Source organism: Euryarchaeota archaeon (assembly GCA_016207515.1).
Lineage (GTDB): Archaea > Thermoplasmatota > SW-10-69-26 > JACQPN01 > JACQPN01 > JACQPN01.
This window is the reverse complement of sequence record JACQPN010000023.1, coordinates 57,672-115,342: the sequence shown is the minus strand read 5'-3', so window position 1 is coordinate 115,342 and position 57,671 is coordinate 57,672. Positions and strand designations below refer to the sequence as shown.

39 protein-coding genes (2 of these 39 cut by a window edge) are annotated in these 57,671 nt (G+C 61.2%); 27 read left to right on the top strand and 12 right to left on the bottom strand.

Translation table 11 applies throughout. The features are described 5' to 3' along the window. The 9 genes from HY556_10700 to HY556_10660 all read left to right on the top strand — a co-directional run. A protein-coding gene (locus tag HY556_10700; protein ID MBI4394242.1) for a hypothetical protein crosses the window boundary here: on the top strand, positions 1 to 3,594 show its 3' portion. It extends 5,244 nt beyond the left edge of the window; 3,594 of the gene's 8,838 nt are visible here — the last part of the coding sequence; the start codon falls outside the window, past its left edge; its stop codon occupies positions 3,592 to 3,594. A 152-nt stretch (positions 3,595 to 3,746) separates the two neighbouring features. Further along, positions 3,747 to 4,175, top strand: coding sequence for an Lrp/AsnC family transcriptional regulator (locus tag HY556_10695; protein ID MBI4394241.1), 429 nt, complete (start codon positions 3,747 to 3,749; stop codon positions 4,173 to 4,175). Position 4,176: 1 nt separating this feature from the next. Continuing rightward, positions 4,177 to 4,338 (top strand): lysine biosynthesis protein LysW, encoded by a 162-nt coding sequence (gene lysW, locus HY556_10690; protein MBI4394240.1) that lies wholly within the window; start codon positions 4,177 to 4,179, stop codon positions 4,336 to 4,338. 6 nt (positions 4,339 to 4,344) lie between these two features. Next, on the top strand, positions 4,345 to 5,469 hold the full coding sequence (gene lysS / locus HY556_10685) for a homocitrate synthase (protein ID MBI4394239.1): 1,125 nt from the start codon (positions 4,345 to 4,347) through the stop codon (positions 5,467 to 5,469). Then, complete coding sequence (lysX, locus tag HY556_10680) at positions 5,466 to 6,362, top strand: lysine biosynthesis protein LysX (GenBank protein ID MBI4394238.1); 897 nt, start codon at positions 5,466 to 5,468, stop codon at positions 6,360 to 6,362. The genes lysS and lysX overlap by 4 nt, the downstream gene beginning before the upstream one ends. Before the next feature lie 31 nt (positions 6,363 to 6,393). Further along, positions 6,394 to 7,443, top strand: coding sequence for an N-acetyl-gamma-glutamyl-phosphate reductase (locus HY556_10675; GenBank protein MBI4394237.1), 1,050 nt, complete (start codon positions 6,394 to 6,396; stop codon positions 7,441 to 7,443). An 8-nt stretch (positions 7,444 to 7,451) separates the two neighbouring features. Continuing rightward, positions 7,452 to 8,243: a [LysW]-aminoadipate kinase gene (locus HY556_10670; protein ID MBI4394236.1), complete on the top strand. Its 792-nt coding sequence runs from the start codon at positions 7,452 to 7,454 to the stop codon at positions 8,241 to 8,243. Further along, on the top strand, positions 8,240 to 9,412 hold the full coding sequence (locus HY556_10665; protein ID MBI4394235.1) for an aspartate aminotransferase family protein: 1,173 nt from the start codon (positions 8,240 to 8,242) through the stop codon (positions 9,410 to 9,412). Before HY556_10670 ends, HY556_10665 begins: the two co-directional genes overlap by 4 nt. A gap of 6 nt (positions 9,413 to 9,418) precedes the next feature. After that, positions 9,419 to 10,504, top strand: coding sequence for a [LysW]-lysine hydrolase (locus HY556_10660; GenBank protein MBI4394234.1), 1,086 nt, complete (start codon positions 9,419 to 9,421; stop codon positions 10,502 to 10,504). A 133-nt stretch (positions 10,505 to 10,637) separates the two neighbouring features. Here HY556_10660 and HY556_10655 read toward each other — a convergent pair whose 3' ends face one another. From HY556_10655 to HY556_10645, 3 genes are all read right to left on the bottom strand, one after another. Then, entirely contained in the window at positions 10,638 to 11,483 is an 846-nt protein-coding gene (locus tag HY556_10655) for a TrmB family transcriptional regulator (protein MBI4394233.1), read from the bottom strand. Between the two features lie 279 nt (positions 11,484 to 11,762). After that, on the bottom strand, positions 11,763 to 12,218 hold the full coding sequence (locus HY556_10650; protein MBI4394232.1) for a biotin/lipoyl-binding protein: 456 nt from the start codon (positions 12,216 to 12,218) through the stop codon (positions 11,763 to 11,765). Further along, a complete protein-coding gene (locus tag HY556_10645) occupies positions 12,215 to 13,744 on the bottom strand; it encodes an ATP-grasp domain-containing protein (GenBank protein ID MBI4394231.1) in 1,530 nt (509 codons plus the stop codon). Before HY556_10645 ends, HY556_10650 begins: the two co-directional genes overlap by 4 nt. 206 nt (positions 13,745 to 13,950) lie before the next feature. Here HY556_10645 and HY556_10640 point away from each other — a divergent pair, with 206 nt between their 5' ends. Both HY556_10640 and HY556_10635 read left to right on the top strand, forming a co-directional pair. Beyond that, positions 13,951 to 14,724 (top strand): enoyl-CoA hydratase/isomerase family protein, encoded by a 774-nt coding sequence (locus tag HY556_10640; GenBank protein ID MBI4394230.1) that lies wholly within the window; start codon positions 13,951 to 13,953, stop codon positions 14,722 to 14,724. Beyond that, a complete protein-coding gene (locus HY556_10635; protein MBI4394229.1) occupies positions 14,725 to 15,867 on the top strand; it encodes an acyl-CoA dehydrogenase family protein in 1,143 nt (380 codons plus the stop codon). A 35-nt stretch (positions 15,868 to 15,902) separates the two neighbouring features. Here HY556_10635 and HY556_10630 read toward each other — a convergent pair whose 3' ends face one another. After that, the gene (locus HY556_10630) at positions 15,903 to 18,044 is read right to left on the bottom strand and encodes a PKD domain-containing protein (protein ID MBI4394228.1); all 2,142 of its coding nucleotides are present in this window, start codon (positions 18,042 to 18,044) and stop codon (positions 15,903 to 15,905) included. A gap of 230 nt (positions 18,045 to 18,274) precedes the next feature. On the opposite strand from HY556_10630, the gene HY556_10625 reads away from it, so the two are divergent. Next, positions 18,275 to 18,469 (top strand): hypothetical protein, encoded by a 195-nt coding sequence (locus tag HY556_10625; GenBank protein MBI4394227.1) that lies wholly within the window; start codon positions 18,275 to 18,277, stop codon positions 18,467 to 18,469. Positions 18,470 to 18,841: 372 nt separating this feature from the next. Further along, complete coding sequence (locus tag HY556_10620; GenBank protein ID MBI4394226.1) at positions 18,842 to 19,927, top strand: winged helix-turn-helix transcriptional regulator; 1,086 nt, start codon at positions 18,842 to 18,844, stop codon at positions 19,925 to 19,927. On the opposite strand, the gene HY556_10615 is transcribed toward HY556_10620, so the two are convergent. The 6 genes from HY556_10615 to HY556_10590 all read right to left on the bottom strand — a co-directional run bounded on the left by HY556_10615 (position 19,921) and on the right by HY556_10590 (position 25,322). After that, a complete protein-coding gene (locus HY556_10615; protein MBI4394225.1) occupies positions 19,921 to 20,934 on the bottom strand; it encodes a PKD domain-containing protein in 1,014 nt (337 codons plus the stop codon). The two genes, HY556_10620 and HY556_10615, sit on opposite strands and share 7 nt — an antisense overlap. A gap of 179 nt (positions 20,935 to 21,113) precedes the next feature. Beyond that, a complete protein-coding gene (locus HY556_10610) occupies positions 21,114 to 21,953 on the bottom strand; it encodes a PH domain-containing protein (protein ID MBI4394224.1) in 840 nt (279 codons plus the stop codon). 51 nt (positions 21,954 to 22,004) lie between these two features. After that, positions 22,005 to 22,481 carry a Mov34/MPN/PAD-1 family protein gene (locus HY556_10605; GenBank protein MBI4394223.1) on the bottom strand — a complete coding sequence of 159 codons (477 nt, stop codon included), beginning with the start codon at positions 22,479 to 22,481 and terminating at the stop codon, positions 22,005 to 22,007. Between the two features lie 30 nt (positions 22,482 to 22,511). Next, positions 22,512 to 23,315, bottom strand: coding sequence for an NAD(+)/NADH kinase (locus tag HY556_10600; GenBank protein ID MBI4394222.1), 804 nt, complete (start codon positions 23,313 to 23,315; stop codon positions 22,512 to 22,514). Continuing rightward, positions 23,312 to 24,145, bottom strand: coding sequence for a D-fructose 1,6-bisphosphatase (locus HY556_10595; protein MBI4394221.1), 834 nt, complete (start codon positions 24,143 to 24,145; stop codon positions 23,312 to 23,314). Before HY556_10595 ends, HY556_10600 begins: the two co-directional genes overlap by 4 nt. A 166-nt stretch (positions 24,146 to 24,311) precedes the next feature. Next, on the bottom strand, positions 24,312 to 25,322 hold the full coding sequence (locus HY556_10590) for a hypothetical protein (protein MBI4394220.1): 1,011 nt from the start codon (positions 25,320 to 25,322) through the stop codon (positions 24,312 to 24,314). A gap of 814 nt (positions 25,323 to 26,136) precedes the next feature. Here HY556_10590 and HY556_10585 point away from each other — a divergent pair. Further along, complete coding sequence (locus HY556_10585) at positions 26,137 to 26,403, top strand: hypothetical protein (GenBank protein ID MBI4394219.1); 267 nt, start codon at positions 26,137 to 26,139, stop codon at positions 26,401 to 26,403. 1,127 nt (positions 26,404 to 27,530) lie between these two features. Here the strand turns inward: HY556_10585 and HY556_10580 are convergent. Then, complete coding sequence (locus HY556_10580; protein ID MBI4394218.1) at positions 27,531 to 28,088, bottom strand: hypothetical protein; 558 nt, start codon at positions 28,086 to 28,088, stop codon at positions 27,531 to 27,533. 569 nt (positions 28,089 to 28,657) lie between these two features. On the opposite strand from HY556_10580, the gene HY556_10575 reads away from it, so the two are divergent. The 10 genes from HY556_10575 to HY556_10530 all read left to right on the top strand — a co-directional run bounded on the left by HY556_10575 (position 28,658) and on the right by HY556_10530 (position 52,209). Then, on the top strand, positions 28,658 to 28,975 hold the full coding sequence (locus HY556_10575; protein MBI4394217.1) for a response regulator: 318 nt from the start codon (positions 28,658 to 28,660) through the stop codon (positions 28,973 to 28,975). Beyond that, positions 28,975 to 30,228, top strand: coding sequence for a hypothetical protein (locus tag HY556_10570; protein MBI4394216.1), 1,254 nt, complete (start codon positions 28,975 to 28,977; stop codon positions 30,226 to 30,228). The genes HY556_10575 and HY556_10570 overlap by 1 nt, the downstream gene beginning before the upstream one ends. A gap of 1,744 nt (positions 30,229 to 31,972) precedes the next feature. Beyond that, the gene (locus HY556_10565; GenBank protein ID MBI4394215.1) at positions 31,973 to 32,998 is read left to right on the top strand and encodes a PKD domain-containing protein; all 1,026 of its coding nucleotides are present in this window, start codon (positions 31,973 to 31,975) and stop codon (positions 32,996 to 32,998) included. After that, positions 32,995 to 34,824, top strand: coding sequence for a sensor histidine kinase (locus HY556_10560; protein ID MBI4394214.1), 1,830 nt, complete (start codon positions 32,995 to 32,997; stop codon positions 34,822 to 34,824). The genes HY556_10565 and HY556_10560 overlap by 4 nt, the downstream gene beginning before the upstream one ends. Further along, the gene (locus HY556_10555) at positions 34,821 to 35,255 is read left to right on the top strand and encodes a response regulator (GenBank protein ID MBI4394213.1); all 435 of its coding nucleotides are present in this window, start codon (positions 34,821 to 34,823) and stop codon (positions 35,253 to 35,255) included. The genes HY556_10560 and HY556_10555 overlap by 4 nt, the downstream gene beginning before the upstream one ends. A gap of 1,778 nt (positions 35,256 to 37,033) precedes the next feature. Continuing rightward, complete coding sequence (locus HY556_10550) at positions 37,034 to 45,712, top strand: hypothetical protein (protein ID MBI4394212.1); 8,679 nt, start codon at positions 37,034 to 37,036, stop codon at positions 45,710 to 45,712. Between the two features lie 176 nt (positions 45,713 to 45,888). Next, positions 45,889 to 49,611, top strand: a complete 3,723-nt coding sequence (locus tag HY556_10545) for a hypothetical protein (GenBank protein ID MBI4394211.1) — start codon at positions 45,889 to 45,891, stop codon at positions 49,609 to 49,611. Between the two features lie 176 nt (positions 49,612 to 49,787). Continuing rightward, positions 49,788 to 50,429 (top strand): hypothetical protein, encoded by a 642-nt coding sequence (locus HY556_10540; GenBank protein MBI4394210.1) that lies wholly within the window; start codon positions 49,788 to 49,790, stop codon positions 50,427 to 50,429. 648 nt (positions 50,430 to 51,077) lie between these two features. Further along, positions 51,078 to 51,722, top strand: coding sequence for a hypothetical protein (locus tag HY556_10535; GenBank protein ID MBI4394209.1), 645 nt, complete (start codon positions 51,078 to 51,080; stop codon positions 51,720 to 51,722). 163 nt (positions 51,723 to 51,885) lie between these two features. Next, positions 51,886 to 52,209, top strand: coding sequence for a transposase (locus HY556_10530; protein ID MBI4394208.1), 324 nt, complete (start codon positions 51,886 to 51,888; stop codon positions 52,207 to 52,209). An 854-nt stretch (positions 52,210 to 53,063) separates the two neighbouring features. Here the strand turns inward: HY556_10530 and HY556_10525 are convergent. Beyond that, positions 53,064 to 54,605 carry a hypothetical protein gene (locus HY556_10525; GenBank protein ID MBI4394207.1) on the bottom strand — a complete coding sequence of 514 codons (1,542 nt, stop codon included), beginning with the start codon at positions 54,603 to 54,605 and terminating at the stop codon, positions 53,064 to 53,066. Positions 54,606 to 55,001: 396 nt separating this feature from the next. Here HY556_10525 and HY556_10520 point away from each other — a divergent pair, with 396 nt between their 5' ends. The 3 genes from HY556_10520 to HY556_10510 all read left to right on the top strand — a co-directional run. Beyond that, on the top strand, positions 55,002 to 55,868 hold the full coding sequence (locus HY556_10520; protein ID MBI4394206.1) for a hypothetical protein: 867 nt from the start codon (positions 55,002 to 55,004) through the stop codon (positions 55,866 to 55,868). Positions 55,869 to 56,091: 223 nt separating this feature from the next. Then, positions 56,092 to 56,736 carry a hypothetical protein gene (locus HY556_10515; GenBank protein MBI4394205.1) on the top strand — a complete coding sequence of 215 codons (645 nt, stop codon included), beginning with the start codon at positions 56,092 to 56,094 and terminating at the stop codon, positions 56,734 to 56,736. Between the two features lie 729 nt (positions 56,737 to 57,465). Continuing rightward, positions 57,466 to 57,671: the 5' end (the start) of a carboxypeptidase regulatory-like domain-containing protein gene (locus tag HY556_10510; protein ID MBI4394204.1), read on the top strand. Its footprint extends 6,019 nt past the window's final position; the window shows 206 of its 6,225 coding nt (coding positions 1–206); the start codon lies at positions 57,466 to 57,468; its stop codon lies off the right edge, out of view.

Here is a 57,671-nt window from a genome sequence, read left to right as displayed (position 1 = left end):
GTGCCAGTGCACGTGACGAGCCTAAGGGCAAATGCGAGCACGAACACTACGGTCGCCGCGACCGTTTCGACGGGGAAGATCCAGGAAACCGTCGCCACCCAGTACGCAATAGGAATCGCCGCGGCCGAGACCGATGCGAACATCACGGTGACGACGATCAACGCCGCGACGGCGAAGGCCGCGCTCGACGAAACCACCATCAGATTCGGCGCCGCCGCGACGAACGTCGCATTGACCCTTGAGACTCGCGAAGGAAACCTTGCGACGCCACCGGTCGAAGTCGATGCCTCGAACCTGACAGATCTGCTCGCTGGGCTTCTATCGTCCGAAGAACCCGGCATGTTCTTCACCGTCCGCGCCACAATCGATGGGGAGGAAGCCGACACGGTGGCGCTCAACGCGCTGATCAAGGAGATGAACGCCGACCTCCGTGTGTCGGCGTCATACTTTGACGAGCGCCACCTCGACCCCGCCTCGGTACGACTCGCCGAATACTCGGATGGCGAACTTGTCCGCTCTGACATCCGTGCGACCCTTCTCGCGCCACTGCCTATCGACGGATACTACAGGTATTCCGTGACACTCCGACAATTCTCCTCGTTCGCCCTCTTCGGCCTTCAGCCGCCGCTTCGTAGCATCGCTGTCACAGGGCCGGCAAGCGTGGTGGCTGGCACCACTGAAGTGTATGAGCTTCGAGGCGCAAACGACATCGGCGATTGGGCGCCGCTTTCGAAATACACGACGGTGTTCCTCGCGCCAACGCAGGCGGGCGGCTACGATGTGTGCCACACGGAAGGCGTGGTCACCGGATGCAAGAGAGTCCAGGTGGTTTCCGATGTCTTGGCGAAGATCAAGATCACCGGACCTGAATTCCTCCCTACTGGCACCTCCGGCCGGTTCGACCTCTTCGGGTTCGACCAGTTCGGAAACAGCGTCTCGCTTCTAAGAAGCGACATCTATTTCGAGGCGCCGACGGACCCCGGCACCACCACGTTCACCTACTCGGAACTCGGGCTCACCGCGTCGATCCTGGTCGAGATCGTGGCCGGCCTCGACAGCATCAGCGTTACTCCCATCGGGGTCGCAGTTCCCGCCGGCGGCCAATTGGCCCTTCGAGCCAATGGTGCAGACGCGTTTGGTAACCGTGTGCCCGTGAGCCCCGGCTGGAAGTCCACCTGTGGCACGGTGTCGAGAGACGGCGTCTTCACGGCGCCGCTCGCGGTCGGGGAATGTGTTGTGAGCGCGTTTGCCGGCTTGACCGTCGGCGACGCCAGGATCCACGTTGTCTCCTCGGCCCTTCGCCGGATAGTGCTTTCACCAGAGAAGGCGGAAGTCGAAGTGGGGCGCGAGGTGTCGATCGTCGCGACCGGCCTCGACCTCTTCGACAATGAGGTGGGTCTGTCGGGCGCCTACGGCCTCCAATGGACAAGCGATTGCGGCGACATCGACGACTCTGGCCGGTTCAAAGCGCCTTCCATCGTGACCGTCTGCAACGTAGTGGTCAAGCAGGCCGGGATCGCCGCGTCTATTCCGATCAGGATCCTGGGGGCACCCTTGGCGCGTCTCACGCTCGACCCGGCGAAGGCAAGTATGCTTGCAGGTGATACCCTCGAGTTCCACGCTACCGCATTCGACGGTTTCGGCAACGTCCTCGAAGCGGAGACTTCCTTCTCGGCGATCCGAGGGACGCTCAACGGCGCGACGTACGTGGCACCCTTCATGCCCGGCGACGACATCGTGACCGTCTCTGTTGGAAACGCCAAGGCCAGTTCCAAGGTCCGAATCCTTCCCAACAGCCAGATTGCGACCCAATCCATCGACGCCACGCGGGGGACCTTCGGTTACTACAAGGAAGCATATGCGGCGAGACTCGCCCATCGCGAAGACTACCCATCCTCCTGGCAGAAAGCGGAACTCTCGGGCGAGGCGGGATCGGACTATCTTGAATCAAGCGATGGCCAAGCGTACCTCTACGGGGTCTTCAGGCCGAAACCGACGCCGGTCGAATTCGACGGGGCGGTCCTCACGTCGAGGAACGTGCTCGGCGCTCTCACGAGCGTAGCTGGCGGCGAGACCACGCATTCGATCGGGGGCCTTGCTCTGCGCTCCATCCCGCCATCTTCAGCCCACGTGGGACTTGAGGCCGTCGACGTCTCCGGTCTTCGAGGCACGGCGACGCGACGCGATGACTTCGCCGACGGCAGGCTCTACCTGGAGACCACGGCGTCGTCAGGCACGGCCACGGCGACGCGGACCTCCACGATCCTGGAGGGCACCATGCACGTCGACGTGAGGACCAGTCTTCGCTCTGGTGCGGGCGACCTGGTGACCATCGAAACCGTGGCCGAACTTCCGGCGACGCCGGGCTCATGGCTTGCGACGACCGACGCCGACGGCACGATCAAGGCCATCCCCATCGAAGAGACCGACCTTTTGACCTTCACCCTGGAGGGTAGGACCAACCGTTGGTTCGCGGTCTACGATCCGAATTCCACCGAGGTCGCGGGCCTTGTCCTTTCTGGAGACGTCTCCAAAGCGACGCTCCACCTGGAAGGCCGGGTCCTCATCCTAACCATCGACCACGCGGGCGTCTCAGAGGTCGTCGCCGCCGAATACCTCCTCGCCTACCGGGTGAAGAGTTCTGCCGCTACGCGCTACGCGGGAGTCATGGAGTTGGCACGCCAGGACGCCGAGGAGATCGGTGTCGTGTACCTTGCGAGCGACCGCATGGCCGCTGTGGGGTGGGCCGGGAGCAAGGCACAGATCGATGTGGCTTCCGAGACCGGCATCACCGATTGGTGGAGCGGGCTCAACGGCGTCGATGACACCTGGACGATCGGCGTCTACGCGGGAAGCGAACAAGCGAAGAAACCCGTGAGGCTCATCCTTCCCGCCGAGATCATGCGTAGCGGCGGTCTCGAACTGGCGCTCGACGGCCTACGCCTCGACTCGACCAGCGTCGGCGCGGCCGCAGACGACACCTCGCTCATCATCACACTCCCCATCCCGCACTTCAGCCTGCGCACCGTCCAGATCAAGACCATCGTCCCGGGCGTACCGCCCCTATTCATGTGGCTCACGTTGGGGCTCGGCGCAGTCGTCGGCGGGGAAAGCCTTGTCCTTGCCCGAATGGTGCTTCGCTCGCGCGCGGCACGACGCGGCGCGGGCGATGAAGACGATGCTTTCCCGTCACCGATAGGAGTCCCGCAGGTCGCGCTCGCCAAGAGCAACGCAGTGGCGCGGGCACTGGGATCCACGGCATCACCCGCACGGCCGGCCTCGACGTCTGTGGCGACGCCACTCGGTGCCGCCAACGCGCAAGCGACCCTGGCCGCTGCGAAGAGCAATGCGGTGATGAGGGCGCTTGCGGCAGGGCCCACGAAATCCCCGCCGCCGGAAGCGGCCAAAGGCGGGCTCGTGGCGCCGTCGTCACGCTCGTTCGATGTGCTTTCAAGGTCCGCGAAAACCGGCACCGAACCTGTCATGAAAAGCCAGGCCGCGCTACGCGGAATGAAGGACGCGGGGCCGCCGGCGACCATCGTTTCGAAGGCCGACGCTGAACGGGAGAAACGGGCCAAGGACCAGAAGGAATAGGCACGCGCTGTGGCCGCCCGGGTGCGTGCCACCATTTTCGTGGGCCGCCACAGGACAAGACTCTGTTTTCCACAAGAGTGGTGCGAATCCGGGAAAATATTTATGTAGTACACCGTGGTTCTCGCATCCCTCCTACGAAAAACGGTGGTTTCATGGATGCATTGGATGCGGAAATCATAGAGATGCTGCGGCGTAACGCCCGAGAACCCTACGTGGAGATCGCAACACGCCTCAAGACCAGCGAAGGCACCATCCGGGCCCGGGTGAAGAAGCTCGTGGCCGACGGGAGCATCCGCCAATTCACGCTTCGCACCGGCGGGTCCACGATCAAGGCACTCGTCGAGGTCAAAGTCAACGCCAACGTCCCCACGGACCACGTTTCGCGCCTCATCGCTTCCTGGCGCGGCGTCGAAAACGTCTGGGAAGTGGCTGGCGAGAACGACATCCTCGTCCTCATCGGTGTCCCGGCCACGGACTCGCTGAACGAGATCGTCGAGCGGGTGCGCCAGATGAAAGAGGTTTCCTCGACAAGGAGCCGACTGGTATTGAAGGAGATGACAAGCGTTGACGGAGGTGCCTAAGATGGCCGAATGCATAGAATGCGGGTACGAGATAGCGACGAAGGAACCGGTGGTGGGCGAGATCATAGGTTGCCCCGACTGCGGGGTGGAACTGGAGGTCGTGAACCTCACGCCCGTCGAATTCGAGCACGCGCCCGAAGAGAAGGAAGACTGGGGCGAATAGGCGAACATGGTGAAACTGCTCGACAGCACCTTGCGAGAGGGCGAACAGACGCCCGGCGTCTCCTTCAGCGTCGAGGAGAAACTGGAGATCGCAAGCCTCTTGGACGGGTTCGGCGTCGAATTCATCGAGGCGGGCCATCCGGCCGTCTCGAGCGAGATCTTCCGGGCTGTGAAGGAAGTCGCCGGAGCGGGGCTCGACGCGGAGATCGTCGCGCACTCGAGGGCGATGCGCGCCGACATCGACAAAGCGGTGGAGGCCGGCGCCGATTGGGTAGGCATCTTCTTCAGCGTCGCCGACCGCAGGCTCGAAAGTCAGTTCAGGAAGAACGTGGACCAGGCCGTGTCGCTCATCAGCGATTGCGTCGCCTACGCCAAGGAACGGGGCGTGAAGGTGCGCTACACGCCGGAAGACACCGTCCGAAGCGACTTCTCGAAAGTCGTACGCGTGGCCCGCGCCGCAAGGGAGGCTGGTGCGGACAGGATAGGCATCGCGGACACGACCGGGTTCATGACGCCCAGGCGCACCTATGATTTCGTCCAACGGTTGATCGACGAGGTGCACGCACCGGTGTCGATGCACTGCCACAACGACCTTGGCATGGCGGTCGCGAACAGCCTCGCCGCCGTCGAAGCGGGCGCCGTGGTCGTCGACGTCTCCGTGAACGGACTCGGCGAACGCACCGGGATCGCCCCCCTCGCGGAGACGGCCGCCGCACTGAAGCTTCGCCTCGGGGCCGACAACCCGTGGAAGCTGGAGCTCCTGCCGCGCCTCTCCGAAGTGGTCGAGGTCCACAGCCGCATACCTTTGAGCCCACAGGCCCCGATAGTGGGGCGCAACGCGTTCAGCCACAACGCGGGACTCCACGTCTCCGCCGTGCTCCAGGACCCGGCCCATTACGAATCCATCCCCGCCCACCTTGTAGGCAGGCGAAGACGCATGGTGGTGGACAAACTCTCTGGCCGCGACGCCGTCCGTCACCGATTGGAGGAGCTCGGGTTCAAGGTGAGCGATGGCGAGGTGGATAAGGTCCTCACGTTGGTGAAGCAACGAAGCCTCAACGACGTCGCGGACGCAGCGCTCACGCGTCTCCTTGACGAGGTCAACGCGGCCCCTATGGAGCGTTCGCCATGAAAGTCGGCATGCTCTACTCGCGCATCCGGCTCGACGAGAAGATGATCATCGACGCCGCCAAGAAGCGGGGGATAGACCTCGAACTCATAGACGATCGTGAACTCATCTTCGACGTCCACGACCCGCGCGTCTTTCCGGACGGAAGGGTGCAGCCGGGCGGTTCCCTTGCCGAAAACCGGCGATGGGACGATTACGACGTCGTCCTCGAACGTTGCATCAGCCATAGCCACGCCCTCTATGCGCTACGCTCGCTCGAACACCACGGAATCCCTACCGTGAACACGTACGACGTCGCCCGGGTCTGCGGCGACAAGTGGGAAACATCGCTACGGCTCGCGAAGGCCGGTGTCCCCACCCCGAAAACACGCGTCGCTTTCGATCCAGACACCGCCCTCAAGGCCATCGACGAGATGGGCTATCCGAGTGTCCTCAAACCGGTGGTCGGTTCGTGGGGACGGCTCATGGCGAAGATCGACAACCGCTACACGGCGGAGGCGATAGTGGAGCACAAGGCGACGCTGGGCTCCTATCTACACAGCATCTTCTACGTCCAGGAGTACGTGAACAAGCCCGGTCGCGACATCCGGGTCTTCGTCGTCGGGGACGAGGTGATCGCCGCCATCTACCGGCGTTCCGAGCATTGGATCACGAACACGGCCCGCGGTGGAAACGCCGAGAAGGCCCCCATCGACAAGGAACTACACGCGATGTCGCTCGCCGGCGCTCGCGCGGTCGGCGGCGGCGTACTGGCGCTCGACGTCATGGAGACGGGATCGGGCTACACCGTCCACGAGGTCAACTATACGATGGAGTTCAAGAACAGCGTGGCCCCGACGGGCGTCGATATCCCCGGAAAGATCATGGACCACGTCATCGAGGTGGGAAAGCGTTGAAGGCCGGTTGTCCTACCGCGGGGCGCGACCATTGACGGGCCGTTTCCGCGTCTCTGTCGTCGGCGCCTCCGGGTACACCGGCGGCGAACTCGTACGCCTGCTTCTACGTCACCCAAACGTTGAACTCGGCGAGTCGACGAGCGACAGGTTCGCGGGGAAAGCGGTCTCCTCGACGCACCCAAACCTACGGAAGGTCACCGATGCCAAATACGTCCGTCATTCGGAGGTCGGCGAATCCGACGTGATCGTGTCGTGCGCGCCCCACGGAAAGAGCGCACCGAACGCCCGGAAACTGATGGACAAATGCGACCGCTACTTCGACCTGTCTGCGGATTTTCGCCTGCGCGACGCGAAGACATACGAGCACCACTACGGGGAGCACTCGGACCCGGAACTCCTTTCGAGAAGCGTCTATGGGATCGCCGAGCTCCACCGTGCAGAAATCAAACCTGCCTTGATCGTGAGCGGCGCCGGATGCATCGCCACTTCCGCCATCATCCCCCTCTGGCCACTGTTCATGCGAGGTATCGCCGACCCGTCGCGCGTCATCATAGACAGCAAGGTCGGTTCGTCCGCGGGAGGCGCCGAATCGAACAGGGGCACACACCACGCGGAGCGTAGCGGCATCGTCCGGGCCTACGCCCCGACGGGACACCGGCACGCAGCGGAGGTCGTGCAGGAGTTGACGGTGGCCGGCGTGGCCCCGACGGTGCATTTCAGCGCCCACGCGGTGGAACTGGTCCGTGGGATCCTCACGACGAGCCACGTGTTCCTGAAAGAGGAGATCTCCGAGAAGGACATCTGGAAACTCTATCGCGAGGCGTATGGAAGCGAGCCGTTCGTGAGGATAGTCAAGGAGCGGGACGGCATCAACCGCCTCCCCGAGCCGAAGATGCTAGCGGGGACCAATCTCATAGACATCGGCTTCGAGCGCGAGGAAGGCACGGACCGCCTCGTCGTGATATCGGCGCTCGATAACCTCACAAAGGGCTCCGCCGGGGCAGCGGTACAGAACATGAACATCGCCTTGGGACTGCCAGAAAAGAGCGGCCTCGACTTCGTGGGGCTACACCCGGTGTGAAGATGGCGGTGATCGTCTTGAAGATCGGGGGCGCGGCGGGCGTCGCGACCGAAAAGATCGTCCAGGACCTGCGGGGCCGCCGTGACGTCGTCGTGGTCCATGGGGGTAGCGACGCGGCGAACGTCCTCTCGGAAAAGTTGGGCCACCCACCGCGCTTCATCACGTCCCCATCAGGCCACGTTTCTCGTTTCACGGACTCCGAGACGCTGGACATCTTCACGATGGCGCTTGCGGGAGTGAACGCAAGGCTCGTGGCAGGAATGAGGAAATCCGGCATCAACGCGGTCGGCCTCTCAGGGATCGACGGGGGGCTCCTCATGGCCCGCAGGAAGGACACCGTACGGTCCGTGGAGCACGGCAAGACGATGATACTTCGCGGTGACCACACCGGGACCATCGACGGCGTGAACACGGCGTTGTTGACGCTCCTCCTTTCGCATGGATACGTCCCTGTGATCGGGGTCCCCGTGCTGGGCCACGAGGGCGATGTCCTGAATGCCGATGCCGACAGGGCGGCGGCGCAGGTGGCGGGCGCCATGAAGGCCGAGGCGCTCGTTATCTTGACGAACGTGCCGGGGGTCTTACGCGACCCGAGCGACAGGTCGACCTTGATCGCGGCGATCGCCCGTTCGGCCATTGACGAGACCATCGAGAGGTTCGCCCAAGGCAGGATGAAAAAGAAACTCCTCGGCGCCAAGGAGGCCATCGAGGCAGGTGTACCTCGCGTCATACTCGCCCTGGCGAGCGTCGAGAAGCCCCTCACGCGGGCCATCGAAGGCGTGGGAACGGTGATCTCATGAATCTCGAGGAAATGAAGGCGATCGAGACGCGGCACGAATCCGGGGTGTTCCCGAAGCGGCATGTGGACATCGTCCGCGGCAAGGGGGTCAAGGTGTGGGACTCGAAAGGCCGCGAATACCTGGATTTCGGGGCGAATTACGGTGTCTTGAACGTCGGGCACAACAACGACGCCGTCGTCAAGGCGATCAAACGCCAGGCCGACAAGTTGATCTACGTCCCGCAGACCCATTTCACGGAGGAACGCGCGGGACTTCTCGACAGGCTCGCGAAGATCGCGCCCAATGGCCTTTCGAAGACCTTCCTCTCGAACTCGGGTGCCGAGGCCGTCGAGGCGGCCATAAAGTTCGCCCGCGCCGCGACAGGCAAGACCGGGATAGTCTCGACGAAATGGGCCTTCCATGGGCGCACTTTCGGGGCCCTCTCGGCCACCTACAAGCCCGAGTACCGTGAACCGTTCGGACCGCTTGTCCCGGGGTTCTCCTTCGTTACGCACGGAAGCAACGGCGAGCTGGAAAAAGCGGTCACGTCCGAGACGGCCGCCTTCATCATCGAAGTCGTCCAGGGGGAAGGCGGCGTTAGAATCGTCCCCCCCGATTACCTCCGCGCCGCCCGGCGGATAACGAGCGCCGTCGGCGCCCTCCTCATCATCGACGAGATCCAATCTGGCCTTGGCCGGACGGGGCGGATGTGGGCGCTCGACCACTTCGGGGGCGAACCCGACATCGTCTGCGTCGCGAAATCGATCGCTGGAGGGCTTCCAGCGGGCGCCACGTTGATGCGGCCCGAGGTCGCAACACTCCCCGTCGCGGCCCACGGGAACACGTTCGGCGGATCACCGCTCGTCTGCGCCGCCGCGAACGCAACGCTCGATTACATCGTGGAAAACGACCTGCCGGCAAGGGCCGCGAAGATGGGCGACGCGCTTCTCTCGGGGCTACGGTCCTTGAAAAGCCCGAAGATCCGGGAGACGCGGGGCCTCGGCCTCATGTGCGCGCTCGAACTAAGGGAAAGGGCCGGACCGGTGCTGACGGCGCTGATAGACGAGGGCGTCATCTGTCTTCCTGCTGGAGCGACCACGATCCGCCTGCTTCCTCCACTCGTTGTGGAACAAGACCAGATCGACTTCGCCCTGTCCCGCATCGACAGGGTCCTTTCCACCGGGAGTTGAAGGACAGTGAAGGAGGATGGCTCGACCGCGCAGGCGACTTCCTCGGGGCGCTCTTTGGCCCTTCTCAAGGGACTCGTGGACATCGAGAGTCCCGCGGGAGGCGAGAAGGAAGCTTGTGGTTTCCTAGAGGAACAGATGCTCGACCTCGGGCTTGATGCGAGTATCGACGGCATCGGCAACGTGGTTGGGACCGCCGGCACAGGCAAGACCACGCTGCTTCTTCTGGGTCACATCGATACCTACCCGGGTAGAATCCCCGTGAGGGTCGAAGGAAGGCATCTTTGGGGGCGTGGAAGCGTCGACGCCAAGGGCCCATTGGCCGCCTTCACGGTCGCGGCCTCCCGGTTCGTCGACGACGCCCGGCTCAAAGTGATAGTGATCGGCGCCGTCGGCGAGGAGGGCGACAGTCGGGGAGCGCATTTCGCCGCCCCGAGGTACGCGCCGACAGCGATCATCATCGGCGAGCCGTCCGGGGTCTCCGGCATCACCATCGGGTACAAGGGCTCAACGAAGATCCGCTACCGGTTGCGGCAAGCGGAGGCGCACACGGGACTTGGCGAGCGAAGCCCCGCGGAGCAGGCCGTGGCTTTCTGGGAGGCGATCCTGTCGAAGTACCCTAAGAACGGCGCGAGGGCCGGGTTCAACGACGTGACGCCGACGCTCAAAGAGTTTCGCACGGCAAGGGACGGGCTCGACGCAGGCGTCGAGATGTTGATCGACGTCCGGACACCACCAGGTTTTGACCGGGTCGCGTTCGAAAGCCACGTGTCCTCCTCGAGGGACGCCGCGACGATAGAGTACGCGGAAGCCGTGGACGCGGTCCTTTCCGGAAAGAGCAACCCACTCGTTTCGGCGATGATTTCATCGATGCGCGCCAACGGCATCGCTCCGACGTTTCTCAAGAAGACCGGCACCGCCGACATGAACATCCTTTCGAAGGCGCACCCGGGCGTGCCTATCATCGCGTATGGGCCGGGAGACTCTTCGCTCGACCATACGCCGCTCGAACGCCTCGACCTCGAAGAGTATCTCGCGGCGATCCGGGTGCTCTCGGGTGCCCTCGACGCGTTCGCGGACCGGGCTTCAAGATAACGGCATTTGGCCCATGAGTCTGCAGCCCGTTTCCCGCTCGTTCAGCTGAAGCAAGCCGAGGGGGAACGGTCCAAAGGTATGCGCGTCCATAGGGGCCACTTATGGACGCCTCGGTCTCACGGGCCGCACCGACCTAGCGGCCCATGTGGATTCCACGCGACGATTGGGCTCGCCCCGGTGCTTTGCGGACGAGATCCTCCGCCGCGCCGGCTTCCCAGGCCCGCTCAAGGGTCCGGGCCATGTCGGACACGAAACCCTCATCGTCGCTATAGATCGCCGCATCGTCGCCTTTCAGCATCTCGCCGTCGTCGGGCACAAAATGGGTGATGAGGATCTCCTTCGAATCGATGATGATGGTCTCCGACGCCGCACCTCCCAAGAGGTCGTTTCGAAGCATCGCGAACGTCCCAAAAAGACGTAGCTGCGCCGAATTCTCCGTGGTCACTGGCCCGAGGTATCGCACCCTTACGCCCCGTGCGGCCGCCTCCGAATACTGCTCGAGAAGGTTTGCAAGCCTGACGCCGGATCCTACCGTACCGCGCTCGAAGACGTCGGTCTCGCAGCGGTGGAGCATGTCAAGCTTCTTCTGGATGACGTTACGCCGCCCCTTGACCGTGTTGAAGTTGCTGCGGCGCCTCGCAAGCTCGGCGGGCCCTTGCTTCGATCCCGCCATGGTCTTCCTGTCCTCCTCGAGCTTCGCCAAGGCGACCCGCGTCCTGTCCTCGAAATTCTTGAGGTAAAGGTTTATCGGGACGCCCTCGTAGATGCGCGGTTTGTCAGAGATGGCGACGGCGAGTTGCTTACGCTCCAGTTCATCCAGCACCGAATAGATCTTGGTGCGCGGGATGCGAGTGAGGCTGCACACTTCCCTCGCCGTCGCCTTGCCCCCGATGTTGAGAAGCCCCAGGTACGCTCTTGCCTCGTACTGTGTGAGTCCGTACTTTACGAGCCTCTCGATGCCTTCCGCGCGATGATTCAACGTCGCCCCTCCTCTCCTTCTCCATAAAGGCATCGGCGGTCGCGCTTATCATCGATTCACTGTAACCTTCGATGGTGACAGAATCTGATCAGCTTCGAAGATTCGTATGGAAAAACGTCCGCTTTCCCGCGAGAGCACACGCTCTCACGAGGTTTCGCAGTCGGGCTTTGCGGACAAAACACACTATCACTAGCGCGCGGGGAGCGGACAGGAGTTCCGGTTCCGAGGTGCGGCGTCGCGGCGCCCCGCTTCGACCGATTGCGACCAAGACGATCCGCTTCAAGCGATGGTGACGAGCACCGTGGTGGGGTCCACCGTGTCGCCCACCTTTGCTCCGACGCTCACAACGCGGCCAGCGCGAGGCGAGGTGATCTCGTTTTGCATCTTCATCGCCTCGAGGACCACCAGGGTCTCTCCGACCTTGACCTCGTCACCCTCCGCGACACGTAACGCCACCACCTTTCCGGGCAACGGTGGACGCACCTCGCCCGAACCATGCACGTGCCTGCCTTCCCCTCGTCCCACGGCAAGCAGGCGTACATCGACGGCCGACCCGTCGCTCTCGAGCCGGTCGCCGATGACTGTAAGCGGTGTCGCAACGCCATCCACGTGCCAGACGCCGTCCTTGAGGACGACCTCGACCTCGGTGCCGTTCACCTCCACTTGGAACCCGGCGCCCAGGCGTCGGACGAACGCCGTGAACTCATGGCCATCGATGAGAATGGAGTACCTCACGCTCTCTTCCCCCCGCGCATTTGGCGCGCTCGCCCCGCGTTCGCCCACTTCGACCCCGGGGATCCCCGGTGCGGCCGGTCCATCAAGCGGATGGCGCCCGACGGGTTCGCGTGAATGTCGGCGGCCAACGCTGCGGCAAGCCGCGTCATCCTCGCGGCCCTCGCGTCGGCGTCGGCCTTGAGCCGAGCGGGGATGCCCGATTCATCGACAAAGCTTGTCGAGAGCCGTCCGGCCCGGAATCCTGGGTCCCCCATCGCGGCAAGATGGAAGGGGAGCGTCGTCGCGGGCCCTTCGATGCGGAAGTCTTCGAGAAGCGCCCTCATGCGGTCGATCGCCTCGTCCCGCGTCGGCGCCCACGCGATGGCCTTGGCGATCAACGAGTCGTAGTGCTCCACCACGTCGTCGCCCGCCGCCAGAAAACCGTCGACGCGGACGAAAGGACCAGAGGGCGCTTCGTAAACGCGCACGTGCCCCGGGGAAGGGGCGAAATCACGGCTGACGTCCTCCGCGTTGATCCGGCACTCTATTGCGTGGCCGCGCGCGGCGATCGCGTCTTGCCTGATGGGAAGCGCCTCTCCAGCCGCAACGCGCAGCTGCAGCTCCACGAGGTCGACGCCGCAGACGGCCTCCGTGACGGGGTGTTCGACCTGGAGCCGGGCATTCACCTCGTTGAAGTAGAACGAGCCGTCGGAGAGGAGGAATTCGGCAGTGCCCGCGTTCTCGTACCCCACGTCGAGGGCAAGCCGCGTCACTAGCGCACCTATTCGCCGTCGCTCCACGTCGGAAACACCCGGCGACGGGGACTCCTCGATGAGTTTCTGGTACCGTCGCTGGACACTACACTCACGCTCCGGGAAGTACACGCAATTCCCGTGGGAATCCGCGATGAACTGGAATTCGATGTGACGCGGGCGCTCTATGAACTTCTCGACGAAGACCGCGCTCCCCTTGAACGCAGAATCGGCCGTGGCCTTCGCCGCGGCGAATTCGCGAGCCATGTCCTGCGGCGTCCTGACTATGCGCATCCCTATCCCACCGCCGCCGCCCGAAGCCTTCAGTATCACCGGGAAACCGATCCGGCTCGCCTCCGTCGAGGCCTCTTCCGCGTCGGCAAGGCCGGCAAGGCTCCCCGGCGCCACGGGGAGACCCGCTTTCGAGGCGGCGGCCCTTCCCTTCACCTTGTCACCGAGTGCCATCATCGCCGACGGGGACGGACCGATAAAGCTCATCCCTGCCGCCTCCACGGCCGCCGCGAAGGACGGGTTCTCGGAGAGGAAGCCGTACCCCGGATGCACGGCATCGGCGCCTGTTGTCTTGGCGATCTCGAGGATCTTCTCTTGGTCAAGATACGTCTCGGCGGGCAACGTCCCTCGAAGGGGATGCGCCTCGGTGGCGGATCGCGTGTGCAACGTCCTCGCGTCCGCGTCGGAATACATGGCGACGCTTTGTATCCTAAGCCTTCGAAGCGTCCTCATCACGCGAACCGCGATCTCGCCCCGGTTCGCGACCAGTACTCTCTTGAACAAGGGGGTTACGGTCGGACGATTTTCATCCACGTACATAACGATGTCCGTCCGGAAGGGCGCTGTCCGACCCGCAAGATGCGCGCCGGGGCTGATGAGCAAGGCAACGGCCTTCCCGGTCTTCGCGCTGCTACGACCAAGGCCCGCGACCTCGCCTACCGTGACCCAGGAAAACCCTATAACGTGTCCGGTCATCGGGAGGCGATATCATGGCGGTCGAAGTCATGGAAATGGGTGCCGCTTCGGTGATCATGATCAACCGGCCGGAAGCCCTCAACGCACTCAACACGAAGACGATCGACGAGCTGACCCAAGCGTTTCGAGCGGCCGAGGGAAGAGCCGGGACGCGTGCGGTGATCTTCACGGGCGCCGGCACCAAATCGTTCGTGGCCGGGGGGGACATCGCGGAGATGAAGGCAATGACACCCATCGATGCGAGGGAGTACTCCAGCCGAGGGCAGGCATTGGTCGTGGCGATGCTTTCGAGCGCAAAGCCCACAATCGCGGCGATCAACGGCTACGCGCTCGGCGGAGGCCTCGAACTCGCGCTCGCGTGCGACATCCGCATCGCATCGTCGAACGCGGTGCTCGGACTTCCAGAGACCACCCTGGCGACGATCCCCGGCTTCGGCGGCACGCAACGATTGCCCCGGATCATTGGCGAGGCCAAGGCCAAGGAACTGATCTTCACGGGCGACCGGTTGAAAGCGACGGAGGCGCTCGGACACGGCCTTCTCAACGCCGTGGTCGAACCCGAGGAGCTCATCCCATCGTGTCTACGCTTGGTGGAGAAGATTGCCGCGACGGGGCCCGTGGCGGTGGCCTTCGCGAAGAAGGCGATCCAGACCGGCCAGTCGCTCGGGCTAGAAGCGGGGCTCGGCGTTGAACGCGAGCTTTTCGGCCTCACGTTCGCAACGGACGACCAGAAGGAAGGCATGGGGGCGTTCCTAGCGAAACGCAAGCCCGCGTATCGGGGTGGTTGACTGGACTTCGAGCTTTCGGCGGACCAATCCGCCGTCCTCAAGATGGTGCGGCAATTCGCGCTCGACCACGTTGCACCCCGCGCCAAACGCACGGACGAGGACGAGGCCTTTCCAAAGGAGACTCTCGCTGAGATGGCGAAACTGGGCCTTCTCGGGCCCCTCACGCCCCCCGAGTACGGCGGCGCAGGCCTCGACTACGTGACCTACTGCCACATCATGGAGGAGCTGGCGCGTCACTGCGCTGCGACGTCCGTGACCTACGGCGTCCACACGTCCATCGTTACCCACCCGATCATGGACGCTGGCAACAAGGAGCAGAAACGGAGGTTCCTCCCGCCTCTTGCAAGCGGCGAGAGGTTGGGCGCGTTCTGCCTTTCAGAGCCCGGTTCTGGTTCCGACGTCGGGTCCATGACCACGACGGCCGAAAGGCACGACGACGTCTACCGGATAAACGGGACCAAGGCGTGGATCACGAACGGGGCGCACGCGGGCCTCTACATAGTCATGGCGAAGACGTCCACCGATTCGGGGACCCGCGGGATCTCGGCCTTCGTCGTGGAAAGGGAGACGCCCGGTGTCATCGTGGGCGCTCACGTGGAGAAGATGGGGATCAGGGGCAGTAACACCGTGGAGATGCACTTCAACGACTGTGAAGTGCCGGCGGCCAACCGCCTTGGGGAGGAAAACGAGGGGTTCAAGATAGCGATGAGGGCACTCGACGCCTCCCGCCTGGGGATCGCGTCCCAGGCCGTGGGGATAGCAAGGGCCTGCCTCGAGGACTCCTTGGACTATGCGCGCCGCCGGGAACAGTTCGGCAAAGCGATCGGGGCCAACGAAGGGGTTGCCTTCCCGATAGCGGACATGGCGACCGAGATCGAGGCGTCCCGCCTGATGATACTACGCGCCGCCGACTTGAAGAACAAAGGCAGGCGGTTCACGAAGGAGGCGTCGATGGCGAAACTGCTTGCGACGGAAAGCGCGATGCGGATCGCCGTGAAAGCCGTCCAAGTCCATGGCGGGACAGGTTACACGACGGACGCCGTCGTCGAACGGTACTTCAGGGACGTGAAGGTGACGCAGATCTACGAAGGGACGAGCGAGGTCCAGCGCCTGGTCATCGCCCGCAACCTGCTCGGCATCTGAAAGGCAGCGGTGCCCCTGCGCGACGGCCCCCCTGATCACGCTAGCACGGAATAGACGACCTCTATCGTTATCGAGTACGGGTGCGGGTTGGCCCCGCCCTGGTTGCGCCGTATCTCCGCCGTCCATTGCCCGAGGACGAAGGCCTTCGGGTTGGCGACCGTTACTTCCTCGGGGCTTCCGTCGGTGGCGCTCGTCCCCACCACCGCGAGATCCCGATCGAGAAGTCGGAGGTCGAGGTTGTTCGGGTTCACTTGCCCCGGCGGCGTGATGACCGTGTTGTCCGTGGCCACGGCCGGGTTGAAGACGAGCGAGACCCGCACACTGACAGGCGTGAAACCCTGGGTCTTCGATTCAAGGACGCTGAAAGTCTCGTTCGAAAACGAAGGGGCCTGTTGGGAGGCAGGGACCTCGGAGGTCCTGGTGTCACGTAACGAGATGGGGATGCGTGTCTTCGAAACCGTCTGAAGGCCGGCGGCGTCGACCACCGTCAATTCGACCTCGCTTGCCCCGAACGTCGGAAACGTCCTGGTCACCTGTTTTCCGCTCGAGGTCGTCGAGTCCTGGAAGCGCCACACGTAGCTTGTGATCGCCCCGTTGGCGCTCGAACTTGCGGTTGCGTCCAGGGTGACCTGGGTGATCTTCTCGAATGCGGGGTTCGTCGGCGAGATGGCGGAATTGTTGGCTAGGACCACAAAGGACGCAACGGGCGCCGCCAGGACGGTCATGGGTTGCGTCGCAGTGGCGGTCGCACCTTTGCCGCTTTTCAGTGTGAGCTTGACGGTGAAGGCACCAGTCGCGGCGTACACGTGCGTCGCGATGCTTTCCGTCGCCATCGCCGAGCCATCGCCGAAATCCCAGGAATATTGGAGGCCCGAGTTCGCCGGGTCGAACGACCCGGCGCCGTCGAATTCGACTTCAGCGCCCGCTGCCACCGTCGGGGATTCGACGCGGATCTTCGCGACCGGGACCGCCGGCGCGAATGGGTTGAAGCCGCCGGCCCCGCCGCCCCCTCCACCACGCACTAGGCCAAGGCGCGAGCCCACGCCCGTGGGATCGAGCCCGAGCCCTGCTGGTAGGACGACGACGGCAAGAAGCAGAGCGACCACCACAATGACGACGATTATCCCCAGGCCGCGTCGCTTTTTCTTGCGTGGCGCCTTGCCGATGGCGGGGGGTCCGCCGGAGGGAGATGGAGGGCTTGACATGGGTGCCGGTGGAGCAGGGCTCTTCCTTTTTCCAAGGGCGGGCAGCTTGAACAGGATCTTAGGTTTTCCAGGGCTCTTCGCGGCTTCGTGTGCGGGTGGCGACTCTGCCGGAACGGTTTCTGACATGGCCGCCTCGCCGGTGCCTTTCCGTGCGAAGATAGGCGGCAACTTGGCACCGGAAAGGATCCCTTTCCCGGCGGGCGCGGGGGCACGCACGGCTTCGCGTTCGTCAGCGAAGCGGCTCAAGAACCCTGCCGGGCGTTGTGGCTCGAGGCCGAAGTCACGCCCGTCGGCGGGCCCCTCGTCGACGATATTCCCCTGTGCGTCAAGGCGGCGCCTCTCGAAGCGGGGCTCCGTGGCGTCGGGTTCCCGTCGCCACACGCGCCCGTCTCTCTTCCATTGGACGCTTGGGTCCGTGGCCGCGAGAGCGGCCTCCCTTTCCAGATGGGTTTCGGGGGCCGCGAGGTCCTTCGCGTCGCTCTCCTCTCGGACGAGTTCCAACTCCAATTGCTCGGGGGCGGCCGCCGGTTGGACCGGCTCGCTCGGAGTGACGGGTCCGGGTTTTCCCGGGCGGGCGGGCAACTTCAGTTTTCCAAGGCCACCAAGCCCGACCTTCGGCAATTTGGGAAGGTCCCTCTTGGGGCCCTCTTTGGGCAGCGTGGCCGTGGGAGGGCCTGCCTTGGCGGGTTTCGGGGGTTTTTCTTTTTTCGCCTTCTTGCCGCTCTCGGGCTTCGCGGGCGGGGGTTTTCCACTCTCCAGGTCCTTGAGCTCGGCCTCCAAGCGCGCGAGCTCCGCGTCGAGGTCCTCGAGGCTTTTGTCCTTTTTCGCCATCTTGCGGTTCTCGTTTCCTGACAACGGGACGCTTAAAAGGCTTTTTGGTTTCAAGGCCCCCGCCACTCCTTGGAACACGGTGGTCAGCGCCGCCTCCTCCCGGGCTGGAGCGCATCCCATGAGGATGTCTAGGGCGGCCATTCGCCTGTCGCCATGGGGCGAGCACGTGAGTCGGGGGTTGGCCGCATTCGCGGCCGTCGCCTTGCGGCCAATTACTTTCAAGGCGGTGCCCGAGGACGCATTTCGCCCTTTGTGCCGCAAGACCGACTGACCTTCCCTCTCTGCGGCCCTTTGCTCAGGGGCCCATGGATTACAAGACTTGTTCGAGACATGCCATAAAGCCCGGCGGCCAAGGATTCCCCGGTGACGGGATGAACAACAAGGTCCTGGAATTGGTCCGTTTGGTGGAATCGGGGTTCGAGATTCGCAAGATCCAAGACCAGACATGGAGCGGCGGATTAATCCTCACGTTGTCGGATGGAAAGGAACGGCGCCGGATGCAATTCGACGCCTACGAGATACCCGCGGTGCTCCAAGAGTGCACCGTCACTGGCAAGGCCGGTTGAGATTTGTTGCGTTTTTGGTGGGTGTGTTCCGGGCGGGTCGTGCCTGGCACGGCCCGCCGCCTTCTTCACCACAGAAGGTAACGGAAAAGCGCTTCCGTTTCGGCCTTTAGGCGTTTTGGGCAAGGGCGACATGGTTAGTAGGGAACCGACCATTGACCTGTTAGAGGGGAATCTTTGGGTGGTCGAAGGCATGGATCTCTCCGGTTCGCCGTTCTCGCTTCCCTTGTGCTCGCCGTGAGCGCCCTTTCTCCACTGGCCGAGGCCTCGAAAACCGGGAAAAACAGGAATGACGCCCTCGATGCCGGTCATGACTCCAACGATTGCAGCGAGACGAATGGGAGCTGTTCCCGATCCAATGAAGAGAAAACGCAGGTGGGGAAGCCGCGCCATGGCAATGGTGGGCGCGACGAGACCCATGGGGATCGCGAAAGGCCGAGCCGCACACCGGAAGACGCGGACCGTGGCGGGACCGGATGGCCACGCAAGGACCCGGAGCGTGGCGAAGACAAGAAACGCGACCTCGATGGAAGCGGCGCGTCGGACGATTCTCCGACCGGGAGAGCCGCGGCATCACACGTTCCGCTTCGAGTCGCTGACCACCATGTGGATCTGACGCCCGTTCTCGCCGGTCTCTTTGCATGGCCCCCATTGGAGGAAGTGCCAAATGGTGAGGGCTCGGACCTTGGTCGCGGCGAAGAGACCGTCCACGCCCTCCAAGACGCCCCACGCGTAACGCAGACGCCGTTTCAGGATGTTGTTTCCCTCATTCCGGTGGATCCGCGTGACCTTCCCATCGACCTCCACAAACTGGTGCCGACGAGAAGACCGTCCTCCGACGAGTTGCTGGAACGCTTCGGCGCGTCGCGAGACGGAGCCGACTCCTTCCTTGCGTCGACGGCTTCGCTTCTGCCATCGCCCGCCCACGCCGTTCTTGAGACGATCGTGTGCCTAGTGGCCGGGGCGGTCGCCTCGGTGGCCGCCTTCTACTTCGGCTTCCGCCACGTGACCGCAGGCAATGCCCTGTCACAAGGCGCACGAAGGAGGATCCTCAATGGCCTTCGGGAAAGCCCCGGGATCGGCCTGCGGGCGTTGGCCAATGAGGTCGCCTTGAGCCCCGCCACCGTCCACCACCACCTTCGTCAACTCGAACGCGTCGGCATGGTGAAAAAGACCCGTGTGGCAGGTAAGACGCTTTGCTACCCATGCGATGGCGCAGCGACGCGCCTTGACGCCGTGCGGTCCGCCTTCGAGCGGGATGCGATATCGAAAGCCATGCTTGCCTACCTCGAAGACGCGAGTCCCCGTTCCCAAACCGAGATCGCCCGGGCGCTCGAACTCGCCCACGGGTCCGTGCAGTGGCGCATATGGAAACTCGTGGAAGCGGGCCTCGTCGAGGAGGTGCACGGTCGTGCATTCCGTCTCAACCCTGCCGGCTCCCACGTGGCTAGGGTTCAGTAGCTCACGTAAATGGTCGCGTCGTATGCGACGACTAGCCCTGATTTGAGTTCCACCGCTAGTCGCCAGGTCCCTTCCGTGGTCGCCGCGAGCGCGGGGGTCGAGACCGACACCGACTCCTTGAGCGTCCCCGCGTCTGACGGTTGGGTCGCCGCCGTGGCGCTTCCGGTCTCGTTACCGGCCGCATCGTAAAGACGGATGTCGAGGTCGTTGAGGCCGGCTCCCGTTCCCGCGTCGAATTCCACCGACACAGTCACGTTTTGCGCCTTCCTCGAAACCGAGAAGTTGTGGTCGGCCGTCTTCCTCGTGGCCGACAACTCATCATGGAGGCGCTCGAAGAAATCTATCGCGATGAGGCGGCGTGAAGTGTCATTGAGGCCTCGGGAATCCACGACCCTTAGGCTCACCTCGTAGAGGCCCGCGGCGACGAAGGCTCTCGTGGGCCTGGGCGTCGACACGAGGGGGGTCGCGTCCCCGAAATCCCACTCGAAGCCTGTGGGCGCCCCGTCTTCCGGGTCGCTCGAAGCCGAAGGGTCGAATGTCAGGTTCTCGGAGACGTTCCCCGATGTGACCGGGGCTCCGGCGGCGTTCCTCACGGTGAAGCGGGACGTCGGCTGCGTGTTCCCGGGGACGTCGGTAACGACGACGGTCACGGAATCGGCCGCCGCGAGGCCGGCGCTGTTTTTCACCGTGAGCGTCACGACGAACGTCCCGGCCATCCCCCAGGAGACGTCCACGGTCTCCCCTGTGCGGTCACCAAAACCCTCGATCTCCCAGGTGAAGGCCAATTTCAGGTTCTGGGGATCCGAATAACCGGTGGCGAAAAGAGTGATCACCTCGCCCACCACGACGTCCAACGTTCCGAGCGCGACGGGCCTTGACGACCCGATGTGCCCCTCGGGAGGCAGGACTACAGGCGGCTTTTCCCCGTAACCGAGGCGATCCTTGAGGACGTCCATGTTGTCGACGCCGAGACAACCGCCGAGCGGCGAAACGACGAGGATAGCCATGGCCAAAGCGCCCGCACGACGACGGGCCGTTGACGTTCGTGCCAGACTCGGCGGAGGCCTTGCACGTAATGCGACATCGCATCCCATCGGCTTCGACGAGGCATAGGCGGGCAAAAAACTTCCGGTTTCAACGCCCTACCCGCCGTCCGCCTCCAAGCGACCAAGGCGCCGCAACGCCCTCATTCGTTTTGGCGCTTTGCGGGTTGGAGGAGTTCGTCGAGTCGCGAGAGCGTGTCGCCCTCCCGGTTCTTCCTTTCTTCCTTCGCCGTCCGGGTCGCCGATTCCTCCACGTAATCCTGGTGGACGCGGTCCGAGATCACGGCGAAGATCGCGTCCTTCGAAGGGATGAAAGGGTGCGCGCCCCGGATCCGCCACTGTGGAAGCTCCTCCTTCTTGCCCTTCACCTTCCTCGTGCGCGGTCGATCCGCGGGGTCATCCGGCCTCACCATGGGGACAATGTCCCCGAAATCGAAGAGACGCCCCAAGAGGGACTGCGCGCTTTCCAGTTCGCTCACGTTCTGAAGCCGCGTCATCCTCTCGCGAGTGACAAGGAGTCCCTGTCGGAGGACCATGCGCGACGACGTGACCACGTACACCGTGGACCGGCGGGACGCCTCGGCCGCTGCGACGCCCAGGAGGCCCGACGCGATGGTAGTCACTGCGATGGTCGAAGAGAAGGGAGGGTAGGCCGCCCCCGCGAATGTGGCGGCCGCCAGGGCCAAGACGCTTGCCACGGGAAGCACGCGGTCCTTCGTGGACTTCCAAAGGACGCCGGTGAGGACGATCATCGGTAGCGCGTAAAGGAGCCATTGCCCGACGAGACCCAGAGGCTCCGTGCTGGCGAAGAGGCCTTTGAGAGCGGTCGGCGCCGGCACTGGGCCGGAGCCAGACAACAGGAAGAAGAACGCTCCCCAGAACAGGAGCAACAGGGGGATCGCGTAAAGCGCCAACACGCTCAACGGGTGCGGGCTGAGGCGCAGTCGCACGGTCTCCCCGCGCTGCAGTTGGAAGCGGCCCATCGACGCCGCATGGATTCCTTGGAGTTAAAGGGTTCGCGTCGCGGCCCCGTCCTAGTCGACGACCGTCATGCCGACGCTCTCCCCGTTGTGGTCATAGGCGCGCCACGTGCCGGGCCCATATGGTTCGGCGCAGATGATGTGGATGTGCCCGAAGTTCTTGAAGAGGTTACGATCCGCGTCGCTAGGCCTTGGATTGCCGCCCGGGTGACTGTGGACGCTCCCCACGATCCGACGATCCACGGGCAGCATGTAGAGCTGCATTATGGCGTGGGCCTCGCCGTTGATCGTTCCGGGGATGAGGACGAGTTCGTCGATGGCCTTGGCCTCGCAACTCAACGCTGCCGCGAATTCATGCGGATGGGAGCTTTTCGACGAGGCGAAGATCAACTCCAGCGTCCGCCTCTCGATGGCCCGAACTTGCCCCCGCCCGGGAGGTGGGCCCTCCGGCGCGCGTTTCTTGCCAGCCGTGGGATCCGCGCTCTTTCCCCGCGGGCCGCCTTTGCGGGAAAGGAAATCAAAGGCACCCATCGCCTTTCACCCGCCCCGGCCTCGCCCTATTCAGAGCACCAACCTCTCTCGTAGCCGCCTGTAGAACCGGTTGGTGAAGCGCACGAACCGGGCCGGTTCCCGCGCCCCAGTGAAGACGAGGCGATCCGTGTGCTTGATCCGATACTCGACCTGGCCATCCAACACCATCAAGGCGTCCTTCTCGGCGGAGAGTATCCGTGTCTCAAGGCGGGCCCGTGCGGGGAAAACGTATGGGCGGGCGCTGAGCCGGAACGCTGCGAGAGGCGTCATGAGAACGGCCTCGACGGCCGGATCGACTATCGGCCCACCGGCGCTCATCGAGTATGAGGTGGACCCCGTGGGGGTCGCGAGGATCACGCCGTCGGCGCGGAACCGCTCGATCTCACGCCCGTTGACGCGGATGGAGATATGGAGGAGTTTCGAGGTCTGGGCAGTGCGGACCACCGCCTCGTTCACGGCGTAAGGGAGGCTTCGCCCGTTGAGTGATATCTTCAAGCGCAGGCGCTCCTCGATGTTGTAATCCCCTTTCAAGAGACGGTTCACGGCACGCGGCACATCCTTCGCTTCCACTTCGGTGAGGAAACCGATCTCCCCCATGTTCACACCAAGGACCGGTGCGTCGTTCTTGAGCATCGTCCAGAGGATGGTCCCGTCCCCGCCGACGGTGATGATCGCGTCCACTTCCATGCGCTCGACGGCCTTCGGGGCGAGGCCGATCGCCTTGGCGAGCTTCGGTTCGGCGACGATCGCGGCGCGTTTTTTGACGGCCGCAACGACGCGCTTTGCTACGGCGTACGATTCCTTCTTATGTTTTGCGACGAGGCCGATGTTCATGGCGTCACGCCCAGCTTCTTCTTGGCATCCTTGTCGCCGACGGCGAAGAGTGTCGTGCGCGGCTTCAGGGAAAGTTCCATCGCGAGGTGTGCACCCGTCCCGTCGTAGACCTCCCCACCCGCTTCCCGCAAGATCAGGACGCCGGCTGCAAGGTCGGTGACCCTCAAGCTGTTTCCCCCGTGGTAATAGGCATCAAGTCCTCCCGAGGCCACGACACAGAGTTCGAGTGCCGCCGCCCCAAGGGAGCGGACGTTGAACTTGCTGTGGGACAATACTTCGGCGTTCGGGTCATGACGCCTTCCCATGACCACCGAGACCGTGACATCGTCCTTCGGGTACTTGCGGGTCCGGATCCTGTGCCCGTTGAGGTTCGCCCCTTCACCCGCAATCGCCTCGAACGTGTCGCCGGTCGGGATGTTACGCACGAGGCCGTAAAACACGTCGTCCGTGGTCGACAATCCGGCCGCGAGCGAAACGCAGAAGAAAGGGATCCCGCGGAAAGCGTTCGTGGTCCCGTCTATCGGGTCGAGCACAAGGACCGCCTCGCTTGGCCCCGCGCGGCCCCCCGCCCCCTTGACCAAACCGACCTCCTCCGAAACGACGTCCACCGGAAGCCCCGAGTCCTTGACGACGCGGAGGATCTCGTCTTCCGCAAGTTTGTCGACGAACTTCGTCGGCGTGCCGTCGGCCCCCATGCCGAGGAGCTCCTCGAACCGGGACGAGGGCGTCTTCTTCACGATGCGCGACACCGCATCTGCGCTACGAACCATGACCTTGCGGAGTTCCGAAAGGTCGATGCCGGGTTCGGCCCTTTTCTTGCGTGTCGCCACGACGCGGGAAAGGTGGGCTCTGGATATGAGGGTTGGGAAGAGGGGATGGGGGGCGGGCGGCTGGTGGGCACCCCCTCGTTTCGGCAAATCTCGTCCTTGGTGTCTTAAGGGCTGCCGACGCTTCCTGGATCAGGCTTGGCGACCGTTATCGGATCCCTGCCAATAACTAGTGGTAGGCGAACGTGCTGCCATAGCTTATGGTGGTTCCCGCGAGGGACGCAGGCTGAGTGTGGCTGAACCACAAATCTACCTTGCCTTCACGGTGCGTGTGCGGGCAGCCGCCGACGTGGGCCCCCTGACTCGCGTGCGATGCGCCGTCATCTGAGGCCGTGGCCGTACAGGCCGTCACGCCCATGGCATTCATGCCGGACAGTTTGTTGACGGGCGGGCTTGTGGAGCCGGCCGTCGCACTCCCGATCATGTCGATAAGCAGCGCAAAGTTGTACTGCCGCGTGTTGCTGCCTTCTCCGGAAGGATTGTGGTCGAAGCCGCCGCTGTAGCATTCTGGAATGCTGGACGCATCGGCACCGGTGCAGCCGTTCACGTAGGTGTTGTTGCTGCCCGTGGGCGTGCCTTTCGCCGTGTTGAGTTGGGACGCGGACCCTGTCCCGCGATTCGTCGTGCCACCCGGCAGGTTGGCGGCACTGTCTGTAGTCAGCGACCCGATCGTCACGACCCAAAAGTACTGGCCTCCTCCGAAGTATTCGCGGGTCTCCCAAGGAACGCCGTTAGGGTCCGTGAACAGGTATACGAACCGCCGGACGGCCGACCCGAACGAACCGGCCGGATCCGCACCACCTTGCGTCACTGCGATCACATAACAGCCCGTGCTGCAGTCCTCCGTCTGTATGCATGGTCCGGGGTTCAGCTGGAAGGGTTCACTTCCCACGAAGAACTGGTCATTGAACCAAAGAACGCCGTTTTGGCCGGTCGTGAATGGTGGACAACTCCGCTCGATATGGCGGGCCACTCCGACCACGGCCGAGAAATTGTGGACGTTTCCAGAAGTAGTATTCGTCTCGCTTTCACGGACCACGACCCTATACGTCGTGTGGTTCTCGATCGCGTTGTGACCGCAGGTGTTCGGATCGAAAAGCAGCTGGCACTGAAGGTTCGTCAAGGTGGAGGTGCTTCTTTCCCCTGTCCTGAAGTCGCTGGCGGTGCCCAGTCCGGCCAAGACTACGACAACCGCCAAAGAGGCCGCAAACACCTTTGGGTTCGACGGAATCAATTACGCTTCCCCCTGGCACGAGGCTGGAGAATCCCAAGAGCGGCGGACCGGGGCGTAGAAACGAGCACCGTCACGAATCCATTTCCGGATTGCGCGAGGCGAACCGGGCGAAGCGCGTGAAAAGGCCCATGGCGTCTTTCGCCCCTTCCGCCCCCGTCCGGAACCGGGTCACCGGGTCTGTTGATTCCCGGCGCGTCGTGACTGGCGGTCAGCGCGTCGGTTTCCTGTCCATCCCCATTGCAGACTATGATACCGTGTCTCCTCGCCCCCGAAGCGTAGAGGCTCAGGCATAACGTGAAGAGTTCTGTGTAACTGCGGTGAGTGAAGCGAATCAATAGCCTCAACGGTAGGAGAAAAACGTGTGGGGTCCTTGGAACGAATGGATGAATGTTTTCCTCCAATGCCGGAGCCGCGCGCTAGACCGCTTCAGACCTGAAAATATGGATAAGGCTCGGCTATTACCACGTACAGAGGCGCTTCAATTCGGAGCTCCTTTCCCCGGAGAAAAGCCGCTGGACCATTGGATATTGGACGGCGGCTAGCCTCATGCCGATTCCCTGCCAAGGACGAAACGATGCGCCTGATGCCGGTAAGAGCGACGAACCCGCAGCTGCCGATCCGTCCCTTTGACGGTGCAGGCCGCAGCCCGACCCCATCGGTGTTCCATCCCGTGTTCGCGAGCTTTTGGAAGAAGCCTGGCGTGCCCGCAAACTTGAAGGGAGAGCACCTTGCTGCCTTGCTCCGCAGAGGGCGAGCTGCTATGGGTTCTACGAGGAAGTATCAACGAGCATTTGGCAGGTCGGCGCAGACGAAGATTCTCGATGCGGTGTGGAATCGGCGGGCCGCCGGAATCAACGTGAAGGAGATCAGCGCCATCATCGGCGTGAGCTACTATTACGCGGTCATCATGCTGCCACGGCTTGAGTCCCGGGGACTCATCGTGCGCGAAAGGCGAGGACGCGAGTCCATAATCAGACCGAATACGAAAAGCCCGATCGTGCGGGCCATCAGCCGTTGGAGACGTTAGTCGTCCGGATCCGCGGCTATAACCCTGGACGGGGTCGAAGGGAGCCTACCGCGCCGGATCACCGGCCCAAGTCCCTGGCATGCGCCGGCGTTCGTCTGCCGGCCCGATATGGGGGACCATGGGCCGTTTGGTGGCCGCTCCCGGCGAGCGGAGCAGGTACGCGCTGTCCAAGGAATCTATACCGTCCGTGGAAACTCCAGGCCTCGTACCAAAGAGCGGCTCATCGACCAAATGAATCGATGGATCCCGACAACGCGGTAGGCCAGTGGACCGGTGCGGCCCGCGGCGCCAACCCGCCACGTAAGTCGATTCGAGGGGCAGCGCGCCCAAAAAACTTAAGGAGGCTGAACGATGAAGGCACGCGCTGCACGCAGGTAGTGTCGTTCAAATGATATATGCTTTTTCCAACAGTCGTATCTGGATCATGGTTCACCTGCGGATGCCACCTCTTACAGGAAGGCAATGAGCGACACTTCTCTTTTTCAAGCATGTAGCAACAGTTTTCAAAAAGACTAGGCGATCGTCGTAGACTCATCGAGTGGTAGACAAGGTTGGCGGAACCGTGCCTCGTAATGCGCAAGACGCAGCCAATGCGGGTCGCCGCGGACGACGCTGACGCCGGCGCCGCATCGTCCGCACTCGCTCCACGGTTCGGCTTCTCCGCGCCACATGGACTCCCCGGGGCGCGTCGCTTTCGGCGGTTGACCGCGCTAGGCGTCAGCGCCTTATCCGCCGCAAAGACATGGGCGGAATGCGGTGGGGAAATCTGGGGGCGAGCCCGACTTCCCTTCGCCGCATTCCGACCCGATTATCGTCACCTCTATTGATACGCTCGCCAATCACGCCTCAGGACCTTTGCTTACCTACATTTGCAGCCCATGGTCATGCGCCACCGCCCCGGAAATCCGGACGCCGCGACGGAGGCTTTGGAGTATCGGCCCGGCGGAAACCCCTCGTGACGGATTCGCCCACGCGATGGATTCGAGAACAGTCGATACGACCCCGTAAACGTACACGCCGCGGGAGGTTCTGGCCGCGGTCCACCAATGGGGCGACCCCTACGTCAGTGAATGATTGCTTGTCAAGTCGCAACACACAGTACTGGGGCGCCCTTGCCGAGAAAATCATCACGGCTCCCCGACGGCGGCAGTCCGCTGTACACCGGCACTCGCTAGAGCCGAAGCGTCAAAGACTTCGTCACCGGCCTTCCCGGCATCCGCCGAGCGGGTCTTGTCGCCCGACGTCAAGGCGGCGAGGAGCACCGTAAGATCCGCGTCGGCACTTAGAGACCGGTATCCCCGGTCCCCCGCGCGGTGAACGAGGCCTGCCTGCAAGAGGCGACCCACGTGGTAGTACGCCACTTGCGGGCACACCCCCGTGGCTGCAATGACGTCTTGGATCGAATGTCCGGGGTTTCCCAAGATCGTCTCAGCGATGCGGCGGATCGTATCGCCCCGCAGGAGCGCAATGCGTCGCCCCTGGGCCGCGTGTGCGCCGGCTGCGTGTACCGCGTAGAAGAGCTTGCGCCTCCCAACGATCTCGCTTACGATCTTCCTCGACCGTTCAAGAGTGTGAAGGTGGTGGTACACGGTCCCTGACCCGAAACCGGTTTGACGGATGATCTCCCCTATTGGAATGCCGGGTTCCTTGCGGATGGCTTCCACGATGCGATCACGGCGCGACATTGGAACGTCCTTTAACTCGCGCGAAACGGATGAGCGCGAGCTGCCATCCGCGCCACGATGTCGCATTGATCTTCCGGCTACGCCGTCGCCGTCTCTAGTCAATACATCCTGCGCCAGTGAGAATGCTCGATGCACCGACGCAAGTTCCACGTCGCTGGAAATCGTAATGCTCCGACGGCTCGAAACGCCCTGAAGTAGACCCTCGTCCATCTTTGCGCCCCCTTCGGCTAGTGAGACCGTCTCCGGGAAAGTCATGCCTCGCTCGTAAGAGGGTAACAGACACAATTGTACAAACGCCGGAACCTCGCCGAGGCCGGCGGCCCACCGCCCCGCCTCGAACGGTAAAACGGTTCGCTTTGGACGTGTACGGTTCCCATGTCACTTGCGTGAAGCAAGACCGTCGGCCTGGATTGGGCAGATTTCATCACGTCGTTTGCGGTGCGTTGTTTTTATAGGACGATGCCCTATTCTGGACAGCGTCATCATACTGGGGGACGATGAACGCCATGAAACGAAATGGCATTCCAAACATTCTCGTCGTAGAGGATAATTCAGACCACGCCTTTCTCGTGGGAAAATCCCTGGCTGCGTTGGGAGTACATGTGGAGTTTGCGCGTCACGGGGCGGACGCCTTGGCCTTGGCTGCGAAGAACGACTTCGATGTGATCATCGTCGATTATCGCCTTCCCGATTGGGAGGGTACAAACCTTTGCCGCCAACTACGAAAGAACGGCGTGAAAGCGAAGCTGATCGTCGTTACGGCGATCTCATCGGAGTGGGTCGCGTCTCGCGCGTTCGAAGCCGACGCCGACGATTTCGTCGTCAAAGCCAGCGATTACCCTCAAAGGATTGCGGATGCCGTCGCCGCGATGATCGGGGAGACGTAATGATGGGATCAGGCCTCTCGACCACCTCTATCATCGCAAAGCTGGTCATGTTCGGCCTAGACCAGCGAGAGGCGAAGGCGTTCCACGAACTTTCTCGAATGGGGGTGTGCACAGGGTCCGAACTGGCGCGTGCGTCCGGCCTCAGCCGGACAGAAATCTACCCGGTTCTTGCGTCACTTGAGAACAGGGGTCTTGTGACCAGGACGTTGGAGCGACCGACCCGTTTCCAGCCGATCGCGATAGAGGCTGCGCTGGAAAGACTCGTGGATACGAAGAAGGCCGAATTCAAGGCCCTCGAGGCGGCCAGCGAGACCTTGCACCAACACTGGCCGCGACAGGCCACCTTGGCTGCGCCGACGAACGAGCGTTTCGCGGTTTTTCGAGGGCCGAAACAGATTCACGGCATCCTTGAGCGGATGCTCGACTCCGCTCGGGAAGAGATCCTTTTCGTGACGACCCGACGAGGCGTCTCCAGGTTCGAGGCCGCCGGCATCTGGGAGGGATTGGTCTCCAAGGCCCGGACCGGGATCGTGGTGAAGGGCCTCATGAACATCGAGAACGCCTCTCAAGCCCCGGAAAACCTTGAACTTGCTTCTCTCATGATTAGGCACTTGAATGTGGCCGGTCATCACCAGATGCTCATCGTCGACGGTCGGGAACTCGTGATGTTCATTTCCGCTCCGTCCCAGTTTTCCACGACATCCTCCGGGGAAGCCGTCTTGTGGCTCAATTCCATCGACTTCATCCTTGCCCAGAAAGTGCTTTTCGATGCCCACTGGGCGGTCTCCATGGAGGCGACGGCGAGGACGCGTGAACTGGAATCCGGCGAGGCGGCCGAGCAGGTCGGCGTCGTGCGGGGAAGATGGGCCCGGTACAACAAGATGAAGGAGATGGTCTACAGGGCGAAAAAGGAAGTGATCTTCGTCACTGATGGAGGGAACTGGGCTCGCGACGTGAAGGCGGGCATCGTCAAGCTTCTCTCGACGCGCGCCGGTGCCGGCGTTCGTACGCGCGTGCTTGCCACCCGGAAACCCGGATCACCCGGGGCAGGTCTCGAAGTGCGGAGTATTCCCCAGATCCTCCCGTTCAATGGAGTCGTCATCGATGCGACGGAAATGCTTGTGGTCTTGGGGGCTGACGAGGACCCGGACGCGATGGCTTCGGAGAACGAGTGGTCCGTTTTGGTGTCGAGGCGAAAAGACGTGACGCTGGCGTTGGCCCATTTGGAGACACTGTGGGCGATGGGAAAATGAAGACGCACGCCCGGCCTTTGGTGCTACGCAGTTGACAACATATGGTCATTCAATCGTCTTGGGCGGTTGGAAATTCTGCGTCTTGACGGAAGACCGCTACACCGGTCAACCGTCGCAGGCGGCTGCGGGCTCATCGAGTTGGAATGGCTCGCCCTACAACCGTCATTGAGACGGCCACAGGTGCGTCCCTTTTAAAGTCGGAGTGTGTGTAACGATTTGGACATGCTGTTGCTTATACGTGCACAGGAAAATCGAACTTGGGTATCGGGGGAGGTGAAAGCTTTCTCCTTTGGCGTAAGTGCATTGGGTACACAAGTGGGGCGAGAACCTTTTCGGCTAAAACGACCCCGTTCAGGGCTCGTTCCCCGGGTCCGTGCGTCTCCGAGAGGCGTCTTGGAGAAGAGTCGGGCCGCAACGGGTATAAGGAAACCCCGTCCCAATGACGACTGATCGGCGAATGGACACACCCCTCGATGCTGGAGAGCGAAGATCATGGGTGAGGTACAGAAGACGCGGATCAGGGCAGGACTGGTGATCGTTCTAGCATGCGTTGCTATTTTGGGTGTGGCGGGCACAGCGGCTGCGCACGACCATGGATGCGTGGTGGCTACTCATTGGCCCGTAATGATCCACAACAGTACACCCGTCTACGGCTCGACGTGCGTCGGCCCATGGATGAGTGAGGCGAATTGCACTCTGAGAGTGCTAGGGAACCCCATAATTTGCTGACGAGCCCTAGATGGCATAGTCTTATTTTGTGGGGTGAGCGAAGGTGAAAAGGACGATGTCGACGCACCGCTTCGCACTGTTTCTTCTGCTTCTTGGCCAGGGGACCCTGAATCTACTGGCCACGGCCTCGGCGGAAGACGTTCACGTTGGCACGGTGTTGATTGAAGGCGATACGTCGATTTGCCCCGTCGAAGGACGCACGACGCTTATCGCGAACTGTGGCTCTGCCGATGGCAGTGAAGCTCGACCATACCTTCTGCAGGACTTGGTCATGGAGGCGGGCAATACCCCAAATTGTGCGCCGCATGGTAATGCCATCGCCCAGACATGTACGGCTCCCGCGTACTGCGCCGGGAGTGAAGTCTCAGGCGCCTTGGCTATCTGCAACGTCACGAAACATCTGCTCGTGCGACAGGTGACCGTCCGCAATGGCGCCGCGGCCCTCCCAGGTGACACGCTTGCCTCACCGAGTCGCCCATCAGCCGGAGTTTTTCTTTCCAGCGCGCCTAATGTCTCGTTCGAGGACGTGACGGTGGAGGCAGCCGGGATCGGGCTTCATTTGGAAAAGGGCTCTATCTTGAAGACTACCGCGCAACCGGTGAACAAATTCAATGGTCTCCGCGTCACGAGCTTATGGGCGGGGAATTTGAAAACAACATCGGGCCCCCTTTCACTGGCGTCGGGCGACGAAACTGTCCAAGCTCCCCTCTTCGAGGCCATTGATACAAACGTCCTCATAGAAAACTCGACGTTCGATGGCGAACACCGGTCAGTCGCGCTCAGAGCGATCGGGATTACGGCTCAGGTCTACCCATTGTTTCAGATGTCGGGTTCAAGAGTCTCTAGCTCCTTTACTCGCGGCCTCGAACTGGTGGCCGTTGAGCCCCGCATAAGCGGCAACACCTTCGAACTGATTGGCATGCTCGGTGCGAGTCCATACGCGAACCTGGATGCGGTCAAGCCTCTCAGCTCGACTAGGACAAACATCTATCCAGAGGTTGTGGCAGCTATCTTTATGCACCAAGTTGGTCCTGCCTTCGAGATTGTTGGAAACACGTTCGAAACTCGCGGCACGTCCATACGTGTTACCGACAGCAACAACGGGACCGTAGAGTTCAACAGATTTTCGGGCCGGTCCACCATTGACATCGCATATTTCGAGCGAGATGCCTGCTCCAACACGCTTGCCTTCAACGACATCGAGAATCTGAGGGTCGTCAACGCCCCCGGCGACTGCCCCCTTGAGGCGCGGTACAATTGGTGGGGAAACGCGGTCGAGCCTTCGACGACGCCGCCGCAAGCCGACGGCGCAATGGCCATTGACCCGTGGCTGACTCTTCCCCCGGAACAGCTCCCCAAGGTCGTCATCGCGTGGCCGCCAAGCGGTTCAGTGGTCCGTGGAAACGTCATCATAAACGGCACCGCCGAATCGAAGGACGGGACGCCGATCAATAAGGTCCAAACGAGCAAGACCCGCTTCGATTGGGACGATAATGCCACCGCCACGGGGCAGGAGCGTTGGACGCTTCGTTTGGACGCGAGCAACCTCCCGACGGGGCCGTTTTCCCTTTGGGTCCGCTCGTGCAGTGCGGTCGATTGCGGAGTGCCGGCGAGACTTGACTTGGCCATCGCCGGCGTTCCGACCCCCCCAATCGCGATTCTTCGGGCCAGCTCAGATGTCGTCCTAGCAGGAGAAAACGTGACCCTCGACGGTCGCAATTCATACTCCCCCCAAGGCCGTCAGATCACGGGTTACAGTTTCAGTTTCGGAAACGGAAACGCGACCCCTTGGGGAACCGACGCGACGTCAGTGGCCGTATTCAAACAGCCAGGGACCTATACCGCATCTCTCCAGGTGCGCGACGCCGCTGGACTCAGCAACACCAACACGCCAAGCGTCCTCATCTACGTGAAGTCTCGCTCTTCGACGGTTGCCGATGGGCCCAACTTCGCGCCCGTCCCGGCGCCGCTCGTCTGGGAGACCGTGCTGGCCGGTCTCGTGGGCATTACGCTTGTTCGTGGACTCAGGAGAAATCGATGAGGTGGAACCTCCGCTGGCAAATTACTGTGATCTTCATTGCGGCGGTCGTGGTGGTGGCGGGCGTCTCCACTGGATTCGGGCTGCAGCAGACTAATTCTCGCATCCGCGACTCTATAATAGAAGAGCAGCGGGCATCTGGGTCCAATACGCTGAACGGCGTCTCGGGATTCTTCGAGTCCAGGCAACGGTCCTTGGCCTCCACGGCCGGCACGATAAACGCGGCGGACCTCGAACCCGCGGTCGACACGAGGGCAATCCAAACCATCTTTGACCCGTTGGTTGCGCATTCCTCAGACTTCCAACGCGTATTGCTGGTGGACTGGGGAGGAAAGGTGCTGGTGTCAAGGCCCGCCGGCGACGGCACCCCTTTCGCCTCGTTTGAAACCGATCCGACATTACGCCTGAGCGTGGATTCAAACAAGCCAATCCTCTCGATAGATCCCCGTTTGGGCCCACCTTATTGGGTGGTCCCGGTCCCCGCTTCGCCTACCGAACGCCCCATGAGCGTCGTAGGCATTCTCAGCACGGGAAGCTTGGACAAGATCCTCATCGAAAACATCGCGCAACGAGGCGAAGCCATCCTCACGGATCTTGGAGGCGGCATCGTCGCAAGCACGCTTCCAGACCAGGGGCAGGATTCCCTTGCGGGTTTGGACGCGTGGCGGACTCTCGAATCCGACCACGACGCCGTAGTTGAATCGAGTTGGGATGGGGTCTCGGGGGACGTTCTTGCGACGGGGGCCCGCTCCGATGCGCTTCCGTTTGTCGTCGTCACGCTTAGCCCCAAGAGTCGAATGACGGCGCTCCAAGGACAACTCGTGTGGAACGCTGCGCTGACCTCTGCCGGTCTCGTGGGAACGGCGGCGATCCTCGGCGTGATCGCGACGGGGCTCATAACGCGGCCACTGGCCGAAGTGCGCACCGCCGCGCGCAAGATGGCAAGCGGCAGGCTTGACGCGAGGGCTCGCCCGCGCGGCGCGTTGGAACTACGGGAACTTGCGACGGATTTCAACGCCATGGCTGCGTCGTTGGCCGAAGAACGCGCCGAATTGATGACGCTTCAACGGAATCTGGAGACGATGGTCGCCGAGCGGACCACGGCCCTCCAGCGCAAACAACAGGAGATGGAACTTTTCTTCTACACCGTCTCGCATGACATCAAGAGCTCCATAATCACGATCACGGGCTTCGTGCAGTTGGCGGAGGAGGAGGTGGCGAAAAAGAATCCGGGACAAGGCGAACTCCGCGAGTACTTGTCGCGGGCCAATCGCGCCAACGAGAGTCTCCAGAAACTCATCGTCGAGCTCATGGAGTTTGCCCGCGTGGAGCAGCAGGAACCCACGTATCGCATCGCGGACGTTACTCATGTGGCAGAGGCTGTCTTCGCGGAGCTACGAGTACTCGCCAAATCCCGGGGAGTCGAGCTCTTGACGGCAGGTCCACCCTTGGAAATCGAGACCGACGTGGACAGGCTTCGACACGCCATCACGAACATCGCACATAACGCCATCACGTACATGCCAGCCAAAGACGGGGCGAGCGTCCTCATCTGGTGGGACAGAAATGATGATGACCTGGTTCTTCGCGTCCAAGACAACGGGGCCGGCATGTCCAAGGAACTGGAGGGCGCGCTGTTTCAACCCTTCGCCAACCGCCGCTTGAAGAAACGCAACCACGGCGGGAGCGGTCTTGGTTTGAGCATCACCAAGCGCCTTGTTGAGGGTCTTGGAGGGTCGATCTCCGTTACCAGCCAAGAAGGGATCGGAACGACGTTCACGATCAGATTGCCGTTACGCCACGAGATGAATGGAGACCACGTTGTGTGACGGCTTCTCCATGCGTCCTAGTCGTCGACGACAATGATGATCATAGGCTTCTGGCGAAGGTCCTCTTAGGGCGCTTGAATCCAGATCGGAAGTTCCTCCTTACCGAGGCAAGTTCCGGCCCCGAAGCGCTTTCAAGGCTCGACGAGCTCGTGAAGCAGGGGCGAAACGTGCTCGTGATCACGGATTTCGTCATGCCCGAGATGACGGGATTGGAGTTGATGCGCCACGTCCGAGCGCGACACGCGCACGAGGAAGTACGAGTCGCGGTATTCACGTCCCTGGCCAAGGCGGTCTTTCCCGAAGCGCCGGAGTTTTCCGGGGAGGACGAGATGTTCGCAAAACCCGCGGGGTTGGACACTTTCCAACGGGAGCTCGCACGAATTGTAGCGCGATGGGCGGAGACCGTTTCGGCTGCGAAGGAGAACCAGTGACGCGCCGGGAGCGTGACGTACATCGTCCGGCGTGTCTCCAGTACGGCTAGAAACGCCAAAAATCGCAAGAACCTCGGCAAAACGGCCTAAGGAGGAGGTGAGGCCGGGAGTCTCTCCCGGCCCAACGCTGGCGTTAATGAGGCTATCAAGAATACCCAAGGTCGGAAAGGTCTTTAACGTGTGTATGAAATGGGGTGACATACGGCGTCGCCTTTCACGTGGCGACATCGTCTCCATGCATCCGATCGCCGTGCGCCATTTGGCTCCTCGACTTGTGGGCCACCGCCTTCCACAATTGCAACAGGCTCTGATTCCGGCCCGGCCCAGTTGGACTCAATCCTGACGGTCGGTACTGCCACAGGCGCGACCAAATATCCTCCAATACGAACATGAACCACGCTTCCCATGCGTCGAATGGCCTCCTTAAGGAATTGGCGGATGGCCGGTCGCAGGCCGCAGCAGGTTTTCGCCCCCCTACCTGCTGCGGCCGACCCCTCACCCTCTCTTGATACTTTCCGTGTGATGTTGAAGGAGATCGACTCCTTGTTGCGCTCCATGGTCGAATGGTTCTCGCGCGTGCCCCTCGTCGTTTGGACCGGACCATGTAGCCTCTTCGTCACTCCAACATTGCGCTTGATCCAAACCTGGGACCGAACAATACATCTTTTCCATTCCCTTGAAGCTGGCGCCCCGACTAATTCTATTTTTCCTCCAATGACGATTTAGCGAATGAAGTGAACTGAAAGCTTGTGGCCCTTAAGAAGCGCCGATACGTCCCACTTAGGAGTCGGTTCCGCCCTTGGCTTCTCCTCTTCCTACTGACAGGACCATCGATTTTCCCGTTCATAGGCGAATCCGATGGGCAGACGACGGAACCCACGAGCGTCGAAAGGGTCGCGAAGGATACCTCCGACTCCACGGAAGAGACCGTGATGGAGCAGTCTCCGAACCCTACCACGGACCACCTCCTGCGCGAGATATTCAGGCGACGGAATGAAACGGCCGAGGAACTCACGAAAGCGCTTAATGCGACTGGTGTGACGCCAAACGAATGGTTGCCTGTGGTCCCATCACGCGTGTTCGAAGACCATTTCGATGAAGGGACGCGGACTGGTGGGATTGGGGAATGGCGAGTTTTATCTGGCGAATGGCATGTTGAAGCCGTCTCGGACGCAAAGGGCGGCTCAACAGCTGCGTATGCGATGACCAACGTGACAACCCATGCATACACTTCAGGATCCGCGTTCCTCGTATCCCCGGTGCTCGATCTGTCTGCATGGCTCCTGCAACTAAGCGAGTACTACGTTGTCCAGGACGACCCTGGAACCGAGCCAGACGAAACTCTTCGCGGGGCGTGTGGCCAGGGGAGTGCGACGGCTGGCGCACCAATCACGCTACCACCGCAGGTCGGCGGTCAAGTGCCGAACCCTGCCGGGCCGGCCCTGTCGTCCGCCATTAACGCGATGTGTGCAGGACTACCAAGCTTCGGCGGCCGATTCCAACCAAAACAGATTCTTCTAACAGTCAGGCAGCGATACAACTTCGGCGCCACTTCGGATGAAGGCCGTGTCGTACTATTTACTACCGATCCCGCCCTGGCTGGCGCTAAGCGGACCGTGTTGACTCCGCTGGCGGGCGACGATTTCTTAGCAGACGATGACGGAACGCCTTCCGGCGAGACATTGCGCGGTACCAAACCTTGGCACGATGTAGCTTTCGACCTTACGCGTTGGTCCGGGCGCAGGATATGGATAGGATTCGAGACGACCGCTGGGAAAATGGCAGCCGACGACCCCGATTACTTTGGAAAGCAACGGTTCCCCGACGGAGGCCCGTTCGGTTGGTTGATCGATTCTCTCCACGTCTCCGCGCCCGCTTTCGGCAAGAACCTGAAAGTCTATGACATCGACGGGCCACGTTATCGGATGGACTGGCGCGAGCCTTTCGCCAGGGTGGCCCCGGGAACAAACGCCACTTTTTCCGCAATTACTATCAACGCGGCGAGCAACGCCGGTATTGCGAATCTCACGATGACCCTGGAGGGCGTGGGAGTCCCGGGAGGATCCATCGTTCGGGCGTTTTCCAAATACCTGTTGCCAGGCGAAGTGTGGACGACGGGCATCACCTTGCCCATCCCCACCAATGAAGGAAATGAAATCCAAGTACGAGCCACTGCCTGGAATCCGGGCCCTGCCGGGCAAAGGCTGCCAGATCCCACGCCCGACAATGAGGCGAAGCGGACCTACTCGATTAGTGTCGTCAAGGACGCGAGATTGGACGTTGTTCCGTCGAAGACGATCATTGACTACGGCGAACCGTCCCCGGTCCAGGTTCTTTTGATGAACACGGGAAACGAGGTCCTTAAGGGGGACCTGCATGTCGTTGAACGACTGCCGGATGAGGCGCAGCCGAATGCGAGTACCGGGGTCGTCATCGCGCAACTCGACGCGGAGGTGGTGTTGGAACCGGGGGGGGTGCAAGCGCGCACGATTGCCGGTACTTCGGCAGCCCGGGGCAACCACACAATCCGAGCGCGTTTCGCGATGGAAGGGGGTGGGGTGGTCCTCAGGGACGCTTCGTATTTCGTCCACGCGTCGCCCCCTCCGATTTTCTTGAACCGCGGAACTGTCGCAGAGCTGGGATGGGAGGCTCAACTCGCGGACAAGCCGATACCAATGGATGATGAGGGGATGTGGGTGGCCCTCGGATCGTCCGATACCGAGAACACGGTAACGCTCCGCGCCCTTCCGACGCCGGCTGCGGCTGCTGTTGGGAACGCGAAATTTACAGACCTCCGCCTTTCGATAAGGCACCAGTCTCGCGGAATGCCGGTCGACATCGTGATTGCATACGCTCGGCCGGTCGCGCTCGAACCGACAAGTAAGGAACGTATCGAAGTATGGAAGGTCCATCTCCCCCAAGGCAACACTCGCATGGCGATCGAAACCAACAGTTCATGGGTCACACAAGTCATTCCCGTTGAGCCCGACCCGAGAGACGGTTATCTTGACATCTGGGCGGTGGATGGTTTGGAGCTGGATGTCATGGTTCTGCCTAGTGGCGGTCAGTTCTTCCTCGATTCTCTGATTCTCACCGGCATTCCCTTGAATGGGGAGGAGTCGCAGCGCATCGATTTGATTCGCATCACGGGAGAGGAGCTTTACTTGCCGGGTTCGCCCACCGCCGTGGTGGGGCCAGCAGTCCCCTCGCAATGCCCGTGGGACCCTCCCCAACCGGACAGCAACAACCCCATCCTAAGGAATTGCTGGCGACCATGGTCTAAGAGCCGTGCCCTGGATGAACGCGGAGCAGGCATATGGCGGAACGGCTCGGACGTTGCTACGGGTATGCTCGTCGATGGCAATCCCGCCCTCTGGAAGTACGATGATCCGGCGGGCATGGGCCCGTCCGAAAGGCTGGTTTCGCCCATCATTCACGTGGGCACCACCGAGGATCCCGTGTTGACATTCGCGCATAACTATCTATTTCCGGCCTATCCGCTGGATGGGCCCTCCTCGCCCTCCTACGAGATTCTGAAAATGGGTTTTGTCGAGCTCCAATATGCACGCGAGGATGGGAATTGGTCTCGTTTCTATCGACTCGTTCCGGACACGACCTACTGGAACCTGCCTGGTTGCGGGAGTAGAGCCGAGGGCTACTCCGGGCCTCTTGAACGAGACGACACATGTAGAGAGAGGAGTCCCGGACTGAGTTCGTGGACCCACGGAGACGGGTTTTATCACCCAGGTCCTTGCCCCGAGACGTCTTCCGGGACAGTCTGCGCCGATGGCGGGTATGTCAAGAACATGGCTTACCGCGACGAAATTCCGTCCCTCACCTGGAGACGTTATGATCCTTGGCCCGCGACGAGCGTACCTGCCTTCGTTCTGACGCCGGAGCGCCAAGCAATCGACGGGATCAATCTCTCCGGACGGGACATCCGGTTGGCCTTTCACGTATCGCCAACGACGCGCCCAGGCATTGGGAATCCGATGTCCTCCCTGTGGACGCTCGGCGATGTGCGCGTGGCACCAGTCAAGGTCTTCGGCGTCGACGCGGAGGTTTCGGGGGTATCCCTGGACACGCCGTACGACTGGCGAACACTAGGCGTCGGACCCGCGACGACCGTTCCATTGAACGTGACGGTCCGAAACGTAGGGCGGTTTCAAGAGGACTTCCAAGTGCGGCTCGTCGTACAGGAGCTAAATGGTGCGGTTATCCAGGAAGTCGTGGAACGGGCAGGTCTGCTATCGGCGGGAGAGGTGAAGTCGTTTTTCGTACCGTGGGAAGTCCCGCCAATCGAGGGACGGCGTTATGAGATCACGGCACGGGTGGAGCCGGCGTCCGGTCACGTCGACGACGAAAATTTCTTCAACGATGAACTCACCTTGGGTTCTGACGGATCTCTATCGGCCGTCTCCGTCAGGGCGGCAAACGTAACAGCGGCTGCTTCACCACAGAGCGCACGCGCCGGGATCGCGCGCTACGTGGACTCGATGCTGTTCAACAGCGGCAACGTTCCGCTCGAGAATGCGGTCGTCCGCCGCATAATTGAGCGCCTGGACGCCGGGAATCGCTCACTCGTCGAAGAGCGCAGCTGGACCCTTGCACGGGCATTGGACGTCGACCCACGGGGGTCGCCTTTCGCCGGCATGGAAACGAACCCTGAGAAGAAGCCCATGGACGACTACTTCGTGCCGGCGTCCGCTGGTCTTTACGTTCTCACACTCGCAATGGAATTCATGAACCATGCGACCAACCAGACTATCGAGACCGTCGCGCACAGAAGTTTCTTCTTGGCGGAGGAGAGCTTGGCATACGATGATTTCGAAGCGGCCTCTCGATGGAAGTCGAGCCCAGAAGACCTGTGGGGTCCCGGCCCCGGGTTCTTGAGCAACCAAGGCGTCCTTTTCTACAACCGAACAACGGGCGCAATCGCTCCGTACACCGATGCGTGGGTGGAAAGCCCTACCGTCCCTCTCTCAAGCGCACAGAGCGCCACCGTCAACATGGTCGCTCGCTACGCCCTCGAGTCAGGTTATGATGGGGCCCTCCTAGAGGTGTCCGTCGACAATGGCAGCTCGTGGCTCCCCGTTCCCCCGCTCGATACCCGCGGGCGGGTGATTCAATACCCGACCGGCATCGTAAATAGTAATCCACTCGCTGCCTCGACATCCCCCGCTCATCCGACCTTCGGTTTGTCGGGGGACTCCCGAGAGGAGACAGGAAGCCTCGACGGGTGGGTGTCCAAGTCCTTCAGCCTAGGTGCCTTGCCTCAACTCACGCAGGCCGCCGAGTTCACCGTTCTGCAAGCTCCCAGCGTGCTCGGCTTCATGAAAAGCGTCGGAATGGGCGTATATGCTGCAGAAGAAGGCGCGGATGACCCTTCCCGTTGGGAATTTCAGAACTTGACTGAGGGTGTGAAAGCGCAAAACGGGACCTTCTGGTGGAGCGGCATGGCAAACGCTGGGTCCACGGGATTGACGCGAAAACTTACCCGTGATTTCGTCCCGTTCTCACAAGTTGGTGTAACCGAGAATGATGCGATTGAACTTTCTTGGATAGATTGGCGCCCGGGCAATGCGGGTTCCTCATGGATAGGAATAGGCGCCACCTACGGTTTGCAGGTCACTCAGTGGCCCGAGGAAGCCCCCGCGCCCATCGTGTACGCTACGGCAAGGGACGTGCGGTTGATTGAGAGCCTCGGCCCCTGGAACAGGGTCGGGGCCGTTCTCAGAGGTCTTAGCCTCAACGAGCCGACAACCATCTCTTTCGAATACGATTCCAAGGAGGTCACGGTCGGCGCAATGGGGTGGGGCATCGAGGACATCGACCTTCGGGCCACGCGCTTCGTGAATGGAACTCTAGACCTCGTGGCGCGGTTGACCGGTGACGATGACGGCGATTCGGAGGCATGGCGCATCGAAGGCGGCGAGTGGCAGCGCGTTTCGTCCATTCCGGCGCGCCCGGGGGATTGGAGCGTGGTCCGGTCCATCGGGCCAGACGGAACGTCGTCCCCGATGTGGCACGTCCAATCGAGACCCAACATGGACACGCGACTCATTACCCCGGCCGTCGACCTCGCGAATCTCGGGGGCGTGAAAGCGAGTCTCCTCCTGAAACACCTGCATAATTTTTCCTTTGAGGACGATCCGAGCAGTGCGCTTGATTACGGCTCTCTCCGATGGGAAGGCAGGGTGTACGAGGGCGGTGCCGTCGAGGTTTCCAGATTCAATAGAACCACGGGCCAGTGGGACGCGTGGAAGCAGCTTTTTGCCGATGCTGGCGGACCGGATCATGAACGCACCGAGAGGGTGAATGTCGACGCGGACCACGAGGGATCTCCGTACGACAAGACGTTCGCCGATTGCGGTGATAGTTTTGATCACTTTCCGCGCTATTATTACCAGCGCTATCGAAGCAAAAGTGACCTCAGCGACGCCGCCGCGTTCTATCGGCCCTACGAGATAACTGTTTCCTACGCTTTCACGGGGGAGAGCGGCCCCGATTTCAGGACGAGTGAATTCGATCTGAGTGATTACCTGGGCGAGACCGTGCGCTTCGGATTTCACGCATTCGCCACATCCAATGAGAATGGTTTTGGTGGGATGAATCATGGGTGGACGCTTGGTTCGATTGCCGTGGTTGGAAATGTCCTAAGCACCAACGATGCCCGATTCAGGGTGCGCGTGGGAACAGATGCGAGTGTCCTCCATGGTTCCCTAGGATTCGATCAGTTTGAGGTGAGTGGCAGAAGCTACAACAGAAGCATCGGCATCTATTTGGATGATGGAAGCCAGCCCTCGACCGTCGGTGAAGGTGCCCTTTCAATTCTCCGAGGATTCGTCAAAAACTTCGGTAGCTCGACCCGGAGAGACGTTGCAGTGGGCTTGAGGACGATTGGGGCCGCTTTTCCGAGCGTCAGCGTCCCTGACGGGCGGCCCGAAGGCATCGCCCCGGGCTACGATCGAGTGGTGGTCATCGACAAACTCGAGCCTGCAGGAGAAGAGGGTTCGGTCCAGCCCTTCGCGTTCTTAGTGAAGGCCGGCCAGGTCGAATCCCAACACAGGATCGTCTTGGAAGTACTCGATGCGGACTACCGACCGTCCGGGGCAACCTACGCTCCGGTGATTGACGATGTCCCCGGCCGCGCCCGAATTTCCTGGACCATGGAGGTCAATGACACGGCGGCTCTGGGGTTCGAGAGGGTCGCGCTCAATCCCGTGTATCTGGAAAGTCCCGGGAACGTTACGGTCGTCGCCACGATCCAAAACCTGGGGAACATCAGCCTGAATGGGTTGAGGCTCACCGGGCGATGGACGCATGTCGACAACGGGGACGCGTTGGAGGGGAAGACGCTTGAGACGGGACCAATCCCTCTGAATCCGGGAGAACGGGCGGCATTGACGCTCCAGCCGGTAGCCCTTCCTTGGGTCGGCAACTACACGTTGGGCATCACCGTAACGGCGACCACGTCTAAATCGAGCTACATTACTCTCTCAGAGAACCTTTCCTACCGAGTCGCAACGAGTGATATCGCTCTAACAAGTGGGTTCGACGGTACTTTGGACCGCTGGATTCCGTCGGGTTCCGAACCGTGGCAGTTTAGAACCGCGATCGAAGGCGCTCCGTTCGGGAACGGTAGTGTCATCTTCGGGTACGACGACGCGGCGTTCTATGGGAACGGCTCAAGCCTGGGGCGCGTCAACGGCTCCTTAGTCAGCTCGCCAATTGATCTTAGAGTCCCAGGTCCAGATCCGGAGTTGACATTCTGGCACAAGCCTCTCTTTGACTCATCGGGTGAGATACGCGTGTTTTGTAACGATACTCGCCTTCAGCCGGAAAAGGGTGACGCCCAAATGGCGGGGCGTTCCACGGAGTGGGAGCAGGTGCGTATGCCGCTGCCAGAAGACACAACGCTTGGTTGTCTCGGCTCCAAGAACGCGGTCATCCAGTTCGAGGTAACTAACGCCACCGGACAAGGTTGGCGACTGGACGGAGTAGCTGTGGAAGGTGGGGCGCTGCGTCTCGTTCCACACGACCAGGAATGGGGGCTGGAAGACAGCGCGCAAAAGGCGTACCGTTTCCTGGTGACGAATAGCGGCTTGGCTCCTCGTTCTGTCGAATCGAGAGTTTCGACGCATGTACCGTCGGCAACCCCCGGACAGATCGGCTGGTTTTCGATAGACCCTGCGCATACAACATTGGACCCTGGGGAATCGTCGGTGTTCACCCTGATTGCGCAAGCCCCCCCGGCCAGGGGCGCGTCCGACCAGGGTGTGGTGGCCGGAATCAGCGTCGGCGACGCGAATACAGAATACGTCGCGACCACAGCTTCTGCCCGTTTCGCGTTCCACCCTAAGCCACGGGCCGACCTGGTAGCGGCAGTCGTTGTTGATGGGAAGGCGGCGCGTTCGGAAGAATCTGATCTAGAGGAAGCGATTCCCCACGAATTCAGCGTTATTCTTACGAATCAGGGCAGAGAGCGGAGTCGCGCGACCCTGGTGCGCTTGTCAATCTTGGAGCCATCCGGATCGGCAATTTGGGAACATGACGAAATCGTGGATTCCCTAGAACCTTTCCCCAGTTCGGAACAATCCACCGTAGTTAGCGCGGCATGGGCCCCTCCGCTGGGCAAGCGGAGCATTTTCTTCTTCCGCGCCATCGTGGATCCAGATCGACTGAACATCGATTACGACAGGACGAACGACGACTTCACGGTTCGCGTCCGGGTTGTACCGTTGATTCGGCCGGATCTCGTTGTGGATTCCAAGGACATAGAGATAACTAACCCCGACGGGGTCCCAATCCATGAAGCCGTCCCAGGCCAACTCATACGAATCTCCGCTTCGGTCGCCAACCGGGGCTTCTCGGACGCTCACGACGTGGTTGTCAGGATCCTTGCTGGAGGCTCGGTCTTGAAAGAGGAGGCGGTGCCGCTTCTGAGACCTGGCGATGCCTACCCGATCCGAGTGAACCACTTCGCGTCGGAAAGCAGTCCACGCTATCGCGTACTGGTTTTCACGAAGGACCTTGAAATCCAAACGGCGAATAACGAGCATACGCTCGACCTTCCAGTTCTTCCTCCGGAACTGATGATCAACGTTTCAGGCGGTCGAATCCTGGCCAATCCCGGGGAAACCAAGGTGGTGGCGCTGGAGCTCATTAATAGCGGGCCGTACCCTCTTGTCGTCACCTTGAACGCTCTGAGCCCACAGGGTCCGTTCGCGGTTATCGATCCAAAGGATGTGGCAATCGGGAGCGGCGAAAGAAGGTCACTTGAGCTCACGCTTGCTCCGACACAGCGAGACCTTGCCGGCACCCGTCTCATCACCATAGGAGCCCTTGGGTCGGACGGGAAGGAGACGCGACGCACCATTCTCGTCGATGTCGCGGAAACGCCCTCGGCCGAGCTGTTTCCTTGCATGGGGACCGGACAGCCAGCCAGTCTTCCGTTCGCCTTCGACGTGGCCAATACGGGGAACATCCCTATCTCGCCCTCGGTCTCCATCAATAAGGATGGCGTCGCCTTGGGCCGAACGACTCTGCCAGTGATTCCGCCGGGTGGGATTCATCAAGGCGGGCTAAACATCAGATTGGCGCCATCGACCGCGCCGGGACTCCTTGAGGTGTCCCTCGTCGCAACTCTTGGCGGGCGAATCCTATCGGAAGCAAACTGCACAATGCAAGTGGAGGCATGGGGCGACATCAATGTTGCCGTGGAATCGACCAAGACTTATGGCAGTGATCTCGTCGCCGTGCTCACAGTGGGCTATCAAGGCAATGTGCCGACCGTCGTCCAGCCGATCGTTGTAGGCCTCCCGGATCAAGCCATCGCGACGTTTGACTCCCCGTCTATCGTACTGATGGATGGAGACCACCGTGACTTACGCCTGACAATCGCCGCTGCGCCAGAGGGCCCCAATGGCCTCTTTTCGATGCGCGCCGCCTTGGTGAACGCCGGGATCCTGGCGGCGAACGCCAAAATCGCAAGTTCGGTCCCGCTCTCGATTGACCTTCGACGGCCCCTCTTGGAGATCGCCCGCGTGCACAAACCCACCCACACTTCGCAATGGGCGGAAGGACAATTGGTGACCTACATCGTGACCATTAGCAATCCGAGTGCCTTAGCTTCAAAAGAAGTCCCGGTTGAATTCTACGTTGATGGTGTCCTCAGCGCCCGTGAGCTGATTGGTGAAATGCAATCTGGCAAGACCCAGGATGTCCGCCTCAACTGGAAGTCCACGGCTGGAAGGCACAATGTCGTCATCGCCGTCGATCCGAACGGCCCTGCCGGCCGGGGCTCCATCGCTTACGTCGACGCCCTCGTTGTGGAGTCTGATTACGTCAACGGTGCCAAGCGCGCCGTGCCAGAAGCTTCATTGCCCATGTTGCTCCCGATCGTCTTCTTCGCGGCCCTTCGGCTTGATCGGCGAACTCGGGGGAACAAACCCTGACGCGCAATCCTCTCCCTTGCTGCCTCGCCTTCGTCATGCTTCTGTCGGCCTTTACGCCGATTGTCGACGGCGAGAGTGCACCAACGCCGGTCGCCGAGTGGTGGGGGGCTACCGACATGCGGGACGGCTGGCATGTAAGAATCCCTTTGAAGGTGACCAATGCCTTGGACCACGCGGTGGTAGATGCGACCGTGTCCCACGACCTCGATGTCAGGAGCGCTTTACTGGCGAGCGGTTGGGCGTCCTCCGCCGGAACGAGAGGCCGCACCCTTCAGGTGTTCTCACTCGACGAGGCATCAATCCGGGTCATAGAGTACAAACCAAAGGGGTCTGGTGATGATTCTTCTGGTCTCGTGAAGGCAGAAGTTCCAGCCAAAGTTTGGATGGGGTTCCTAGACGGAGTATCGACCTTCGATAACAAGACGCAGCCCGACATCCATGTAGCTTGGGTACTTCCAGGAGAGACTCGACCCGGGGAGACGCGATACTTCATGGTATACCTTGATACGACCGCCAACGGGAAGAAAGAATCAGCGACATATGGTGAAGGCGCGACGGCACCTCTCGACGCTAGGTATTGGATTGGTCGGGGTACGACCCTCTATGGTGCGGCGCAAACGGTTGGCATCGTTGGCCTTGAAGATGGGACAACCGCGTACATCGATGTCTATGACGACAGTGGTCACGTGCGGCGCCTGCGCGATGAACCCTTCAAGGTGGGTCGAGGAGCACGCATCACGGCCACCGCGACTACTGGCGCTGCCGTCCTCGTCCGTGTGACGTCGGACAAACCAATACTGGCCTTTGGGCCGGATCTGTTCGGTCGCGCTATGGGACCGGTACCCAGTTTAGACTCTGGACTCCTCGGCTCCAAGTTCCTCTTCGATTCTGGGCGTTCGCCGTTCACCATCATGGCCTTGACCGGAGCCTCGAATGTCGTATTGAAGGCGATGCCGAACAATACGGAGATCGCGCGGATAGAACTAGGCCCGAGCGCGCCAATGAAGACCGTCGACCCCTCGGGGGCGAACCTGGTGTACATTGAAGCTAGCGCGCCGATCCTCATCACGATGTGGCCCGTGAGTGGCAAGAGCCAATTCGTCTCTTCATGGGGAGCGCCGACGGGGAGCCGCCTCTTTGGCTACCCCTGGGCCGGCGGGTTATGCCCCAATGGTTCGCGAGAGTGTCCGGGTCTTTATCCTCCTTGTGAAGTAAGGGGGCCGAGCGACAGGTACTTGTTCCACGGCGGGGAGTATGTCGTATCGGGCCTAGGAGAGACCGTCAATTTCTGGGGGAGAGGCGCAAGTGGTGAGTTAGTTCTGCCCACGCAACGAGGCGGCACAGAGCTCGCCTCGACGAGCGGGCGGGCAGAGGTGGGCCAAATGGAAAGGCATCTTGCCGTACCGGGCCGCGGAACCGAGGGCGTAGACAGATGTCCCGTGCTGTTCCACGTAACCTCGGACTCTAATAGCCATGACATCGCCCCGAAGGGTCGGCTGGCTGTTTTCGGGGGTAGCCCCAGTAGTGGAGCGGCAGATCCGCTAGTCACGCCTGTGGGGGGTGCCGCCGGGTCGAGGTTTGAAGTATTGTGGCCCGTCAACGTCGTGGCACTGCACAATGGCACGCAAATCAGAGTGATGGACCATGGGTCGGTGAAGGCCACGGCCCTGAAATCAACCGGCGAGGTTCACAAGGTGCCTAACGATTACAGGACGACGTTGAGAATCGAAGCCACCAAGCCCGTAATCGTTGTCCCCACGTCCGCCGGCGGGTATTTCGCAAGCGTCGACCGATCCTTGCGCGCGGAACCCGGCGGCCCTGCTGAGTACCGGGGTTTCCTCCTGAATATTGCACCGAAAGAAGGGTCCCAAGAGCCGATGGTCGGCCTCGTGGGCCCAGGAAAAGAGGCGACCTTCCGCCTATTAGTCACAAATCTTGCTAAGGATTACCGCGGCCGGGACGCGGACGACACGGTTCGCCTGGAACTACCACCCCTGCCGGACGGTTGGGAGGCGTCCGTGTCTCCAACGATCGTTCACCTTCGGGGCGGCGGTTCCGCCGAAGTTGAGTTACGCGTGACGGCCCCCACCGATGTTAAGGAGGGCGCGCGCCTCGCCATTGCCATTAGCGCGACCTCGAGCGGGAACCCGGCCATTGCTGACCGTGTTCCCATCTTGACCCTCGTACGGGCTAGTTATGGCGTCGACTTGTGGTTCGACCGCGAGCAAGGACCGAAAAGCCGAACGCTGACGGCGGACCCAGGCAAGCAAGAGGTGGTCGCCCTCGTCGTGAAGAACTTGGCTTCAATCCCCGATCGCCTATTGGTGACGGTGTCTCCCCTTTCAACAGACTGGGCCGCCGTTTTTCCGGTAACTGGAACTCGGTTCCAGGAAGTGGAACTGGATCCTGGAGGAGTAGCGACTCTGAGGCTCGCGGTTGTGGCACCTGAGACCGCGGCATCTCAAAGCATCGTGGAGGTGGTCGCTACCTCTGTCTCCGACGCCTCCGCGAGCACCAAGATAGCTGCAATCGTGCGAATCAGGCCCGATATCCGAATCGCTCTACATGTCCCGGAACCCACGCTAGAAGCGCTTCCGGGGACCGAAGCACATTTCAGGGTGGGGTTCCAGAACAACGGGAACGAGCAGGTTGGGATCCGCTTCAATACCACCGGGGTGCGCCCTCCAGATTGGTCACGCCCTGTCATCAAGTTCGGACCGTACGAAGTGAGCGAACTCTCAGGCCTCGCACCGGCCACAACTACGGAGTTGGACGTGTCCGTCCCAGTTCCTGGAACCGCCCTGCGAACCGACCTTGTCAGGGTCGCTTTCCAAGTTGAGACGATGCCGCAGTTCATTGGAGACGAAGTCTTGCAAGAGAATGTCGAGTTGGTGGTAATCGTGGGCGCACGCCACGCTTTGTTTCAATCCTACCAGGCTCCGGTCGTGGCGTTGGACCGGGGTGGTCGCGCATACGCTCAAGTAAACATTAGGAACGACGGCAACGGCGACGAGCAGATCCGTCTCGTCCCGTCGGTACTGCCCCCAGGGAGCGCGTTCTTGTCCGATGCGCGAGTGACGATTCCGGTGCACGGGAGCGCCACGATCTCGGGCGTCGTGAGTCTTCCGTTAGCAACCGAGGCCGGCACTTATCCAGTGGTTATTGAATTCGTCATTGATGGCGTTCCCCGATCCGAATGGGGTTTCAATGTCAGCGTAGCTGAACGGCGCCTCGGCGTTCTCATTCCCCAGAGTCCGTCATGGAGCGCCCCGGGCCGCCCCGTCGACGTGGTCTACGAGGCCCGCAATGACGGGAACGTCCCCCTCAGCATGCCCCCGGCAATCGACGGGCCCACTGGGTGGCAGTTGGCGTGGGCGGAGCCCCATTCCCCACTTGGCCCCGGAGAAGCCCGCTTAGAGACACTACGTGTGACGGCGGAAAGGAATACACCCGCGGGATCATATTTCTTACAACCGGTCGGCTCGTGGATGGGAGCCGGACCTTTGGATTGGGAAATAAGGGATGTCCGGTTGAGCGTTGAAATTGGAACTATTGATGACGCCGACGGTACGGTTGAAGTGTTTGTCACAAACGGCGGGGCCGGCGACGCGTTTTCTGTGCCTGTCGAACTCGTGGTCGACGGCGAGCCAGCGGACCGGCTGATACTCCAGCGTGTCCCGGCCGGTGGCCGCCTGTCGGCCATTTTGTTCGCGCCACCCGGAACCGGGTCATCGGCCGTGGTTGTCGACCCAGCAGCGCTGTACGCCGATCAACCGCTGGTGGTCGCGCTCCAGCCGCCAAATCGTGGAACTGCGGTCAGCGGACCCGGTGTCGTGGGAACCGTCCTGGCCGTGTCTCTCATCGCGGCTCACGTCGCGACCAGACGAAATGACAGGTAGGAAGCAGGGCGCGGACCACACACCAACATCGGCCAATGCGCCTGACGCCGGGTTATCCGGCCTTCGAGCACCCTCACATTTTTCATGGTATTCCTCCAGGGAGTTTAAGATTTCACCCGCATCTCAGGCATTGAATCCCATTTGAGAGAATGGGAGGCTCAGGAAAAGTGAGTTGTATGCTGAAGACAAAAAAACGTAGTATTGTGGCAGTTGTCGCGACCATTGCGCTATTGGGAATTCCGGCTGCACAGGCTAGCCAAGCCCATCCCTCCGACCATCTGTTCGAGGGCGACAGTCGGATTGCTGCGTCGCTGAATCTGGTCCAGAACGAACATGTTCTCGGAATCCATATCCACGAGCATGAGCATGTCGGCGACGCCATTGAATTGGGACTCGTATGCGTGGACGAGCCGCACGTATCTCTATCAACTACCTCCGTCTGGTTCGCTGGCGATTACCGGGGTGGCTATGGTGGCGGATGCTTCCCGTTCGACACGTTTTGGGGTAACGATTCAGGACAGACGCTGAAAGTTTCAGTTTTTAGGGATGGAAACCTTCCCCAGGAAGTGGTTGACTTGGAATTCTTGGCATGCGTCGATGTCAACGGAGATGGTGTTTGTTCCTCGGCAAGCGGCGACAGCGTGGACGACTGCCACAACACCTCGACGTCTTACATCACGGGCGGGGATTGCCAGATTTACGAAAATCCAAGTGCCGTGGATCAGACGGCATGGGTGTTCGTACTCCCGTATGTCACGGTTGACAACGAGGGCAATGAATACTCGTGGCCATTGTCCGGAGCCATCCGACTCGGGTAGTCCGATAGCGGATCTCGGCCGTGGAGTCACGGCCGAGTCTTTTTCCCATCTTACGATTTCTTGCGCCAAATTGCAACCGGCGTTAAGATTAGAATTGTTTGACACGCGAAGGAATTTGAAACGATCCCATCGGCTATCGGCCAAGGGCACCCCCCATGAAGAACCTGAGACTCCGGCTCCCGGTCCGGCGGCGAACTCCGGCTTGTCCAAACGAGGGGACGCGGTGCGTAATCCGGAGTTGATCGTCGGCTTTGAATCATGGTGAAAACGCCGACTAAGAAGTGCTCAATTTCGCCGAAGTAAGAATGCCCACCCATGCACGTGCCCGACCCACAGGCCGGGAACATGGATAATCGGCTACGAGGCGTGGATGATGATTCGGCAACTGCAAGGCATAGAGCGCAGCGGACGCCTTACCTATCAACGCGTAGAACCCCTTGCGCCGAACACAAGACGGACGAGCACCAATTCATCGATTGGACAACTGAAAAGCAACCCATCAACAGGTGCGCAGCCAGCCAGACTTACCTTCGATCACTTGTTTGTCCACAATAGAACAAACAAGATTATATGACGTGTCCCGGACATCCACGGGCGGGGCTGACAAACTTGAGTCGCTCATTGCCGGTTGTCTTGTGGGTGTGCCTTGTGGCCGTATCGCTCGTTCTGCCAGCAGGCGTGATGGGAGGGACGGCGGAAAACCCCGAAATCACGGATACGCAGGATTCGCCGGGCATCGGATCTCAGCTCAACGTCACCAAGGTTTGGCTGACCAACGACTCTGCGACTAGGAGCATTTTCGTCTACATCCAAGTCTCAGATCTCTCGAGCTTGGACCCGTGGCTAAACGGAGATTTCGGGTACCGATACCGCGTCAGTTTTGACCTTACGAACTACCCGCATTTCCAAGGCGGTGTAAACGTCTTGGGGCTCGAGAGCCATGGCCACCTCGGCAGGGAGGGATTACCGCTCGGGCAACCAGAAGGCGAGGGCGGTGCGCTTCTGTATGGAGGCGTTGGCACGTCATCCTTCGTTAGTTCGCCAGGCTTGATCTATACGAAAACGGTGTTTGACCAATCTGCAAACCTCGTAATCCTGGAGCTTGCTCTGTATCCGACGGCTGAACCCAATGAGTCTTTCAAGACGGGGTATCGCATTAGGAACCTGACAATTGAAACATTTACAGCTCGGCTTCCCGCTACCGTGTTGGGCGCTGGCGCCCCCTACTGGATTCTCGAGGACGCGGCCACTACCACAAAGGCCTACAGAATCGACTATAGCTGCTGTCCGTAGGCCCAATTGACGCATCGCCGTCTTCAATGGCCGTCGGCCGTCATCCAAGAGTGGTGAGTGCGTTATTGAGCGAGACCCCTTGTGGTGCGCTGGTGCGCGCCCCTCTTCGATTGGACCACTGGCAGGTTGATGAACGCGTAGCGCTTTCCCGGGGCGGGTTGGCATGGTGAGGGCGTCGAAGTTGTCGCCGGAGCAGAGGCTCGAGGTGGTCGTGGCCTTCCTTGGCGGGAAGGGCTCGATGGCTGAATTGTGTCGCGAGCACGGGGTGAGCTCGCAGACGATCTACGTGTGGCGGGACAAGTTCCTCGAGGGTGAGCTTCGCGGCTTGCAGGGTAACGGGCCGTCGGAGAGGGAAGAAGCCCTCGAGCGTGAGAACACGAAATTGAAGGAACTCCTCGGAAATATCTCGATGGCGAATTACGTGTTAAAAAGAGGGCAAGTCTCTCCACTCGAAGCAGAGGGGGGCGCGTGTGAAGTACCTCATTGATCGGGGAATTCCCGCGCGCAGGGCATGCGCGCTCGTCGGTCTCGCGCAGAGCTCGCTCTACTACGAACCCATTCTCCGGATGCCTCGCCCGGTGGACCCTGAGGTCCGCCGGGTCGTTTTGGAGACCTCAGAAGGCAGGCCGAGTTTCGGGTACAGGCGAATGACCGCGATGGTCAAAGGGGCGCTTGGACGGCCCGTGAACGAGAAAGCCGTCCGGGGTGATGCAGCTCGAACGCCTCACCCTCGACCCGTGCGTTCAAACGAGGGGAAGGATCCCGAAGCAGCGGGGTTTGCAACTTTCGATTGCTCCCGACATGGCGTACCAGATTGACATGAAATACATCATCTGCGGCCTAGACATTTACGGATATCTGCAGAAGGTCGTGGACACTTGTACGGGCGAGTGGTTGGGCTACGTCTTCAGCAAACGACCCGGTTCAAAGGAAGCATGCGAGGCACTCGACAGAGTCGTGATGAATCGGTTCCCGAAGATGGGCCTCGCACCGGGGACACACCTCCGTCTCGACAACGGGACCCAGTACACCGCGACACCGTTCCATGGCGTGGACTGCGTTGTTGCGCGAACCTCGAAGGGTCGCTCATGGACCACGGGAGTTCCAACAAGTTCTCACGAACTGAAGAGTCGGCTTGCAACCGGGGCACGAGGCTCGACATCCTTCTCCACCATATCCTGGTCGTGTTGTGGCCGCGGATTGTTGCGAGGCGTTCGCCAGTTCGTGGCCGTGAGATCCATACGTCCCAGAAGCACCTTGCAGGCGGCCGTGTGGACTTCGCCTTGCCATCGCATCTTTTGGAACCATCCAATCGATCGCAGCTATCTGTGCCCGTCAGAACTATGCCCGGCGCCGTCCACGGGCGAACAATGCAATCCCGACTAGGGCGATCGCTAGGGCAAGGGGTGTAACTTCAGGTATTGGAGAACGAGCGCCCTCAACCGGTTCGGGCAAAGTGATAACTAGCGTGGGATGCTGAACGGGGCGTAATTCTCCCGTTACAACCCCTGCGCTCGCATGGGCCACATGGACATCATAGGCAAACTCTTCATACTCTCCGGCCGGGCCGACTCGCCAGCCGTCCACCGTGAACGTGGTGGTCGCGCCCAAAACGTCGGTGGACAGGGTAGTCTCGAGCGAGCCATTGGGAAGGTACACATCGACGGAGGCGTTGGGCGCCCCGACGCCGGTGGCCGTACGGACGACCACACCGGCAGTGTATTGGGCCAGAACCCACCCTTGGGTGCCCGCGAGGCCCGTGCCGGGTACGGCGCGTTCCGGCGCGCCTAACGGTGAGTTCAGTCTCACGGCGTAGTCTAGGGCGCCTCCGAATTCCACGTCGTACAAAGTGTAATTGGAGCCCTTCAGCCACAACGCCGAGCCGTTGACGTAACCTAGATGGGCCTTGGTAACGACGAGGTCGGTCTTCGTGGCGTCCAGGACGACGTTCGCCTTATCGTGGCCCTCGGTGGAAAAATTGTTCAAGCGCAGGCTCGGGGTCCTCGCACCGAGAGGCGTCGTGGAAACGGCGTTCGACCTGAATCCGGAACACGAAAGGTTGGTGATGTTGACGCGGGCCGCACCAGTCAACCAGGCGCAAGAATCGGCATCTCTTACAGTGATATTCATGGCTTCGATGTCAACGTCCCGGAACTGCATAGCGGTGCCTACCGTTTGGAAAGTGAGATTCGAAAGTTCAGCCGAGACGCGTTTCGGCGCTGCGCTGCTGGCGGTGATGAAAATGGACCCACCGGGCCCGGCAAAATTGGTGCTCTCGATGCGCGTCTTGGCACCGCTTGCCACTAGGCCCATTCCGCGGGGGGAGTAGAAATCCGAGTTCGTGAACTCCACTACCCCGGAGGCGAAAATGCCTGACGTGTAGAGCTTTACAAGCGCGCGGTCCGCTCGGATCGTCCCGGGAACGTACAGGCCGCCATCGAATGAGATGACTCCGCTTCCCCCCAGTGCGGTCCGTTGAGCGTGTCCGCCGAGCCCCTCCAGGAAGGCGGGCTTGCCGCGAAGATGGCCCTGGAGAATGATTTCCCCGCGCACGGTACCATTCCACGTGGCGTTGTCCGCGTTCGTGAGGCCTGCGCGCACCTCGGCGGTGGATTCCAAGACAAGCCGCCCGCCCGCCTCGACAATGAGACTAGCATTCGAAAAAGCCACCGTGGTGCCTCGCACGATCAACGTGCTTCCGTTCTCGATCACGAGGTCTCGGTCGAAGAAGCGCGATTCACCTTCCCACGTTTCATTTCCTTTCAGGGATAGAGGCCCGCCTGCATGATCGGCGGGGGGATTCTGAATTTCCTCGGAATCTGCCGGAACGCTTGCGAGGAGGATGACGAATAGAAGCCCAACGGTTCCTTGGTAAAGGCGCATTGTTGGAAAACCTTGAAATCAAGTTCGCGAGCGGCATATAAAGTATTTGGAGGATTTCCTTCATGCGAGCGTGTCCTCGTGCTCTTCGATCGGCCACATCATCTTTCAGAAAATTCCGCCAAATGGCAGATAACCGGACCGCGCATTGCACGAATAGCCAAGAGTCACGGAACTCTTGGACTTGAGGAAGTGATTAGTGTGTTAACGAAAAGAAAAGCGATTGGAATGGGACTTGCAGGTTTGATGATTGCCATGGCGTTCTTGCCAGGAGCCACCGCCCACCCCAAGACGGCGCCGGCCACGTTTGGTCCCTTTGGGGCCTGCCAAACCCCGGACGGGTCGACTCCAAATGACCACCAGGATGGTTTTCTCCACGACTTTGGACCGGCTCTCGGATTGTTTGCCAAACAGAGGTACACAGCCGTAGAGACCGATCATGGGATCAGCTTTGCAAATCTCCAGGAATCGAACGCGGCCGTTTGCGATCCCGCCGTCGATGGGACATCGTTCAGCGGGAGCGCGTTCTGTCTCCAGGATCCGCTCTCGGCTGCTTGCGTTGCTCCCGGCCCCCAGCCTGACCCTGCCAGCTACGACGAAGAGTTCGATTACGCCAGCGGCGGAGCATTCCTTTGGGTTTCATCCGAAGTGTGCACGGGCCGACCGCTGCCGACCAACGACAGCAACATCTGGAGCCAGTGTAGCGCGGCGACCGGTGGCCACCACGGAATGACAGTGACCGTGACCCGTGCCGTGGGTACTCCGGACCTTGCGTGGACGTGGGGTGTCGATGGCGACAATGATGGCTCCGTGACGGCACTCAATCCGGCTGACACGTCGAGCGGCGTCATGATATGCGGCGGCACCTGCACTGCTACGGCGACCGCAACGGGCTACAGTGGAATCACGGACCGAAGGTCCCATACGGCCCAAACCGACCTACTGCCGGCGCGATACGAGGAAAAGGGTTATTTCGTCTTCGTCTCCAACTCCGCGGGAGTCGTCTGGGCGGGTCCAGCCGGGAAGCCGCAGTGCGATGATGGCGTAGACAACGAGGGCACCCCGGATGGCTTGATAGACTTCAGCCCGTGGATTGCACTAGGCGCCGAAGCTGACGTCCCCGACTGCACGTCGTACTGGGACAACGATGAATCCGGAAACGGAAACGGAAGTCCTGTTCCCGCGGATGCGACCTGGCTCGCGAACCACACGCCGGCGAGCCTTACCGACGCCTACGTATCGGTCGTCGGTCACATCTCAGCGTAAGGTAGGACCCCATCTTCACAGCCGGGCGCGGTTGACGCGCCCGGCTGTTCTACGTTCTTGTTCATGTTTGAGATTGTATCTTGTTTTCCGAATTTCACGGCCACATGGCCGACGATCCAAGCGTCCCGTGGACGGTTCACGAGGCGGACGGAAGAGGACTACGCGCTCTCCCGCCCGATGACAGCCACGACGTCTTGCCGGGCTTCGACGAAGCGTGCTCGACATGTTGAACGATACCGATGAAGGCGGCAGCCACACTGCCACACAGGGGGTCGTGCCAACCGCTTGGTGCAGTCAACAACTGCCCGTCTACTGCGAGGTCGTCAACTACGGACACCACACGGCCAACGCCTGCGTCGCACCTGATATCGCCGGGAGTCCAGTGCCGTTCCTAGTGGGAGCAGATGGAAACGCTGATGGCCTCATCTTCGACCAATATCCGGACTGGCTCGTCGACGTGATATGGACCAACACCCCGGGCGGCCCCTTTGGATCCAATTGCTACGACGGGAGCGCCGGGACAGACGCGGGCTACAGCGGCATCCCGATACGCAAAGGCAGCCACTGGGGCGTTCAACTCGGCGTATGGGTCTTCATAGGAGCAGGTGTAGAAATAGAATGGGAGGGCGATCCGGCGCGCTTCGCGGAATGCGACGACGGTCTGGACAACGACTTTGATCCCATGTACGATTTCCCTGCTGACTCGGATTGCCGCACTTACTGGGACGACAGTGAGGAGGTTGGCCTTGACACGTTGTGGCTCGAAACCCGGGAGGGTGTGCATGCCGAAAACGAAGGTGCAGGCATCACTACCGGCCACATTTGTTCGGATCCCTCTTCGCCATATACGGTTGCCGGCTGCGCGTAGTACATGTCGCGGTTTTTCGTCATACGACCGAAGTCCAACCGGTCTATGCGGTACCCGGGTTTTACATGCCCTCGTCCTTCACGATTGTTTTGGCGAGGATGAAGACGTGTAGAGTTGGGTCGGCAGCTGCGGGGTCCGCGTAGACCTGACAAGCGCCACCCGTGATCAAAGAGACATCGAGGCAACCGCAGAGATCCACGTCATCACCTGAACTTCCTGAACAATTGCCGTCAACGTCCACGCAGGCGACGTCGTGGATCTCACTCGGAACCATTTGTGGATTGACCCGAACGGAAGTAGTGGAGCCCGTGTGGTCTCCCCAACCCGTCACGAACGGGAAGCCGCCGCCAACTCCCGTGTTGAAGTCCCCTTTGAACGTCGGGCCGCCGACGGTCTATTTTGCCAGGCAGAACGGCGGCGCGGCCATCTGACCACTGCGTACCGAGTATGACGAATTCCAGGCCGGTGCGTGGGGCCTACGGGCTGTCCGTGGCTTGCGATTCGTATACTTCTGGGGCAACCGGATTTCTTGCTTGGAAAACGCCTTGCATCAAGATTGGAATGGGTTCCGCCATCGAGTGCCCATAGGGTACCCTGAGTCCGAAAGGCCATCGCGTGCCGCCCCCTCCATAAACAAGAACCTTTTGGAGCTTTTTTTTGAAACCCCGCGCACGGTCCTCGTATGGTATTTAACACATAAGCCGCACTTAGGAGAGGGTCACTTTCAACGTGTCCATCCTACGTACGACGCTCCAAAGCGCACGGCGGCGGCTGCGCGGATCAGAGAGGCGAGCGACGACGATCCTCGTTCTCGCTCTAGCGTCCCAGATCATCCTCGGGGTTTGGGTCGTCGAGGGAATCCTCGCAACGTCCGCGGAGAGAGCGGACTTCCGGGCGTCCTCGGGCTCCGTCGATGCGATTGACTCCGACAATGA

Excerpts from the sequence above, each read along its gene's own strand:
- HY556_10695 (MBI4394241.1), top strand. The coding sequence starts at position 3,747 with ATGGATGCATTGGATGCGGAAATCATAGAGATGCTGCGGCGTAACGCC.
- HY556_10585 (MBI4394219.1), top strand. The coding sequence starts at position 26,137 with ATGGGTTCTACGAGGAAGTATCAACGAGCATTTGGCAGGTCGGCGCAG.
- HY556_10565 (MBI4394215.1), top strand. The coding sequence starts at position 31,973 with ATGCACCAAGTTGGTCCTGCCTTCGAGATTGTTGGAAACACGTTCGAA.
- HY556_10550 (MBI4394212.1), top strand. The coding sequence starts at position 37,034 with ATGGCAGCCGACGACCCCGATTACTTTGGAAAGCAACGGTTCCCCGAC.
- HY556_10540 (MBI4394210.1), top strand. The coding sequence starts at position 49,788 with ATGCTGAAGACAAAAAAACGTAGTATTGTGGCAGTTGTCGCGACCATT.
- lysX (MBI4394238.1), top strand. The coding sequence starts at position 5,466 with ATGAAAGTCGGCATGCTCTACTCGCGCATCCGGCTCGACGAGAAGATG.
- HY556_10625 (MBI4394227.1), top strand. The coding sequence starts at position 18,275 with ATGAACAACAAGGTCCTGGAATTGGTCCGTTTGGTGGAATCGGGGTTC.
- HY556_10600 (MBI4394222.1), bottom strand. The coding sequence starts at position 23,315 with ATGAACATCGGCCTCGTCGCAAAACATAAGAAGGAATCGTACGCCGTA.
- HY556_10630 (MBI4394228.1), bottom strand. The coding sequence starts at position 18,044 with ATGGCCGCCCTAGACATCCTCATGGGATGCGCTCCAGCCCGGGAGGAG.
- HY556_10570 (MBI4394216.1), top strand. The coding sequence starts at position 28,975 with ATGATGGGATCAGGCCTCTCGACCACCTCTATCATCGCAAAGCTGGTC.
- HY556_10640 (MBI4394230.1), top strand. The coding sequence starts at position 13,951 with ATGGCGGTCGAAGTCATGGAAATGGGTGCCGCTTCGGTGATCATGATC.
- HY556_10610 (MBI4394224.1), bottom strand. The coding sequence starts at position 21,953 with ATGGGCCGCTTCCAACTGCAGCGCGGGGAGACCGTGCGACTGCGCCTC.
- lysW (MBI4394240.1), top strand. The coding sequence starts at position 4,177 with ATGGCCGAATGCATAGAATGCGGGTACGAGATAGCGACGAAGGAACCG.
- HY556_10560 (MBI4394214.1), top strand. The coding sequence starts at position 32,995 with ATGAGGTGGAACCTCCGCTGGCAAATTACTGTGATCTTCATTGCGGCG.
- HY556_10515 (MBI4394205.1), top strand. The coding sequence starts at position 56,092 with ATGTTGAACGATACCGATGAAGGCGGCAGCCACACTGCCACACAGGGG.
- HY556_10605 (MBI4394223.1), bottom strand. The coding sequence starts at position 22,481 with ATGGGTGCCTTTGATTTCCTTTCCCGCAAAGGCGGCCCGCGGGGAAAG.
- HY556_10665 (MBI4394235.1), top strand. The coding sequence starts at position 8,240 with ATGAATCTCGAGGAAATGAAGGCGATCGAGACGCGGCACGAATCCGGG.
- HY556_10525 (MBI4394207.1), bottom strand. The coding sequence starts at position 54,605 with ATGCGCCTTTACCAAGGAACCGTTGGGCTTCTATTCGTCATCCTCCTC.
- lysS (MBI4394239.1), top strand. The coding sequence starts at position 4,345 with ATGGTGAAACTGCTCGACAGCACCTTGCGAGAGGGCGAACAGACGCCC.
- HY556_10530 (MBI4394208.1), top strand. The coding sequence starts at position 51,886 with ATGGTGAGGGCGTCGAAGTTGTCGCCGGAGCAGAGGCTCGAGGTGGTC.
- HY556_10615 (MBI4394225.1), bottom strand. The coding sequence starts at position 20,934 with ATGGCTATCCTCGTCGTTTCGCCGCTCGGCGGTTGTCTCGGCGTCGAC.
- HY556_10580 (MBI4394218.1), bottom strand. The coding sequence starts at position 28,088 with ATGTCGCGCCGTGATCGCATCGTGGAAGCCATCCGCAAGGAACCCGGC.